The organism is Veillonella sp. VA141 (genome assembly GCF_003992175.1).
Lineage (GTDB): Bacteria > Bacillota > Negativicutes > Veillonellales > Veillonellaceae > F0422.
Map to the genome: position 1 here is coordinate 288,357 of NZ_RQVM01000002.1, position 57,671 is coordinate 346,027.

Genomic DNA, 57,671 nt, shown 5'->3' on the forward strand with positions numbered 1-57,671 from the left:
TGCAACCACTTCATCATGTTTTGTTGTGGTACTTGCCACACTAGGAGCTGTGGCTGATGGTACCTCTGCTACCTCAGCCTTAGTTGACTTTTTTTTTGTAGGATCTACTAGATAAATAATATGCATAAGCACGCCTAACAAAATTAGAACGGCGAATACAATTGTCATATTGATGGCCATAATTAGCCACGGATTATCTGTCATACTTTCACCTCATTAATAGAGAACCATGATAGTAGAATCATGCAAGAAGCAAAGTGTGTAGTATGCCTCTAGGAAATAGTTTATAGAGGGATATTACCGTGTTTTTTCGGAGCACGGGTTTCGCGTTTACTTGCCAACATTGCTAACGCATTGATGATAGCAGGTCGAGTATGTTTAGGTTCAATTACCACGTCAACGAATCCACGTTCAGCAGCTTTGTATGGAGTTGCAAACTCTTCTACGTATTTAGCTGTTTTTTCATCTTTATCTTCATCGCGTTTGAAAATGATGTTCGCTGCACCAGCAGGTCCCATTACAGCAATTTCAGATGTAGGCCATGCATACACTTGGTCTGCACCCAAATCTTGGGAACACATTGCAAGGTAAGACCCACCATATGCTTTACGAGTGATAACAGTAATTTTAGGTACTGTTGCTTCAGAGTAAGCATATAACATTTTCGCACCGTGACGAATGATGCCGCCCCATTCTTGGTTTGTGCCCGGTAGGAAGCCCGGTACGTCAACGAAGTTTACAACAGGGATATTGAAAGCATCGCAGAAACGGATAAAGCGGGAAGATTTGTCGGATGCATTGATATCTAAGCAACCTGCCATTACGCGTGGTTGGTTAGCAATGATACCTACGCTTTGTCCAGCAAAACGTGCGAAACATGTAATGATATTTTGTGCGTAGTGTGGTTGAACTTCATAGTATTCACCATTATCTACTGTTGCACGAATCACATCAAACATGTCGTAAGGCATATTGGGATTATCTGGAAGTAAAGTATTTAAACCTTCATCTTCACGAGCTGGGTCATCACCAGTGTCAACTAATGGAGTGTCTTCCATGTTGTTGCTTGGTAAGAAGCTCAACAAGTAACGAATTTGTGCTAAGCAATCATCTTCGTTTTCTGTTGCAAAGTGAGCTACACCAGATACACTGTTATGAGCCATTGCACCACCAAGGTCTTCTGCTGTTACTTCTTCTGCTGTTACAGATTTGATAACCGCTGGACCAGTGATGAACATTTGAGATGTATTTTTTACCATGTAAATGAAGTCAGTTAATGCCGGAGAATATACCGCACCACCTGCACATGGTCCCATAATTACGGAAATTTGTGGGATAACGCCAGAAGCGTTAGTGTTTTCGAAGAAGATTTTACCGTAGCCAGCTAATGCGTCTACTGCTTCTTGAATACGAGCTCCACCGGAGTCATTGATGCCGATGATAGGAGCGCCCATTTTCATTGCCATACGTTGTGCTTTAACGATTTTAGCAGCGTGCATTTCCCCAAGGGAACCACCTTCTACTGTGAAATCTTGAGCAAAAGCAAATACCAAACGTCCGTCTACAGTACCGTAACCAGTAACTACACCTTCACCTGGTAATTCTTTTTTCTCTTGACCGAAGTTAACACAACGATGTTTAACGAATTGGTCTAATTCAACAAAGCTATTTTCGTCGAATAATTTTTCAATACGCTCACGAGCAGTGTATTTGCCGCTAGCGTGTTGTTTTTCTACGCGTTTTTCACCGCCACCTTGTTTTACAGTGGACAGCTTTTTATGCAATAATTCAATTTTTTCCTGAACTGTTGCCATTTTACACCTCCATAGGATTATTACGGATACAGTTGATTATTTCATACGTTGGCAAAGTTCTAATAAAACACCGCCAGTAGCTTTTGGATGAAGGAATGCAATCGCAGATCCACCAGCACCGTAACGAGGTTCTTCGTCGATCAATTGAACGCCTTTCGCTTTTAAATCAGCGATAGCTGCTTTGATGTCGTCTACACGAAGTGCTACGTGTTGGATACCATTACGGCCACCATTTTTTTCGATGAAACGACCGATAGGGCCATCTGGAGTTGTAGATTCTAAGAACTCAAGTTCTGCATCTCCGCAAGGGAAGAAACTTACTTTTACTTTTTGCTCTTCAACTACTTCATCTTCTGGTAGATGTTCCATACCAAGTGCGTTTTTATAAAACTCTTTTGTTGCTGCCAAGTCAGATACACCGATACCGATGTGGTCTACTTGTAATACTTTGAATGCCATAATAACTCTCCTTTCAAATGAGCTGCAACTCGAAAGTGATTTTTGTCATCTTTCGATTACTTATATGATACCACGATATTAGATTTTTATCATTCTTTTTATTATCTTTTTAAGGACTTTTCTAATACCGAGTTAACAACACTATAAGGGTCATTAGTTCTATTATTAACAGCTGCTACATCTTGTTTGAAAGCGTCGCTTTCAACCACATGTTCATGAACATAACGCATAATTTGCTCATTGATCATCGCTACTAGTTCATCATGCGTACGTTCTGCACGGCGAGCTGCTAATTCTCCACTATCTTCAAGATATTCAAAGTGTTCATCTAGTGCTTCCACTAAGTCATCAACACCTTCATCTTTACTAGCGATAGTTCTCTTAATTGGTGGTCTCCAATCAAGTTCACGAGAATCTAAGTCTAGCATCATTTCAATTTCAACATTAAGCTTATCACAGCCATCGCGATCTGCTTTATTGATAGCGAATACATCGCCAATCTCTAAAATACCCGCTTTGATTGCTTGGATATCATCACCTAAACCTGGTACCAATACAACCAATGTAGTATCTGCATTTTTAACGATATCTACTTCGGATTGTCCAACACCTACGGTTTCTATGATAACAAGATCCATGCCAAATGCATCCATTAATTTAACAACATCTGCTGTTTTTTTAGATAATCCACCTAGGCTGCCACGTGTACCCATACTACGGATAAATACATTTTCATTTAATGTCAAATCATTCATCCGAATACGGTCACCTAAAATAGCGCCGCCTGAGAATGGACTGGTTGGGTCAACAGCAACGATGCCGATTCTCTTACCTTGTTCTAGATAATGCTTAACCACTTTATCTGTCAATGTACTTTTACCAGCTCCTGGAGCACCTGTGATACCCAAGATACGAGCCTTACCAGTACGTGGATAGATAGATTTCATAATGTCGATCGCATTATCGTATTCATTTTCTACAGCCGTTATGGACCGAGCCAATGCAAGACGAGAACCTTCTAATAGTTCTTTGATTAAATCCATATTGTCACCGTCCCAATTATATATACGTCTAGGCTCGAACATACATGCCCGAGCCTAGCTCAAGTATATTATTTTACGTTAGCTTTGATGAATTCAATTACATCAGCTGTTGGAGTGCCTGGTGTGAATACTGCGGATACGCCAGCTTCTTTTAAGCCAGGAATATCAGCGTCAGGAATAACGCCACCACCAACTACTAATACATCGCCCATGCCTTTTTCTTTAAGCATTTCAACGATTTTAGGGAACAATGTGTTGTGCGCGCCAGAAAGAAGAGATAACGCAACTACGTTAACGTCTTCAGAAAGAGCAGCTTCAACGATTTGTTCTGGAGTTTGACGAAGACCTGTGTAGATAACTTCGAAACCAGCATCGCGAAGTGCGCGTGCTACTACTTTTGCACCACGGTCATGACCATCAAGACCTGGTTTTGCTACGATTACTCTGATACGTTTTTCTGCCATGATGTTATACCTCCAAATAGGTTCGATTAATTATAGTGTGGAATGAGCTTGGTATTCACCGAATACGCCGCGCAATACGTTACAAATTTCACCTAATGTAGCATATGTTTTAACGGCAGCCAAGATTAATGGCATCAAGTTTACAGATTCATCTTCTGCACCAGCTTTTAATGCTGCTAATGCTGCATCAACTGCTGCTTGATCACGGTCTGCACGAACTTGTTGTGTTTTCTTGGATTGGTTGATACCTACAGAAGCATCGATACGAAGAAGACCTTCAACTGGTTTTTCCTCAACTTGGAATTTGTTAACACCTACGATTGTACGAAGGCCAGATTCCACTTCCATTTGCCATTTATAAGCAGACTCTTGGATTTCTTTTTGGATGTAACCTTTTTCGATTGCTTCAACAGCGCCACCCATTTCATCGATTTTTTGGATGTATGCTTTAGCTTCTTCATAGATAGCATTAGTCATAGCTTCTACATAGTAAGAACCACCCAATGGGTCAACTACGTCAGCTAAACCGGATTCGTAAGCAACGATTTGTTGAGTACGAAGAGCGATTTGTACAGATGCTTCAGTTGGAAGAGCCAATGCTTCGTCACGAGAGTTAGTATGTAAGGATTGAGTACCACCCATTACAGCAGCTGCAGTTTGAAGAGCAACACGAACGATGTTGTTGTCAACTTGTTGTGCAGTCAACATAGAACCAGCTGTTTGAGTATGTACACGTAACATCATAGATTTAGGTTTTTTAGCACCAAAACGTTCTTTCAAGATATGTGCCCATAGACGACGGGATGCACGGAATTTTGCAACTTCTTCTAATACATTGTTGTGTGCATTCCAGAAGAAGGATAAACGACCTGCAAAATCGTCAACTTCCAAGCCAGCTTTAAGAGCTGCTTCGATGTATGCAATACCATCAGCAATTGTGAAAGCGATTTCTTGCGCAGCAGTGGAACCAGCTTCACGAATATGGTAACCGGAGATGGAGATAGTATTCCATTTTGGCACATATTGAGAGCAATATTCGAAAATATTAGTGATTAAACGCATGGATGGTTTTGGAGGGAAGATGTAAGTTCCGCGAGCTGCGTACTCTTTCAAAATATCATTTTGAATTGTACCGCGAAGTTCAGTGGAAGGTACACCTTGTTTTTCAGCAACTGCAATGTACATAGCAAGAAGTACAGATGCAGGAGCGTTGATTGTCATAGAAGTGGAAACTTTACCTAAGTCGATACCTTGGAACAAAATTTCCATATCTTTTAAGGAGTCAATCGCAACACCTACTTTACCAACTTCGCCTTCAGCCATAGCGTCGTCAGAGTCATAACCGATTTGTGTTGGTAAGTCGAATGCGCAAGAAAGACCTGTTGCACCGGACTCGATTAAGTAACGATAACGTTTGTTGGACTCTTCAGCAGTTGCGAAACCAGCATACATACGCATTGTCCAGAAACGGCCACGGTACATAGTAGGTTGCACACCACGAGTGTAAGGATAGAATCCTGGGAATCCAAGATCACGTTCATAATCAAAACCTTCTAAATCAAGCGGTGTGTATACCGGTTGTTCTGGTAAGTTTTGACGAGCAGGTACTTTCTCACAGTTTTTAGCGTACGCTGCATCATATTCAGCAAGTTTGGCTTTTAAGTTGTCATTAGCCATGTTCATCATCCTCCTATAAAATTAACCTTGTTTTTTCATGCTTCCTGTTTCAGTGAAGCGTTTATGCCAAGAAAGAGCTTCATCTAATAAGATAGGTGTATGGGCGCCATTTGTCTTTTCAATAGCTCTTTCGAGGTAGTTAAGTAATTCTTGTTTGTAGTCTGGGTGAGCACAGTTTTCAATGATTTTGTATGCTCTTTCAATTGGAGCCAAACCACGAACATCGGCAATACCTTGTTCTGTACAGAATACTTGTACATCATGTTCTGTATGGTCAATGTGAGATACAAAAGGAACGATGGAGCTGATATCTCCGCCTTTTGCTACAGAGTTCGTACAGAAAATGGAGATATAACCATTTCGAGTGAAGTCCCCGGAACCACCGATACCATTCATCATTTTGCTACCCATGATATGAGTAGAGTTTACATTACCGAAGATATCGAATTCAATCGCTGTATTCATAGTGATAACACCAAGTCTACGAGCTAAGCCAGGGTTATTGGAAATCTCTTGTGGGCGCAAGAGAATATGTTTGCTGTATTTTTCAATATTGTCATAGAAGCGTTTCAATCCATCTGGGGATGGGGATAATGCTGTACCAGAGCAATCTGTTACTTTACCTGCATCAATTAAGTCCAACATACCATCCTGGATAACTTCTGTGAAAATGGATAAGTTTGTGAAAGGACCTTCCGCCAAGCCAGACACAACAGCATTTGCTACAGAACCTACGCCAGATTGTAATGGCAATAAGTTTTCAGGTAAACGACCTGCTTTTACCTCTTCTAAGAAGAAGTTAATCAAATGTTGACTCATCGCTTTTGCATCATCATCGATTGGTGCTAGTGGACGAGTTGTGTCAGGTACATCACATGGAACGATAGCTACAATTTTCGCAGGATCACATGGGATGTAATCTGTTCCGATACGATCGCCAGCCGCTTTGATTGGGAATGGCTCACGATATGGAGGATCTTGTGGTTCATAGATATCGTGCATACCTACCAAAGACATTGGTTGAGATACGTTAACTTCTACGATAACTTTTTTAGCTTGGCTAACAAATGTTGGAGAGTTACCAACGGATGTACTAGGAACGATACCACCATCTTCACGGATACAAACCGCTTCAATGATAGCTACGTCAGTGTCACCGAAGAAACCATACCGGATTTGTTGAGCCATTTGGCTAAGGTGCATATCAATATAACGAATTTTTTGGCTATTTAAAGCTTTACGAGTATCATTATTTGTTTGATATGGGAAACGACGACGAATACCGTTTACACGAGTTAATGCTCCGTCTGCTTCATCACCAACTGATGCACCAGTCCAAAGATCGATTTGGAAAGGTTCCGTTTCCATGCGTTTTGCTAGAGCCAATGGCACTGCTTTAGGATAACCAGATGGTGTAAAACCACTGATACCTACATGGTCTCCTGGATTAATCAATTTAGCTGCTTCTTCTGCTGTAGTAATTTTTGCTTGCAACGCTGCGCCTTGCACGCGATCTAAAATGTCGATCATACTACCATCTCCTTTAGTTTGAATGACTTATTCAGCTATCTAACAATCACACTATACATTCAATTCTTTTATTTCTATTATGAAAGAAATTTCTTACTTACAAAACTGTTATAGAAATATAAGATTAAATATCTACTCAAAGTGTGACATTTGTTAATTCTCATAAATACTACTCATTTTTCTTATTATTGTCAACCATATATGCAAATATATGCATAATAGGCATACAGAATAGATAAATCCAATGCGAGTATAACTTTTTGTTATACCCTTTATCTACCTATATCTATAAATGTTGGTGTAGTACAACTTTTTTCGATATTTCAACTCTTATGCATACACTCTATTTATGTTTATGCATTTCTACGTGTTATATTATTCATAACTAACAGTTATTTACTTTTATTCTTTTTTGTTATTTCCCAAGTTATAGTTTTTTACTTTACTGTGTTAGTCCACTCAAAGCTATATAATTAATGATTCCTTTAACTTCAAAACAACAGTATCATTTTTCATATTTCTTAATTCAATATTCATACTCTTCTATAACAATTGATGTATGCAAATATTGTTATAGACAATATACAATCTAAACACAATGATTACCACATATAAAAAGTATAGAGATTGTCATAAGACCTTCTCTATACTTTTTAAGTTTTATATTATTTTTTATTTCGTATGACACTCATAGAAAAGCCTAATAGTTGCCACAAGACCATACTTACTTGCTGGCTATATAAAGCATGATCAAAGAGACCGCTTACCAAAACAACTACGGTAATCAAGGTCATACTATAGCGATATGGAATGGCAAGGTGCTTTTGTTTTTGTATATTTCTACTATGCCCTAATAAAATTGCTAACAACAAGCACAAGGAAATCGGACCCGTTTCTGCAGCCACTTGCAAATACAAATTATGGGCATGATAGATTATGACCGTTGGATCTTGGATAAAATAATTATAATCTGGATAGGTCATCCAAAATGCATCCCAACCAATACCAAAGATAGGAAAATCTTCTATCATGTACATAGTGCTATCCCATAATGCCCACCGGAGCATGACTGATGTATCTTGCCCACTAAAGAGCGACCACAATCGACTGGATACTTCCCCATGGTAAAAGAATAACACTAACGGCACTACTAGAAGAGCATATAATAATCTTCGCTCTACACAAATACCTGCCACAAATACAACAATAGCCAAACTAAGCCACATACCTCTCGAATAAGTAAGGACAAGGCATAGTAGCATACATATGACTGCTAATGCCATGTAAGCAAAGCGTTTCCAATCTTTAGCTTTCAATACCTGTATCGTTCCTAATCCACCAACGGATAGGACAAACAATAAATACTCACCCAATAAATTAGGGTTCTGTAACGTCCCATACATGCGCCGCATGAGTCCTGGAAAATGAACATTATCCACCCATTCATGAATATGTTCCGGAGTCATATAAAAATACTGATATCCCGCACCTAAGCACACGAGAACTCCAGTAATACAAAATAAGGACAAAAACGTTTTCTGCCGTAATTCATTATCTATATAATATGTCATCAACCAATAGATACTGCCATACATACCTATATGGTAGAACCAGCTCATAGCCGACCATTGTATATTCATGGAATTAGCGATAGAAAATCCCGTCCAAAGAATAAATCCCAAAACTGCCCATTGTAGCCAATGTAAGGCTCCAGAAAATCGTTGCCTATCAAATAGCAATGCTAGTATCCCCGCCACAAGTACAAGAATGTTGCCACCTATGGGTAATAATGGAATGCACACGGTGGCTCCATAGAGGAGGTAGACTATCCATTGGTCCACAGATAGTCTACGTAGGGCATCCATTAGTGCCTCATTTCTTGGGCGAGCCATTGTTGCACGTCCCCAAGAATGTATAAGGATCCCACCACAGCGATGATATCGCCTTCCTTAGTTATTTTCATAGCATGGTCTAAGCCCTCTTGGATTGTCTCCATAGGATCCGCTTGGACGGGCATTTGTTTGGCCAACTGTTGCGGTGCAATGCCTCGTGGTGTTGGTGCTGGCACCGTAATAACACGGTCTTTTTGTCCCACTAAATAACTAACCATAGTGGATACATCTTTATCTTCCAAAATTGATAAAACCACAGTTTTCGCTTTTTCTGGATACAGTTCATTGAAAGTCATAGAAAAGGCTTCTGCTCCGCTCGCATTATGAGCCCCATCTAAAATGATTGTCCTGCCATGGACTTTGAAGGTTTCAAACCGTCCTGGCCAAGTAGCACGAGCTAAGCCTTCACGGTACGTTTCTTCGCTCACTGCTGGTTCTTTGTCTTTCAGGATTTGCAATACCCTTGCTGCACACGCTAAATTCAGGGCTTGATGGATACCATGCATAGAAGTAAAGAGCATGTCTTTATGTCCTTCTTTATCTTTTACAGTAATCATTTGTCCCATCGCCATCGCACTGCGACTATCGATGGTAAAGTCCTCATTGAACACATGGTAGGTCACGCCTAGAGAACGAGCCGTTTCCTTGATCACATCTAGAGCGCTCCCTTGAGCTGCTGTTACAAGAGGTACTCCTTGTTTGATGATACCTGCTTTATGGCGGGCAATCTCCTCTACGGTATCTCCACAGTACGCTTGATGGTCAATGGTCACATTTGTAATTACTGCCACTTCTGGAGTGATGACATTCGTAGAGTCTAGTAATCCACCTAAGCCTACTTCGATAACGGCATAGTCCACACCTTGTTCTTGGAAGAATAAGAATGCCGCTGCCGTCAAGATTTCAAATTGTGTGGGTGCTTCCACACCGCGATCCATAATAGTTTTCACAGCATGGCTTACACGTTCAATCAAATCAGCAAAAGCCTCTTCTGTAATGCAGGCCGTATTCACACGCATGCGCTCCGTGTAGGATTGCAGATGCGGGGACGTAAATGTCCCCACTCGAAGGCCGCTCATATACAAGCCATAGGTAATATAAGTAGAAACAGATCCTTTCCCATTTGTTCCTGTGACATGGATAGTTTTATATGTATGTTGTGGATTACCTAGCTCTTCTAATAATGCAGTAATCCGTTCTAATCCTGGATGAATCCCAAAGGAGGCTACCTCTTCTAGGTAGGCAATCGCTTCCGTATAATTCATAATGGATCTCCTTATGCTAATGTTTTTAAGAACTCTTCACGTTCATTCAAGGCTTGTTGTTTTTGTTTGTATTCTTCCAATTTTTCTTTTTCTTTCGCCACTACCGCTTCAGGGGCTTTCGCTAAGAATCCTTGGTTGTTCAATTTACCTTCTAAACGAGCGATTTCTTTCAATACTGTGGCCTGTTCTTTGGCGATACGTTCTTTTTCTTTGTCTGCGTCAATTAAATCTTTCAACAACAAGTACACTTCTAAGCCGTTCACCACAGTTACTGTAGCGTTTTCTGGTTTTGGCGCATCTGGTGAAAGTACTGTCACTTTTTCTGCCCAACCTAAGGTATGGAAGTAATCACCATGGGTTTCTAAGATACCTTTCAATTCTTCTGTAGCAGGCACTAAGATAACTTCAGAACGTTTGCCCATTGGTACATTCATTTCTGCACGCATGTTACGAATACCTTTGATGCCGTCCATCATCACATTCATATGTGCCGCTGCAGAGCTGAAACCTTCCATGGATAATGTACTTGGCCATGGAGCGACCATGATGCTCTCCCCTTCATGTGGCAAATGTTGCCAAATATGTTCTGTTACGAATGGCATGAATGGGTGCAATAATTCCATCATATGACGAAGGATGGATACCAATAGGTATTGAGCTGTTTGACGGTCACGGCCACCTTCTTTGTTGTACAAACGAGGTTTCGCTAATTCAATGTACCAGTCGCAGTACGTATTCCAAATGAAATCGTATACAGCGCTCGCTGCTTCCCCTAATTCAAATTTATCAAGGTTATTCGTAATGTTTGTGACTGTTTTATTGTATTCTTCTAGAATCCATTTATCTGCCAATGTGTAGTCTTCTGCGCTTGGTACGAAACTTTCATCAAAACCTTCTAAGTTCATCAACACAAATTTAGATGCATTCCAAATTTTGTTGGCAAAATTACGATTTGCTTCCACACGTTCCATGTAAAAACGCATATCGTTCCCCGGTGTATTGCCTGTTACCAAGGTAAAGCGCAACGCATCGGCACCGTATTCTTCGATTACTTCTAATGGATTGATACCATTGCCCAAGGATTTACTCATTTTGCGACCTTGGCTATCACGTACTAGGCCATGAATGAATACGTGTTTGAAAGGAATTTCTTCTTTAAATTCTAAGCCCATGAAAATCATACGAGCTACCCAGAAGAAGATAATGTCATACCCTGTTACCATGACACTAGTTGGATACCAATGTTTCACTTCCTTTGTATTGTCAGGCCAACCCATTGTGGCAAATGGCCATAACGCAGAGCTGAACCATGTATCTAGTACGTCTGGATCTTGTTCTACTTTGCCATGGCAATGTGGACATTCTGTCAATGTTTCTGTCGTTACAATCGTTTCCCCACAATCTTGGCAGTACCACGCTGGGATACGATGTCCCCACCACAATTGACGAGAAATACACCAATCACGAATAGACTCTAACCAGTTGGTATATGTTTTAGTAAAACGTTCTGGTACAAATTCAATAGATTTATCACGTACCACTTCTAAGGCAGGTTTTGCCAATGGTTCCATAGATACAAACCATTGTTTCGATACCATAGGTTCTACTGTTGTGTTACAACGAGAACAATGACCTACACTGTGACCATGGTCTTCCACTTTTTCTAATAAACCTTGAGCCTCAAGTTCTGCTACTACTTGTTTACGCGCTAATTCACGAGGCATGTTCACAAAGTGACCTGCTCCTGCATTCATAGTGCCATCTGGGTTCATCACCACGATACTTTCTAAGTTATGGCGTTGTCCCATTTCAAAGTCATTAGGGTCATGAGCTGGAGTGATTTTTACGCAACCAGTACCGAAAGATTGATCTACGTATTCATCAGCAATGATTGGGATATGCCGATTCACGAATGGAAGCAATAATTCTTTGCCTACTAAATGGGCATAGCGCTCATCGTTAGGGTTCACCGCTACGGCTACGTCACCAAACATCGTTTCAGGGCGTGTGGTAGCTACTGTTAAAAATACATCTTCTTCCCCGATCACAGGATATTTAATATGCCATAAATGACCATTTTCATCTTCGTGTTCTACTTCGATATCAGATAAAGCTGTCAAACAATTAGGGCACCAGTTAGTGATGCGTTCTCCACGATAGATTAAACCTTTTTCGTATAACTCTACGAATACTTTTAATACTGCTTCATGGTAACCTTCATCCAAGGTAAAACGCTCTCTCGTCCAGTCACAAGAAGCACCTAAACTACGGATTTGTTTTACGATGGTGCTACCGTACTCTTGTTTCCACTCCCATACACGTTTCAAGAACTCTTCACGACCTAAATCATGACGAGATTTTCCCTCTGTTTTCATGATATTTTCTTCTACTTTTACTTGCGTTGCAATCCCTGCATGGTCTGTACCAGGCATCCACAACACGTTGTAGCCTTGCATACGTTTCGTACGAATCAAAATATCTTGCAAGGTGTTATCAAGGGCATGACCCATGTGCAATTGACCTGTTACATTTGGTGGCGGTAACACAATGCTGAAAGGCTCTTTATTTGTGTCCACTTCCTCATGAAAGTACCCTTTCTCTTCCCAATATGTATACCATTGTTGTTCAATCTCTTTTGGATTGTAAGTTGTGAGATTTTTATATTCCTTCATATGTCCTCCTAGTTCAAATATATCTTTACATTCCTACCCTTCAATTAGCATATTTCTATGGTAAACTTGCAAAGTCGCAAAAATGATAGATATTCTTTCTATATACAAAAAGACCCCTTCGTCCATTAGGACGAAAGGGTCTATACTTCCGCGGTACCACCTAGATTATTGCCGTAGCAATCACTCATTATCGTTAACGCTGATCAGCGGGCATACTTACTCTAGTTCACCATGCCAACTCCAAGGCTACCCTCTTTCTATTACATACATTGTTCCACCAACCCAATGCTCTCTGTGATGCGTTCAAAAGATTTTTCCTCTTCTTAGTCATTATCTATATAATATTAGTATACGTGAAAGCATGTAGCACCGTCAATATATCCGTCCATAAATCTATCTATATTTTTTACAGCAATCATCTATCTATAACATAAATTATTTTGCAAAGGATACATTCATTTCGTCCAAGGACTTCGTCAAGCTCGGAACATACACTTTCAAAAATAAATTCACCTCTGGTAAATTCATATCCTGCAAACGTTTATAAATACTGTCATAGGCTGCATTAAATTCATCATTACCAGCAGCTTTTTCTGTGACGCATTTCATAAATGCTGACATCGTATCTGCTGCTTTAATTAAAACTGCATATTCATCAGAGCTACCTAATAAAGCTTCCTCATAGCACGGTTGAACCTCTTCTGGTAATGTGTACCACAAAGTTTCATTTGCCAACTGTTCTACTTCTCCATAGAGAGCACGCAACTTAGGGTTAAAATATTTTACCGGTGTCGGCATATCTCCTGTAAAAACTTCACTCACATCGTGATACATAGCCAATACCGCTAATCGGTTCACATCTACAGCCCCATCAAAATAGGTATTCCGTAACACGCCTAATTGGTGCGCAATCATAGCTGTTTCCAAACTATGGCCTTGTAAGTTTTCTACTTCTGTATTGCGCATTAAGCTCCAGCGTTGAATATATTTCATACGCTGCAATAGCGCAAAAAAATGACTCTCTTCCATGATAGACTCCTCCTCAATGATTATATAATCTATTATACTATCCTAGTTCTTTTTATGGTACTATAACTATATAAAATAACATGTTACTTACTAGGAGGATATATGCCCAATTACAATCAATACAAGGTTCCTACTACACTACGTAGTGGTGGTTACGTGGACATCCATAGTTCAGCCATTACCATTACCTATGATATGCCCTATTATGCCATCAGCACAAGCCCTTTCAACGGTGGCCTACACCATGTCATGGCAGTACGCAATCAGCAATTAACTTTTTTTGTCAATAATGAAAGTGAATTACCTGGTGGGTCCACCTCTGCCTATTTAGCAAAAGAGTGCGTTCAATTAGACTTACCCATCCATTTCTGTACCGCTTTACTAACCACTGCCTCTATGAATCGTCACGCCTATGTCTGTCACTCAGAGGATTCCATTATCATAGAAGTCATAGCTACAGCGGGGGTTGAAAAAACAGCTCATCGAGCTGGTGATGGGTATACCTACTATGAAAAAGATGGAGTTTTTCACTCTGGAGGCACCATCAATCTCTTAGTCTTTACTAATTGTGCACTTACTGATGGAGCACTTACAAAATCACTTCTTACAATTACCGAAGCCAAAACGGTGGCACTTCAATCTATAGGAATCACTAGCGTTCTATCTAATCAGCCTGCCACTGGTACATCCACAGATGGCGTCATCATGACCATCGACCCAAACGGAGAGCTTCTGACAGATACAGGAACCTTCTCCCAATTTGGTGACACCTTAGCTAAAGCCGTGCGAAGTGCTATAGAAAAAGCATTAGAAAACACAGCTACCTTGGATCTGTAAATATTATGGACTTATTTGCTACCATTTCGTTAACCTAGACCTCTATAGAATGCATAGCAGAACAAGAGATGCCTTAATAGAGTGCAAATAAGTTCTCTAAATCTTCTCGACTTCGTTCTTGTTGTAAAGCCAACATCAAAAGAATTCTAGCTTTCACAGGTGACAAGGAATCGCTAACGATAAAGCCTTCTTTTACATCTGATGAATTACTGGACACAATACCATTTCCAATGCGAGATGATCGTACTTTGGGAATGGTAATTTTTTTGAGCGTATCTCGTACAGCCTGTGGCAATGTGCCATGCCCAAAACCACCCACAATTAACCCTTGTGATCGACTTGCTACCATAGTTAGTATTTCTGTATCCATACCTCCATAGAGATTCACAATTCCCACTTGTGGCAATTCCACTTCTTCACGCAAAATAAATTCGCTGTCACTTGTATGCTTACGACATGGAGTATAGTAAAAATAAGCCTTTCCATTTTGTATACACCCCATATGGCCTAATTGGGTATTTCCAAAGGTAGCCACATCGGTGGTATGTAATTTTGCTACTTCTCTAGCGCTATCAATGTATCCATTCATCACTACAAGAACACCTTGGTGGATAGCACTTTCACTGCGCGCCACTTGCACTGCTTGCAGCAAATTCACCGGACCATCAGCACTGAGTGCTGTAGCAGGACGCATGGAACCAGTCATCACAACCGGTTTCTTCGTATGTACCGTCAATTGCAAGAAATACGCAGTTTCTTCCATCGTATCTGTGCCGTGGGTAATAACAATACCACCTATATCATCTCGCTCAGCCACTTCATTCACAAGTAGTGCTAACCGTACCCACCGATAAGGGCTCATTTCAGAACTATCTATGTTAGAGAATTGCACACTTTCAAAAGGACCATACTCATTCAAAGCAGGCACAGCCTGTATCAAATCATACACGCCTATGGATCCCGCTCTATATTCCGTTAATGCACTAGACCCATTTCCTGTACCTGCAATGGTACCTCCTGTGCCTATAATCATAATCTTTGTATCCTTCATGTGATAACCTCCTTTGAAATCACTATTCTTATTATAGCATTCCTTGGCACACCATTGACATAGACTTTCATCATAAAAGAATCATTTATTCTTATATTGACCCCTTACGGCTAATAGAGTATAGTTATTTTATTGAATATTTCATCCATCCTAAGAAAGGGTTTATTATGACACATACTAACTATACAACTAATGTATTACACTGGTTCCGTGAAATCAGTCAAATCCCTCGTGAATCTGGTAATGAGCAGGGTATTAGCGATTTTCTAATGCAATTTGCCAAAGATAGAGGTTTAGAAGCAGAACAAGACGAAGAATTAAATGTAATCATTCGTGCTAATGCAACTGCTGGCTATGAAAATCATCCATCTATCATTTTACAAGGTCATATCGATATGGTGGCAGAAAAATCTGACACATCCACTCACGATTTTTCCAAGGACCCCATCGAGCTGATTGAAGAAGGTGAATGGTTGCACGCCAACGAAACTACTCTAGGTGCCGATAATGGCATCGCTGTAGCGATGGCACTGGCCGTGCTAGATGATCCAACCATCCCGCATGGACCTTTAGAATGCCTATTTACCACTAATGAAGAAACAGGTATGAATGGTGCCATGGCTGTGAAAGGTGACCGCCTACACGGACAATATTTGCTCAATATCGATACAGAACAAGAACATGAATTCATTGTAGCCTGTGCTGGGGGCTGTCGTTTGGACCTTACCTTGCCAACGAACGCTGTACCAACACCAGCTGGATTAACTGCTTTGAAAGTCTCCGTAGATGGACTCCATGGTGGTCACTCCGGCATTGAAATTGGTGAACAACTTGGTAATGCTGTGACAATCCTAGCTCGCTTATTAGTGGAAGCACAACAAGAATCCCCTATTTCTTTAAGCCATTTTACAGGTGGTTCTAAACATAATGCGATTCCTCGCTTTGCAGAGGCAACTATTCTTTGCCAACCTTCTGATGCAGATGCATTACAAGCTCATATTCAAGGAAACGCTGAGATCATTCGTCACGAATTATCTCCACAAGATCCAAATCTACAAGTGAAAGTCACTCCTTGTGACACACCTGCTACGATCTATAGTGATGCACAAGCACACACCTTCTTGCAATTCTTATACTTAGCACCTCATGGTGTATTTGGTATGAGTAAAAAGTTAGAGGGCTTAGTAGATACCAGCAACAATATCGCTATCGTAGAAGATAATGACACACAATTAGATATTCTTATCTCCGTACGTAGCTTGACTATGAGTCAACTAGCATACCTACGTGACCGCATCATGACATTGGCAAAAGCACATGGCTTCACGGCTTCCGAGCAAGGTCGTTACCCAGCTTGGGAATACGAACGTGGTAGCCGTTTAGAAGAACAAGCGATTGCTCTATACAAAGAGGTAATCGGTGTAGAACCTCATGTAACAGCCGTGCATGCAGGCCTTGAATGTGGCTTATTAAAAGCACAATTGCCGAATACACAAATGATTAGCTTTGGTCCTACTATCTTAGGTGCTCATACTCCAAAAGAACGGTTACACTTGCCAGCAGTAGATACAGTATCTAAATTCTTATTAACCTTATTAGAAAAATTACAATAACACCATACACAAGGGGGATCGCTACGCGATTCCCCCCGTTGTATACACATCATTATGAATGTCCTGCCCTTTGTATATTCTCTAGCACAACAAAAGAGCTGTACTTACATGTCACATAGACATGCTAGTACAGCTCTTTTTAATAGGAAAAGCTACATCTACCATCTAGGCAGACATACATCCATCTACTTATTACACAGGAATCCAAGACGTCCCAAATCATCTAAAACACCATCTACAACGGTACGACCAGCTATTTCTACCACTTTTCCAGATGATTCTGTTTCATTTACTTTTAACTTTTCATCTGCCAGTACATAGAGTTCTTCTAATGTTTTTGGTGTTTCTAACTCTTTCATCATCAGCACATGTCCAGAGTTAAATCCAGTGATGCTGTCGTTGTATAAGTCGGAGATATTAATGAACTTATCACCGCCTCTATCCACAACAGTTTGTACATAATTAGCCATCTCTTTTGGCACTGTGGACATACCTTCTTGGAATGTAGTAATTTCTTTTTTCTCCGTCACAGGTACAATGAATCCACATAACAAGAAACGAATGAGCATACTGTATAATTCTATTTCATTGTATTCTACACCATTCTGCAATCGTTCCAGTTCTGCTTTACAATCTGCGACATTAAAGAATTCTCCTTTTCGGCATTGATTTACAATGGCTTGCTCTATAGCATTGTCAGTATCCTTCAACTCTTTACCTTTATTAACCATACCAAAATACAAAGAATCTATAGTTTCAATTAAAAACTCTTCATTATGACGTAGTAAATGAGCTTGCGACTCATGGCATAATAGGGAACGACGGAATTGTGTGTCATAATAAAAATCTAGAATTTGTTCCTTTGTATTCCAATCTCCACCTGACATAGTATTAATTAATTTCCTACGTTCTTGTTTCATCCAAGTAATCGCCGACAATTGGAAATCTGTATCTGCTACATATACCATGTTATAGTTTTTAGCTCTCTTAATGAAATCACTCACATATACCGGATCATTGATAGGTTCTAAATATTCATGAGCAATATAATAGGTTTTGTGATCCAATGCCGAATCAAAGCTATTTGTTTTCCACTCCAAGGTAGGAACAAGATCTTTAGACTCTTTAATAAGCTCATTCATATGATGTACAAAGGAAATTCCTTTTTCTGTACGTTCTAATAAATCCATACCTTGATCATTTTGTGTGGCAAACATCATCATTTCACGAACTTGATTCAATCGATGCCAACCTGGGTATACGTTATAAGAAATGTAGGCTACTCCACGTTCGGACAAGTTTACATTACAGATTTCTAAAATTTTATCTTTTACCACATCTGGCACCCAAGACCAAATCCCATGAACGATAATATAATCAAAGGTTCCAAAGTCTTTGTCAATTTTTAGAATATCTTGTTCTACTAATTTTACATTTTTTAGCTTCATAGCGTTGATGATTTCGTTACCAATTTCAATTTGAGATTCGCTAAGATCAACCCCTACAAAAGTAGCCCCTTGGTGATACACAGCCTGCCCAATGATATTCCCACCCATAGAACAACCTAGTTCTAACACGCGAGCCTCTTTAGCTGGAACTGGATTTAACCCCCACAATTTTGCCTTTGCTTCTAAACTATTAATGGAGGTAACCCCAAAAGATTTAGATGGATACACTAATTCATTATAGGAATTTTTTAAGTGTTCGATTACCTCTGTTTCTTCTTTTGTAATCGATGTATTTTGGTTTAACTTCATTTATAATTCCTCTCTTATATTTTCTGCATAGAACAATCTAATCTATAAGGTCATAACATTTCTTATATTCAATGTAATCAATTTAATTATAGCAAAGTATCCTAATTTTTGCGAATATTCTATGGACTTAGTTTATGATACCTCGTATTCATTACCCATACTATGATGACTACTAATATAGGTACCAAGTATCCTATACATAATACTACTTAGCTATTAAAACTCTATCCATAGAAGCAAAAAAATACCTAACCCAAAACTTAGGTTAGGTATTCTTAATGCATCCAATATTATTCTACACCATAAGAATCTGTCACTAGGTATTATTCTGCAATTTGTACTGGCACAACAGTAGTCGCTTCCAATACATTGCCTACTCGTTTCGGTACCACAGTGTTAAAGACTATCGTATTTAAAATAAAAACTATTAATGCCCTTCTTTAACTTGGAAGATCTCCCCAGTAACAGCGTCGATTTTAATTTCTACTTCCCGTGTTAAGGTTTCCCCATCGATTTCATAATGAGCGCGACCATGATCTGTATCGAACTTAACTTTTTCAATGCGATAGTCAGGGTATGCTGTTTTGAAGATTTCCATCGCTTTTTCTTGCGTAATTTGTACTTGTTGCTGCGTTGCTTGTGGCGCTACAGCTCCAGTTTGTCGTACAGCGTTACTTGTCGTTCCTGCTGGTGTCCCATTGACCACTGGCGCTACTTGGGCTGACCCTTTTACAGCTGGAATGGCACGTACATACTGTTCACGATCGTGATACCAGAACCACCCCATTGCACAACCTGTCACGATTACGCCTACTAAAAAAGAAATAATGCTTCGTTTCATACTATGTCTCCTTACTCAAATTTCACATTCTTAATACTCACATAGAAATTGGCGACCGCCTATACTAGATTTGCATAGTACATTAGTATAATATGTCTGCATAATACATCTACACAGTATATCTATATATTTCTATATGGTTCATAGAAATATAGTATCATACCTCTATTTCTGTGGGCAAGGGGGTAAATCCAAACTTCACCAAACTTTTAAATTACTCCTCTTATACTACCCATCATTACAACATCTAGAAATCGCAAAACATTATGTCTCTATATTAGCATTCTATAGCATCAAAATTCTGATTGAACCCTCACAGTACATTATAGATTTTATAATGTCCTAATACTTGCAAGTAATTGGACAGTTCTCGCACTTCTGTTAAAGCTTGTTGTACTACTTCTTCACGGCCTTCCCCTTCTATATCAATGTAGAAAAAGTACTCCCACGGCGTGTGCATACATGGTCGTGACTTGATATTCACCATGTTCAGCTGATGATTTTCAAAGACTCGTAATACTTTCACCAGTGCTCCTGGCGTATTCGGTGTTTGTACAATGATACTTAACTTATGGGCATCATGAATCACTACATCCTTGTGGGTAATAATGAAGAATCGTGTAAAGTTTTCCTTGAAGTTCGCAATGTCTGGCGCCAATAATGTGAGTTCATATAGTTCTTTAGCGGATGCATTGGCAATGCATGCTTTCGTGATATCCTGGGTATCGCTTACATATTTCGCACTCATAGCGGTATTGTTCATAGGACCTAGTTGCCACGAACTGTGTGTCGCCAAAAATTGCGAACACTGCATGAGTGCTTGCTCGTGGGAGTACACTTCTCGAATCGTGTCAAGGCTGGCTCCCGGTATCCCCAGCAAACTATGGCTAATACGATGTCGCACTTCTCCTACGATGTGGATATTCTTATCTTTGATTAAATCCGTACTATCTCGCACTTCTCCGACAATGGAGTTTTCAATAGGCAATATAGCATAATCGATGCGCCCTTCATGAACAGCCTGTACGAGCTCACGATGACTTTGACAGCGCTCAATCCGTTGTCCTTCCACGGATCCGCCCTTTTCTATATATTTTGAAAGTACATTCTGTAACACTTCATAGGCATAGGCCCCAGGTACGCCTGTATAGCCTAGCACAGAGTGTGCCAACTGTAGATCCGTAACTCGTTCATCTGGCATAGTAACTCCTCCTATATTCCGTTCCTAACATTGACATATGTACTCTATTATACACAAAAGTACATGAAACCTTAACTAGTATATATATTTCTTGTAAGATAGGTCTGTACAGACCTTCCTCTTTTCCCTAAAATTATACATAGCTACTTTTCTCTAGTTCCCTCATAGCGCCCCTAGGCGATGTTAGTGGTATCTAGACAACAATATATGAAAAAAGCGCGGCATGCTCCGGAGCAAACCTAACGATAGTATCAGTTTGTGGAGGAGTGTGCCGCGATTTTTTATACCTTATATACTCTTACATCTTATCCTAAGTGCGCTATGACAGCGTCAGTCATGCCTTGTGTATTCACTTTCGTGAATCCTTCACGGTACATATCACCTGTGCGATAGCCCGCATCAAGAACGGCTGTCACTGCTTGTTCGATGGAATCTGCTACTTCTGGCAAGTCCAAGGAGTAACGACACATCATAGCAGCAGACAAAATCGTACCTAATGGATTGGCAATGCCTTGTCCTGCAATATCCGGTGCCGATCCATGGATTGGTTCATACAAGGAAGTACCTGTACCAATGGAAGCAGATGGCAATAAACCAAGAGATCCAGAGATAACAGCCCCTTCATCGCTCAAGATATCTCCAAATAAGTTCGTTGTCACTAGGACATCAAATTGACCTGGGTTTGTTACCAATTGCATAGCTGTGTTATCTACATAGTAGTAATCCATATTGATATCTGGATTCGCTTCTGCTTTTTCTTTCGCAATTTTTCTCCATAAACGAGAAGACGCCAATACATTAGCTTTATCTACGCTCACCACTTTGCCAGATCGTTTACGAGCTGTTTCCACAGCTACATCCATGATGCGTTCTACTTCATAACGAGCATAGGTCTCTTTGTCCCAAGCAAACTCTGTTGGGCCTTCCCCTTGTGCTTCTTCCCGTTCCCCAAAATAGATGCCGCCTGTTAATTCACGAACGATGACAAAGTCAACGCTTTCTACCAATTCTGGTTTCAACGGAGAAAATTCACGCAATGCTGGATAGATTTTCACTGGGCGCAAGTTACAGAACAAGCCCAATGCTTTGCGTAAACCAAGGATGGCTTTTTCTGGGCGGATGGACGGATCTACATCATCCCATTTAGGGCCGCCTACAGCACCTAATAATACAGCATCTGCTGCTTGGCATGCATCGATGGTATCTTGTGGCAATGGTTCACCGAAGGCATCGATGGCCGCACCACCTGCTTTTTTCTCAATCCAGTTTGCTGTTACACCAGCTTTGGCAAAGGCTGCATCCACCACAGCGCGTGCCGAATTTGTTATCTCTTCCCCAATGCCGTCACCAGCAATTAGGACAATTTGTTTTTCACTCATCATATTACTCCTGTCTTGTTTTTGCAAAATTCACCAGTCCACCTGCTTTGGCAATATTTTGCACAAATTGTGGTAGTGCCGTTCCTTGATAGCTTTCACCAGTTGTCACATTATGGACAACACCTGTGGCCATTTCCACAGCGATTTCGTGACCTTCTTGAATGCGGTCTACTGCATCACCAATTTCGATTACTGGTAAACCGATGTTGATAGCATTGCGGAAAAAGATACGAGCAAAGCTATCTGCTACGATGCAAGAAATACCTTTTTCTTTAATCACTGCTGGCGCATGTTCACGAGAGGAACCACAACCAAAGTTTTTACCAGCCACCATAATTTCACCAGCTTTCACATTCGGTGCAAAAGTCGTATCAATGTCTTCCATAGCATGTTCTGCTAATTCCGCCATATCCGCGATTGCCAAATAGCGTGCTGGGATGATTACGTCTGTATCTACATTGTCGCCGTAGCGCCAAATTGTTCCTTGAAAGTCTGCCATATTATACCTCCTCAGGGCTTGCTAAATACCCTGCTACTGCACTTGCTGCCGCCACATAGGGACTTGCCAAATATACTTCACTGTCCACGTGTCCCATACGACCACGGAAGTTACGGTTTGTCGTAGACACGGTACGCTCTCCCTCTGCCATGATACCCATGTAACCACCTAAGCAAGGACCACATGTTGGCGTACTTACAGCACAGCCTGCTTCGATGAAGATATCCATTAAGCCTGCTTTCACAGCTTGGTTATATACATCTTGGGACCCTGGGATCACGATGCAACGCACGAAGTCCGCTACCTTGCGACCTTTAAAAATTTCTGCGCACATTTCTAAATCTTCAAAGCGTCCATTCGTACAAGAACCGATGATAACTTGGTCGATTTGAATGCGGTCTTCTTTCACAATGTCTTTCATGTAATGTGTATTGGAAGGAAGATGTGGGTATGCTACCACTGGTGTTAATTCGTCCAATTGGATGGTCACTACTTGGCAATAGTCTGCATCTTCGTCTGCTGCAATCGGTTCGATAGGGCGTGTGATGCGACCTTGGATATACTCCTCTGTCACTGCATCGTATGGGAATACGCCACATTTACCGCCTGCTTCAATGGCCATGTTACAGATGGTCAAACGGTCTGCCATCGTCATGTATTGCACGCCAGTTCCATGGAACTCAAGGGCTTTATAACGTGCTCCATCCACACCGATTTTACCGATTAAGTCCAACACAATATCTTTACCGGAAATCCATTTGGCAGGTTTCCCTTCTAACACGACTTTGATCGTTTCTGGCACTTTGAACCAAGTTTTACCTTCTGCCATAGCAACCCCAGCATCTGTAGAACCAACGCCGGTAGCAAACGCATTCAATGCACCGTACGTACAAGTGTGAGAGTCGGCGCCGATGATCATTTCCCCTGGTCCAATCAAACCTTGTTCTGGCAACAATACGTGCTCAATCCCCATACGGCCTACTTCAAAATAGTGAGTGATCTTATGTTCTCGTACGAAATCACGCATCACTTTGGCTTGTGTAGCGGATTTAATATCTTTATTCGGTGTAAAATGGTCCGGTACTAAGTAGATACGGTCTGCATCGAATACAGGCTTACCGATTTTTTCAAACTCTTTTTTCGCTGGCGGAAATGTAATATCGTTCATTAAGATGAAATCTAATTGACACTCGATCATTTGACCTGCTTTTACTTCTGCTAGCCCTGCGTGACGAGCCATATTTTTTTCTGTTATGGTCATACCCATGACATTAACCCTCCTGGTTTCCAAACTCTTGTTCTAATTCTTTTGCTAAATAAATGGCATTCACTGCGTTGATATAGGCGTTTACACTAGATTTTACGATATCTGTGCTCACCCCACGGCCTTGGAATCTGCGGCCATTATAGTTGACTTTCACAACCGCCTCACCAAGGGCATCCTTACCCACTGTTACGGAACGGATTTGGAAATCTTCCAATACAAATGGTGTGTTCACTAACCGTTCGATAGCTCTGAAAGAAGCATCTACTGGACCATCACCAACAGCGGCGTCCATGCGTTCCCCACTCGGTGTTAATACACGAATGCTGGCAAGAACGTATCCATTTTGATCGGAATGGTAATCATGTTGTACCACGTGGAATGCTTGTTCGTGATGCATAGTATCCATCACCAAAGCGTAGATATCTTCATCGTAGACTTGTTTTTTCTTATCTGCTAAGGCTTTGAATTGAACGAACAACTCATTAACTCGTTCTTCTTCTAACTGAAAGCCTAAATTCACTAGATGATCTTCAAAGGCATGACGACCAGAATGTTTACCTAATACGATGGACGTTTTTTCTGCCCCTACGCTAGCCGGTGTCATGATTTCATAGGTAGTTGGATTATTCAACATACCATGTTGATGAATACCAGACTCATGAGCGAAAGCATTCGCTCCGACGATAGCTTTATTAGGAGATACGGCAACTCCACAAAGTTTGCTCACCAATTTGCTGGTACGAGTAAATAGTGATGTGTTGATGTGTACATCAAATGGATAGTGGTCATGACGTGTTTTAACGGCCATTACTACTTCTTCGATAGCCACATTACCAGCTCGTTCTCCTAAGCCATTCATAGTACATTCTACTTGACGAGCCCCAGCTTCGATAGCTGCCAACGTATTGGCATTCGCAAGACCTAAGTCATTGTGACAATGTACACTGATGATTGCTTTTTCGATACCTTTCGTATGCTCTTTAATGTAGCGAATACGATTGCCAAACTCTTCTGGAGTCATATACCCTACTGTATCTGGCACATTCAAGATAGAAGCTCCACCTTCGATAGCCACTTCAAAGACACGGCATAAATAATCTAAATCTGTACGAGATGCATCTTCTGCGGAGAACTCGATTTCATCAAATTTACCTTTCGCAAACTCAAGGATATGTTTCACTATCGCTAGTACTTCTTCACGAGTTTTCTTTAATTTGTATTCTAGGTGAATATCGCTAGTAGCAATAAACACATGAAGACGACTCCGCTCTGCACTAGCTAGCGCCTCTGCTGCTTTTGTCACGTCATTTTCGTTGGATCGAGCAAGGGCTGCGATCGTACATCCACGTACCTCTCTCGCAATCGTAGATACTGCTTCAAAGTCGCCTTCTGATGCAGCTGGGAACCCCGCTTCTATAACATCTAATCCAAGACGCACAAGAGCTTGTGCAATTTCTACTTTTTCTGGTGTTTGAAGGGACACACCTGGTGTTTGTTCCCCATCACGTAGTGTAGTATCAAAAAAATAAATTCTGTTGTCCATGATGATTCCTCTTTCTAAAAATAAAAAATCGCCCCCAGAGATGACTATGCATCCCTAGGGGCGTTATATGTAGCGTATTGGTTTCATAGAGGTTTTTACATTTTACATACTATAGTTTTAGTAGTACTACATCACAGATTTTTCTCTATCTTGTGTATCGGTTTGTTCACGACCAACCGCATATTCTACTGCTAGTAAGCTATGCTTACAACTATCAGAACATTCTAATAGAGTCTACTTGTACTGTATACCTTATACAGATCTCATCGTAAAATGTAAGAAACACTAATCAACCTATGATACAAAAAAGCCCCTCAATGTGCAACGCACATCAAGGGGCATTATCATTTCAATAACACGGTCCCACCCTAGTTGGTTCTCACAGTTATAACGGAACTACCGTCGATGACTACTTGATTTCACCATCGCTGCTCACAGGGGAGTTTCAATATAACCGTTCTACTACTTCGCACCAACCAGTAGCTCTCTGAAAGCAACTAACTATATCTTTATACCTGTTCATCGCATTTGCTTTATGTAACTGAAAACTATTCTATAGCATTTCCAGCCGCTTGTCAATAGACTAATGTGTTTTTCATTTAAGTGTGTACACAATACGAATAAATTCTGTTATATAGTACAAAAGGACTGCACCCAGAATCTATTGTATTCTCGTTACAGTCCTTTCTATATTACATACTCACTATGTCTTATTTTTTATTTTCGATGGCCGCTTTCACGAATCCTTTGAACAACGGATGTGCATTGTTTGGACGAGATTTCAATTCTGGGTGGAATTGTACGCCTACGAACCAAGGATGATCAGCTACTTCAACGCATTCTACTAGACGATTGTCAGGGGATGTACCAGAGATAATCAAACCTGCATCTGTCAATTGTTGACGATAGGCATTGTTGAATTCCCAACGATGACGATGACGCTCGTAAATCAAGTCTTCGCCGTATGCTTCATGCACTTTTGTACCAGGTACTGTTTTACATGGGTATACGCCAAGACGCATTGTACCGCCTTTTTCATCTACATCTACTTGGTCATCCATTAAGTCGATGACAGGGAACTGGCAACTTTCATCAAATTCTGTGGAAGTAGCGCCTTTCATATCTAAAACGGAACGAGCAAATTCCATCACAGATGTTTGCATGCCCAAGCAAATGCCAAGGAACGGCACTTTGTGCTCACGAGCATATTGGATAGTAGAAATTTTACCTTCTACACCACGGCAACCAAAACCGCCTGGTACTAAGATACCATCTACATCTTTATATACTTCGGCTAAATCAGTACCTTCAGCTTCTACCGCTTCAGAATCAACCCATTTAATGTTCACTTTTGTATCTTCTACGATACCTGCATGACCCAACGCTTCTGCTACAGAAATGTACGCATCATGTAATGCTACGTATTTACCAACAAGAGCGATGGTAATTTCTTGTTTAGGATGTAAGATTTTATGAACCATTTCTTTCCATTCTGTCATATCTGCAGGACGATCTTCTAGGTTCAATTTGCGTACAACAATGCTGTCTAATCCTTCATCTTGCATCATCAAAGGCACTTCATAGATCGTGCTGCAAGTGCGGTTTTCCACGATAGCATCTGGATCCACGTCACAGAATAATGCCAATTTATCTTTCATTTCACGGGAAATTTCTTTTTCCGTACGGCATACAATGATATCTGGTTGAATACCGATGCCACGAAGTTCTTTTACGCTATGTTGTGTTGGTTTTGTTTTCAACTCACCAGCTGCACTAATATATGGTACCAATGTTACGTGGATATATAACACATCATCACGGTTCACTTCTTTTTTCACTTGGCGGATAGCTTCCAAGAACGGTAAGCTTTCAATATCACCTACAGTACCGCCGATTTCTGTAATTACCACATCAGCATTGTCTTCTTTACCTACACGGAACACAGCATTTTTGATTTCATTCGTAATGTGAGGGATAACTTGCACAGTAGAGCCAAGATATTCACCTTTACGTTCTTTATTGATCACAGACCAATACACTTTACCAGCTGTAATATTGGATGTTTTACCTAAGTTAATGTCGATGAAACGTTCATAGTGGCCTAAATCTAGGTCAGTTTCTGCACCGTCGTCAGTGACGAACACTTCACCATGTTGATAGGGACTCATTGTACCTGGGTCAATATTAATATATGGATCAAATTTTTGAATTGTCACCTTATATCCACGGTTTTTCAACAAACGTCCCAAGGATGCTGCAGTAATGCCTTTACCTAATGATGATACGACGCCACCTGTTACGAAAATATACTTTGTTGACATGATGCCTCCCTAATAAATTATGCGCTTCTGATTACATTTTTTCAGGAGCAGAAATACCTAAGATACCAAGACCATGTTGTAATACATGTGCTGTTGCCGTAATCAAGCCTAATCGAGCTTGTTGCAATTCTGGTTCAACGCCCATGATACGACCTTGTTTATAGAAGGAATGGAATAGACTTGCTACATCGTACAAGTATTTAGCGATACGATGTGGTGCTTTATTATTAGCAGATAGTTGAATTTCTTCTGGATAAGCCGCTAATTTTTTAATCAATTCCACTTCTTGTTCACTTTGCAATGCTGTGAAAGATGTATTTGCCCAGTCGCCATAGGCAATACCCGCTTCTTTTACTTGCCCAAAAATACTATGAATACGAGCATGTGCATACTGGATGTAGTACACTGGATTGTCGTTAGATTTAGAGGATGCCAAGTTGATGTCGAAGTCCAATTGACTATCTAAGGAGCGCATCAAGAAGAAGTATCTTGCTGCATCCACTCCTACGTCTTCAATCAATTCATCCAAAGTTATGGTTTCACCAGTACGTTTGGACATTTTTACAAGTTCCCCATCACGGTATAAGAATACCATTTGTAATAACAGAACTTCTAACTTATCTGGATTGAATCCAAGCGCTTCCATCGCTGCTTTTACACGAGCAATATAACCATGATGGTCAGCACCCCAAATGTTAATTAATTGTTTGTAACCACGTTCGTATTTATCTTTGTGGTACGCAATATCTGCGGCTAAGTATGTTGGCTCTCCATTGTCACGGATAACTACACGGTCTTTGTCATCTCCATATTGCATAGATGCCAACCAGTAAGCCCCATCTTTTTCATACATTCCGCCAGATTCTAATAACTGATTCACCAATGTGCGAATCTCACCGCTTTTATGCAAACTACGTTCGCTAAACCAACGATCAAACCCTACGCGGAAATTACGTAATGTTTTGCGTAATCCATTTAATTTTTCTGTTAAAGCAAATTCTTTAAAGAATGGAACACGCTCTTCTTCTGGAAGTACTGCAAAGAAATCGCCTCTCCAGTTAATCAATTCCTGCGCTGTATCGATGACATCTTGACCACGATAGCCAGACTCAGGGAACTCATGTTTCATATCTAATAGTTCTAAATAACGAGCATTCACAGAGGCCGCTAAGTTATCGATTTGCTTACCTGCATCATTAATGTAATATTCAGCAAACACATTATATCCAGCTGCACGCATTAAATTTACCAAGGCACTACCATAGGCAGCACCACGACCATGGCCTACATGTAACAAACCAGTTGGGTTTGCACTAACATACTCGATTTGCACAGTATCTTCTTCACGAAGTGGTGCATTACCGTATGTTTCACCAGCTGTTAATATATTTTTTAAAGTATCGTAAATCACATCAGAGGCTAGGAAGAAATTAATAAATCCCGCACCTGCTACTTCTGCGCGCGTTAACCAATCATAATTCATATGGGAAATGATCGTTTCCGCAATAGCACGTGGGTTGGATTTCGCTATCCGTGCAGATTGCATAGCAATATTCGTAGAAAAATCGCCAAATTCTTTCTGCGGTGGCACTTCCAAATGTGCCTCTGGATAGGTACCTTCTGGTAATTCTCCTTGTTCTAAAGCTATCTGCAAAGCATCCTTAATGGCTGCCTTCAAAACTTCTTTCATGTCCATAATGTACATCCTCCCGTATCTCTACATATAGCTGGTTGTAAAATTGCCATTCACCACCAACAGAGATATCATATCCTAAACAAATATGGCCCTTGCCATCTTTCAAATCTATATCTAATTCATGTGTTAGCATAGCTAGTTCTACCGCCCCATATGGCGTTTCCAAACTTGCAATGTTAGTCTTCCCCAGTTGATATTCATGGCGCATAGAAAATTCACCAGTTCTTAGGAGTACCACCGAATCCTTATAGGCTTTAATGGTTGTTTTTGTATTCCCCAAACCAGTGACTTCACTTTCATCATAAATGATGTGTTTCGCCAAGGCTGTTTCATAATACTTACCAGAGGATACTAATTCCACCACCGTATCTTCTCCATCCGCATCACGTTGCGTACTTTTCACGGACACAATGACTCGTTTCATTAGCATTCCTCCTCTCGTATTCACGCACTATCTGTATCATTTCATTATATCACAATTTGCCGCAATGAGGGCATCTTTTTGGGCCCGTTCCATGCGCTTTACTTGCTGTTCCATGGATTGAGCATCTTGCTTTCTACTGAAAGCTGTGCTCCATACCAAAGTGACCGGTCTTCGACCTCGTGTATACTTGGCGCCCCCTTTAATTTCACCATTATGGGCTCGTATGCGTTTTTCTAAATCCGTAGTCCATCCCGTATAGAGAGAGCCATCTGCACAGCGCACCATATAGGTATAAAATTTTTCTTCCATCTTATTCACCAGCTGGGATTGGTGCTAAATCAACAGACTGAATCACCACTGGTTCTTTCGGAGTATCCCGTTTATCTCTCGGCACACGACTGATTGCTTCCACTACATCCATACCCTGCACAACCACTCCGAAGATGGTATGCTTATTATCTAACCAAGGTGTTGGTGCCACTGTAATAAAGAACTGAGCATTCCCTGTATTAGGGCCTGCATTAGCCATCGCCAAGATCCCCATTTTATTAAAGTGTAAATCATTGCTTACTTCATCAGGAATTGTATATCCAGGACCACCTTTTTTATTATCTCCACCTTGGATCATGAATCCATCGATAACACGGTGAAAGGTTAAATTATTGTAATATCCTTGCTCAATTAAACTTTTAAAGTTTTTCACAGTAATAGGGGCCTTACTACCATACAGACGCACTTTGATATCGCCTTTATTCGTATGAATCGTAGCATATTCATCAGCAATTGGCGTCGCATCAAAGCTAGGCATTTTTGTTTCTACTTTCACTTCTTTCCCTACTTCAGATTTTGCTTGCTGAGCTGCGTCAGTACCACAAGCAGCCGTCACTACTAACGTTGCTCCTAATAGCGCACTCAGTAAGATACGTTGTATATTCATTAATTGTTGTCTCCATTTCTAAAATAAAGACCGCCGTTAGATGAAACCTCTAACGGCGGTCTTTATTTATTATATCATACTTGACGCAGATGTGCAAAAAGAATCTACCCTATCTCGCCAAGACTTGGCGAATATAATAGCCACGTGTTCGCAAGGAACCATTCAAGTAAACAATCTCATTCGATTTCACACGAATCAAATACAATGCATCATCACGGTCTAATAATTTTTCCATACCAATTTCTGTTAGTACCTTAGCATACTCTTCATCATCAGGGCCTAGCACCGTTGCTACACCTTGAATCTGAACACTCTTCGCCGTACCTGGACCCTCATAAGGATCGAACACAGTAAGAGATACGTTTTTATCTTCTTCTAAGTGAAAGAATTTCTCACCACCTTCAGAGAAAATATCAATGTATCCACCATGTACCGTATACGATAATGGAGTGCAACGGACACCTGTTTCACTATGCGTCGACAAAGCACACGTATGATGGGCTTTCAAAAAATCAACAATCTCAATATGCAATTCACGTGGGTCCATCTTTCTTGCAGTTTTATCCTTCTCTGTCCAAAAAGAAGCTGCTACTTTATAATCCATCAATTCTCCTTTCAACCCCTGCACGAACTTACCTCATTCTATTATAGCACTAACAGCCATGTCCATTTCAAGTACTTGCAGAATAATTTTGAAAGTTATTATTAAAAACTTGCTCGACCAAAGTAAATACGATACATTCGAAGTAAACTTAGCAAAGTGCAAGTTTGCATATCACCCCACACCTTGAGGAGCATAGTTAAGCGTAGCAGCCTTGTGGCGTTCCTTTACTACCTAAATCACACAAACGCAAGAAGAGCACGGTGTGCTCCAAATAAACTAAGGTAATGTCACGTTCATTTATATCATAATTACACCTATCCTAAAAGAGCACGGCATGTTCCTGAAGAAACATTATGAAATACCGTTTCTGAAGGAATGTGCCGTGCTCTTTATTTGCTTTATATAGTATTGTTTGAACGTGACAATCATCAACAGGAGAGCATCGTGCTCTTCCCTTTATCTTATTAAAAACACCACAGGCTGCATAGCAAAACAAGAGACGACTTAGTCACGATCATATTTCACGCGATAAATCTCACCCGTAGCCGCATCAATTTTTACATCTACTTCTTCGTATCCACGGAAGCCTTCAATTTCATAATGAGGGCGACCATAGTCCACATCAAAATCAACATCTTTAATTTTATAATCTGGATATTGTGCCTTAAAAATTTCCACTGCACGATCATAGCTAATCGCTGCTTGCGCTTGCACCGGTGTATATTTACTGAAAGCCGCTTGTGTTGGCACAGCCGCTGCAAATAAACCTGCACCTATCACAACTGCTAACGCTAATTGTTTCATTACTTTGTTCATAGTATGCTCCTCAATAAACGAAACTTATCTTTTATATCGATATATTTCTATATCCTATAATATTAGTATATCTTAGATGCAAATAGAACGTCAAATATAACCATAGATCGTTCTACGCTAAATTTGCATAGTTATAAACTATAACAAAATAAACAACACAATCTCCTCCCTAAGAAACGCAGTTTAGGCGTAGCAGCCTTGCGACGTCCTTTACTACCTTATTAAAACAAATGCAAGAAGAGCACGATCTCCCCCAAATAAACTGAGTTAATGTCACGTTCATTTATATCATAATTACACCTATCCTAAAAGAGCACGGCATGTTCCTGAAGAAACATTATGAAATACCGTTTCTGAAGGAATGTGCCGTGCTCTTTGTTGGCTTTATACAGTATTGTTTGAACGTGACAATCATCAACAGGAAAGCATCGTGCTCTTCCCTTTATCGTATTCAGTTACGAACGCCATAGGCTACATAGCCAAGCAAGAGACGATTGTAATATACCTATAAACTATGCTATACTAAAGATAAGAAAAGAAGAGCCGATAACGTGCAGCTAGCGTTAGGCTCATCTCTAGGAATTAAAAATTAGAAATAGCCTAACGTGTAAAGGTATCGCAGACCTTATACGTTAGGCTTTTTCATTGTCTACTTAAGTAGATCAATGAGCTGAATTGCTAAACTAGCAATAGAAATCATCAAGGAGATTTTTTCATACTTAGTCATAGCAATCACCTCCTCCCATATTAGGAAGAGATGAGCCTAACAACACGTCGTCGACTCTAAATTTATTATACTATAAAGCTCCTCATATCGTTAATATTTCTCAAAAAATATACCCTTTTCTAAAAGAACCGCCGTTACGAGTAGTAGCCTTGTGGCGTTCCCTTAACTACCTAAATCACACAAACACAAGAAGAGCACGGCATGTTCCGGAGCAAACCTAACCACTGTATCAGTTTGCGGAGGAATATGCCGTGCTCTTCCCTTATGCTAATTAAGAACGCCACAGGCTACATAGCGGAACTAGTGACGCCCCACAGGCTATATAGCATCACCAGTGACCCTTATAGTACGATGTAATGTATCACAGCATATGTGATGCCCAACATAACAAGAACTGCCACATAATCAATGCCTTGCAAGCTCACTTTCCGCATAAATGTATGTTGCTGATTTCCAAAACCTCGAAGTTCCAAGGACAATGCCATTGTCTCCGAACGGCTCAACGACTTCAACATCAACGGTTGAATGACCGTCATGTAAGATTTTATCTTTGTCAGCCAATTACCTTCTAACGACATACCCCGACAGGCCTGTGCTTCTTGCACCGCTTTACTTTCACGTAAAAAGTCTGGTACAAAGCGTAAAGCCGCTGTAAACATAAAGGCATACGCATAGGGGATACGACATTGTTGTACAAGAGCCACTGTTAAATCTTGTGTTTTTGTTGTTACAATGAGCATCATAAAGATGGTGGTCATCGTCAACATACGCAAAGCTGTTACAATCGCGGAGTCCACGGACCAGCTACCCAAGTACTGTACGATACCTAAGAACGCAGAAAACCCGATTAAGGCGAATAATGCTTTCCATTGACGCAACAAGATACCACCAATCAGCATTACCAACAATTCTACTCCAAATAATGCTAACAATAGTTCCGGAGTTTTCATAGCAATGGCTAAGATGGACACGAAGATTGTTGCCCAAATTTTTGTTAATGGTACAAATTTCATCAGTCTCCTCCTATCCTTTCACATACTCTGCATAGCGCAGTTCAAACTCTTTCATAGATTTGCAATACCCTAAGGCTGGTACTGTTTCACTAAGCACTACACTCGGAGGTTTTGTCAAACCTAACTCTAATAGATCATCTCGTTTTGTAAATAATTCTTCCGGGGATCCATCGAAGGCTTTTGTGCCATATCCCATAATGATCACTCGTGTAGAATATTCCGCCATAATTTCCATATCATGGGTAATGAGTAATATGGTCAAACCTTGGGCTTGCAATTCTTGTAACAACACAAGTAAACCTTTTGTTTCTGTTCCATCTTGTCCACTAGTAGGTTCGTCAAGAATCAACAGTTTAGACTGCATCGCTAACGCTGAGGCAATCGCTACTCGTTGCTTTTCTCCACGGCGTAAGCCTAATGGATAGGATTCTGCTAAATGGGAAATACCTACTCGTTCTAGAGCATCTTGTACGATGCGATCTACCGTTGCTTTGTCGTATCCCAACTGTTCAGGACCAAATGCCACCTCTTCTGCCACAGTCTGGCGGAACATTTGGCGATCTGGTTGTTGAAATACATAGCCAATAAAACGTCCTCTTTCAGAGGTAGGCATATTCGTAATATCTTGGCCGTCGTAAGAAATCTTACCTTCTACAGGTGTTTCCAAACCCACTAATAAACGGGTCACAGTGGTTTTTCCACAACCATTTCGACCACCTAATGTGATGAACTCACCATTCCCAATTGTGAAAGTTACATCTTTCATAATATCTTGTCCCGGTACGTAGGAAAAGCGCAGATTTTCAACTTGTAACATATTAGCGTTCTCCTTTCATAAGACTAGACTTCGCAGATGCTAAAGACAACCATGGGGTATCTAAAGCAATCCCTTTTGCTGCTAAGGATTTATAAGTCACAAATAAGGATGGCAATGCATCTACGTATGTATTCGTATCATACATATAAGACAATACATTTTCTACAGAGCTGTCGATTTTTAGCTCCCCACCATCGATTAATACCATACGATTTGCATATGGTAAGACAGCACGTAAATCATGGTCAATAACCACAACGGTAATACCATGGTCATGATTCAAGGAACCTACTAAGCGATATAACTCTTCTGTGCCTTCTGGATCTAAAGAACTAGTCGGTTCATCTAAGACTAAAATGGATGGGTTGACCGCTAATACAGAGGCAATGGCCAACCGTTGACGTTGTCCTCCAGACAAGCTGTACACATTGCGGTCTTCCAATCCAGTTAAGCCTACTTGTTCTAATACGATGGCTGTACGCTCTTGAATCGCCTCCGCTGTATAACCACGATTTTCAAGGGCAAAGGCTACTTCCTCTGCCACCGTCATGGTCACTAGTTGTGTATCATAGTCGGCTAAGACGATACCGATATCATCTGCTACATCTGGAATTTCTAATTGCGTCACTGCTTTTCCATTGATGAATACCATGCCTTCCATGGTACCACCATAGAACTTCGGTACAGCTCCTGCCATAGCCATGCAAATGGTAGATTTACCACAGCCTGCTGGGCCTGTAATGACAAGGAAATCTCCTTCGTTCACCACTAAGTTAATATCTTTCACGGCATACTGCGTTTGATTCCCATAGCGATAACTCATATGCTCGATAACAATCGGTGCTTTCACAGACGGTACAATATGTAAATCACTGTGATCACTGCTGTCCGTCAATTCTTGCCCTTTCACAGTTTGACGAGCCAATAATTTTTGCGCTGGAATGTACAAGAATGGTGCCACTACCGCATTACAAAGGGATACCATCAACACCAATGGCCACATAGCATTCCAATACACATTGCTAGGCAATCCTAACACGAGATATAAGCAAGTAATAAAAGCTCCACCAGATGCTACAGTACTGATGAAAGCACTTAAAATCGGCATTACATTTAGCCTACCAATTTTCAGATTAGAAATATAATGCACTAACACGGCACAAGTGAAAGCCCCCAAAGGCTCACTAATCAGGTTACCATATGGCAATGCCGATTTTGACGTGAATACATTAATCAAGGCCGCTACCAAACCAATACCTAAACTTTGTCTAAGGGTTGGACGCGTTAAGTTGATAGCTACGCAATAAGTAGCTATAGTCCAGTTCGGTGTGACCCCTGCCACACTTGGGGATACAGCATGTAAAATCGTTCCCAAAGCTAGCATGATGGTACTCACCGTTATCCAACGAAACTGACCACCTTGTACATGCGTGTAAGTCAGTTTCGACACATCTTTGATTTCTTTCATACGTTCCTCCCTATCATCTTCTATATCACTTGTATCGTATATTCTAAAATACAATTATACTATTTTTTTACGATTCATGCTATCACTAGGATAATATTTATATCAAAAAAAGACCACAACACTTTCCCAAGGAAATGTTGTGGTCTTTGCTACTGTATAGACGATAGCCATTTACCCACGGCTAGCTGCCAATAATTGTTTTGTATACGGATGCGTTGCCAATCCCAAATCTTTTGATGCCAAGGTTTCTACAATCGTACCCTCTTTCATCACAATAATACGATCGGTGAGAGTTTGCAAAACGCCTAGGTCATGGCTGACGAACACATAGGTAAACGGTTGCTCTTCGTAAACGTTTCGAATCAGTTCGATAACCCGTGCTTGATTGCACACATCGAGGGCACTCGTCGGCTCATCAAATAAGACAAGCTCAGCCCCGACTGCCATCATGCGGGCTAAAACCAATCGCTGTAACTGGCCTCCGCTCAATTCATGGCGGTATTTCTTCCACACCGATGTATCCAATCCCACCTTTGAAAGCCACCATTCACAGCGCTCTTTCGCCTCTTGTTTTGTGCCTATCCCAAAATTCACGCAAGGCTCTAGCATAAATTCATCTACTGCCATGCGAGGGCTAATGCTGTGAAAGGAGTTTTGGAACATCACTTGCAAGGAACGATAGAGCTCTCTCTCATTTCCTTTCCATTGGGAAACAGATTTTCCAAACAAAGAAAGATTCCCTGAAGTTGGCTCTTCTTGCAAGGATAGCAATCGCAATAAGGTACTTTTACCAGATCCACTGCCACCTGCAATTCCGATGCGCTCTCGTTCTTGCACGGACAAACTCACATCTTGCAGTGCTGTCACCGTTTCCCCTTTGCGGGTATATAGTTTGCTGACGCCCTGAACTTCTAGTATCATACTTTCACCTCCTGCAAGGACTGTAAAAGTAGTTTCGTATATTCATGTTGCGGATTCGATAAAACCTCTTCGGTCTTACCGATTTCCACTAACACACCTTCATGCATAATGCCTACGCGATCCGCCAATCTACGGGCTATCTGAATATTGTGTGTGATAAACAGCAACGTATTCCGCAATCGCTGTTGCACCTCTTCTAGGACTTTCACAATATCCTGTTGCACCAATACATCAAGAGCGCTAGTCGGTTCATCTGCAATAAGTAGTTGTGGATGTATGAGTAAACTCATAACGATGGCCACACGCTGTTGCATGCCCCCACTCAGTTGAAATGGATAGGACTCAAGCAATGCCTTTCCTCGTGGTAAGGAAACAGCCTCTAGCAGATTCAAAATATCGCCTTCATCATAGGCCTTTCCATGAGAGGCTAAGATTACTTTCATCTGTTCTCCAATGCGTTTGAATGGGTTTAAATAATTACCTGGATTTTGGTAAATCATGGCTATATGTACACCACGTACACCTTGCCATTCCTTAGGTCCATAAGTGAGCAAATTATCTCCCCCATAGTGGATGGCTCCCGTTAGGTCTGCCTGTTCTAACAAACCTAAGAGAGCTTTCGCTACAGTAGATTTTCCGGACCCACTTTCACCAATGATGGCAAAGGTTTCATTCTGTTTTAACGTGAAAGATACTTCTTTCACGACCTTTACTCCATCGTAAGAGACGGATAAATTGTCTACGCTTACTAAATCTGTATTAGTCAATGGTACTATCCTTTGTCATTACATAAGAATCAAATTGGGGCTAATATTTCGCCCTTTACACATGCCTACCATCTTGTAAGGCATCACTAATGTAATTTAATAACACAACAGTGATAAAAATTGCTAACCCTGGATAGATCAACAGCCAAGGCGCTGTTTGCAAGAAATCTCGAGCATTCAGCAAGATAGCACCCCATTCTGGTGTAGGCGGTTGTACACCAATGCCGATCAGGGAAAAGCTTGCCACCGTAATAATCGTGTCCCCCATATTTTGAATGATGACCAACAATAGAGTCCCTCGAAGATTGGGAATCATGTAGCGACGGATAATGCGCCACAAGGAAGCCCCAGACATACGTGCTACAACCACATATTGTGCTTGTTTTTCCAAATTCACCAAGTTCCGCGTAATCTTTGCGTATTCTGCCCAACGAGTTAAGCACAGTGAAATGATAATATTTTCCACAGACGGCCCCAATATACCGATACAGGCAATAGCCACAATCATGCTAGGGAACCCTAGTAACATATCGATGCAACGTGATCCCAATTCATCAATATACCAAGGACTCATACTTAGCAAACCACCGATACAAATACCAATGATACTGCTAATGGCAATGATGGATATGGCTATGAACAACGAATCTTGTCCGCCCCATAATATCCGTGAAAGTACATCACGCCCCAATTGGTCCGTGCCTAATAAATGCGTTGCACTTATATCTTGTAATCTAGCTCCTAAATTTGTCTCATTAGGGTCAAAGGGCGCTAACTGAGAACCAAATAGAAAGAGTCCCATCCAAAGTATAGTCAGTAAAATGGCCCCTAAGAGCACCTTATCTTGTTTCCATATACGAATCATGGGCGCCCTCCATATCTTCTTTCAGGATGAAGTAAGTACATCCATATATCCACCGATGTATTGACCACCACATAGACTAGAGAAATCCATACGATATAACTTTGAATCACAATATAATCACGACTAATAATACCATGCACCATGAGTTGGCCCATCCCTTTGACAGAAAATACCGTTTCAATCACTGCAGAACCGCCCAACATAGCGCCGGTCGTAATCCCTAACATGGATAACAGCACAAGGCGCACTTGAGGAATGATGTAATCACGATAGATATATGCAGTACGTATACCCATCGTTTTTGCTCCTATCACCGGCAACGATGCATACGCTTGCACCACTGCATTGCGAACGCGACGAATGTATAAGCCACAAAACCAAATCGCCAAGGTAATACTCGGCAACACGTAAGCACTTAACCCCTTCGTATTTGTCACAGAGAAAATAGGAATCTTCACAGCTAGCGCATATAATAACAACAATCCTACCCAAAATGCTGGTACTGCCAATGCTAGAAAAGATACTATACGCACCACATAGTCGACCCAAGTATCTTTATAATGCGCTGCCAGTCCTCCTAACCCTATCGATAGGATACTGCCTAAACCAATGGAAACCGCCACCAAGGATAAGGTCCTTGGCAAAGCACTTTGCAACAAATCTACAACGGGTACATTCAGGAAGATAGACTGCCCAAAATCTCCATGTAACATTTGCCACAACCAACGACCATATTGTATATACCAAGGATCATTAAGGCCTAACTCTTGTCGAATTTGTTCCACTATAGTGGGATCTGGTGTCATACCTTGCAGATAAAACCGTGCCGACACTGGATCTACAGAAGACATTTGCATTAAGAGAAACGTTCCCAATGTGACTGCCAATAATACACCTACCATAGATGCCAATTTATATAATAATACCCGTACCATATCAATCCACCTTTCTTATATACATTCTCTATTAAAGTATATAGGATAGGGCCTCTCTTTGTAAATATAACATTTTTATTTTATTCCTCATATCTGATTAAATATATAATTGCAAAAGCATTTAGCAACTTATACACTTCCAATATATATCCGCTTTTATGAGAATCATTGTCTTTTATAGAAAAATACAGTATAATATAGTTATTATTAAGTTTTTTTATAAGGAGGATATATGAAAAAATGGGTTGCACTAGCAATGACGCTGTTTGTTGCTATCGGTTTAATTGCTGGCTGTGGTTCTAATGAATCAAGCAAAACTGGCAAGCATTTGAATCTTGGTTTATATTGGTTTGGTGAAACATTGAACCCTACACATGAATGGGATGCGTGGACATTGACACGAATCGGTGCGGGTGAAACGTTGGCAACGGTAAGTTCAGATATGAAATTTGAACCTCAGTTAGCCGATTCCTGGGAAGTGGTGGATCCTTTAACATGGAAATTCCATATTCGTGAAAACGTAAAATTCCATAATGGTTCTATGATGACGCCTATGGCGGTAAAAGCATCTATTGAACGTACAATCGCCGAGAGCAAGCGTTCCAAAGAAGCTGTAAAGATAGACTCTATTACAGTGGATGGTCAAAATCTAATTATTAAAACAACAGAGCCAAATGTTGATTTACTAGCTAGTTTAACTGAACCTGCTTTTGTCATCGTAGATGTACAAGGTACAACAGATATGGATAATGCGCCAATTTTGACTGGTCCTTACAAAATTGTAAAACATGCGAAAAAAGAAGAAATTCAGTTGGATCAGTTCAAAGAATACTGGGGTGGAACACCTGCTTTAGATTCTTTAACAGTTAAAGATCTAGAAGATAATAATAAACGTGCTATGGCTCTACAGTCTAAAGATGTAGATATGATCCAAAAGGTAGATAGTGCTAATCGAAGTTTATTTGAAAAGGGTGATTATAACATCATTGAGACCGCAGGGGTTCGCACATATATGCTACAGTTGAATGTCCGTGAAGGCAATGTATTATCAAATCCAACCGTACGAGCAGCTATCGCAAATATGATCGATTATGATGCATTAGCAAAAGTAATCGGTAATGGTGCCGTTACTGGAGGTGCGCCATTCCCTCCAACAGCCAACCTAGGCTTTGACGAGCTAAAAAATAAACAACATAAAGATTTAGCTAAAGCAGATGAATTACTAAAACAAGCTGGTTACACAAAACAAGGTGATACCTACATGAAAGATGGCAAACCATTACACTTAGTGCTAGCTCTTTTTGGTAAAGATAGTAGCGTTTACGAAAAACTTCAAGATGATTTAAAACGAGCTGGTGTTGAAGTCGAATTAAAACGTGTACAAGGTCCTGATGAATTATTAACTTTAGCTCCTAATGGTTTTGATATGGGAGAAACAAACTGGGTAACAATGTCCACAAATGATCCATATTGGTTCCTTAGCCTAGCTTTCAAAAGTGGTGCCAAATCCAATCGTGGCGACTATTCGAATCCGAAGGTTGATGAGTTAATTAATAAAATGACAACCACATTTAACGAAGAAAAACGCACAGCGATTGTCAAGGATATTCAAAATGTGTTGCTAGAAGATAACGCTGGTTATTTCTTATACTATCCAAGTGCCAATGTAGTAACAACAAAACGAGTAAAAAATGTGAAAGTATTCCCTATTGACTACTATGTGATTACAAAAGACACCACTGTAGAATAAAGGTATACTATGTTCAGTTTCTTGCATATAAGAGCTGTCTAAAATGTAACTATAAAAAATAAAAAGAAACATAAGTGAGATGCATGATATATAACTGATTTCAGGTATAACAAAGTAGCCTCACTTATGTTTCTTTTTTATAGTTTTACGTTTCTCATCAAAAGGACATCATGAATAAAATTTGCTAAGATATTTAGTCAACAGTAATATCCTTCGTCATTAAATAGTAATCGATTGGGAATGCTTGTGCATTGTGAACGCGTTTGCTTGTTACCACAGAGGATACTGGGTAGTACAGGAAGTAAGCCGCATTATCTTGAATTAATATGTTTTGGATTTCTTTTGTAATGTTACGACGTTCTTCTGCATCAAAGGTATTTGTCATTTTGTCCAACAATGCATCTACACGAGGATTAGAGTACTCACCACGGTTTGCTTTCGTACCTGTTGCAAATAAAGCAGATAAGAAACGGAATGGGTCATTACTTGTTAAGGTAGACCAGTTATTTTCACCCATAGTTAAATTGTCGGTAGCACCGCCTAAGACATCATCAGCGCTTTGTACACGTTTTAACTCTACTTGTACACCAGCAGCTTTTAAGTCAGATTGGATCTTTTCATAGGATACAGTGTCTTTACCCCATACACCCATTGTTAATTGCAATGGTTGACCATCTTTTGTGTATACGTCGCCCTCTTTTGTGTAACCAGCTTGTTTTAACAATTCATCTGCTTTTGCTAAGTCTAGATGTTGTTTGTTTGGTAAGCTATCGAAGCCTAAGTTCGCTGTTGGAGGGAATGTAGCACCTCCTGGAATAGCACCATTGCCCAATGCTTTTGCCAATCCTTCATAGTCGATCATATAAGAGATAGCTGCACGCACCATTGTATTCGCTAATGGAGAACCTTCTTTCATGTTGATTTGTAACATGTGTGTACGAACACCCGCTACTTCTAACAAATTGTAGTCTTTATTTTCGAATAAGCCACGGTTAGCACCATCTACTTTTTGAATGATATCTACTTCTTTAGATTGTAATGCCATAGCACGTTTGCTGTTGTCTTCGATGTTTTTAACTGTTAATGTATCTAAACCAGGTGTGCCACCCCAATACTCTTTATGTTGTTCTAGTTGAATTTCTTCTTGTTTTGTATGTTTCACGATTTTGTAAGGACCTGTTAAGATTGGTGCATTTTCCATATCTTTTGTGTCCGCAACATCCACGATAACAAAAGCAGGTTCTGTTAAGTCTGCCAATAAATGCGCATTTGGCTCTGTTGTTTTGAAGATCAAGTTTTGACCATCCACAGTGATACTTTCAATTTTGATGGCATCCTTAGAACGTTTGCTATTAGCAATGGTTCTTTCGATGGATGCTTTCACCATATCTGGAGTCATCACAACTCCATTATGGAATTTTACATTTTCACGGATATGGAATTTCCAAGTCAATGGATCCACATTTTCCCAAGAATCTGCCAATTGTGGTTGAAATGTCATATCTTTGTCTACTGTCGCCAATGTTTCACCGGCACCAATACGAGTCAATGTCCACGCATCCCATTCATGCGTTGGGTCTAACGTTTCTCCAAACCAGAATAAACCTAAGCCTGCGTGTTTTCCGCTTTTACTAGTATCGGAACCGCAACCAGCTAATAACCCTAACGCAACGACTAACGTCATCGCCAGTACTAACCAACGTTTCATACATCCTCCTTTTACACATGCCTACCATCTTGTGAGGCATCACTAATGTAATAACACAACGGTGATACAATCCACCCTTCCTATATACTCTGTCTTCTAGTATATAGGGTATGGCCTCTATTTGTAAATATTCCAATTATGAAATTAATGCATAACTATTCCCCTAGTATAAGTGATAGAATGTTCATTTATATATGTTTATAATTGTTTTTATGAATATGATATATGAATTTTATTTCTTTATATTGTATGAGTATGTATTTATGATGTTATATGCAACGTAAAAAAAGGACGGTGGTCACCGTCCTTTTTTGTCTAACACCATGTTTAAGTTAATGCTTAGTTTTACTATCCTAATTATATACCCGCATCCCTCATTATAATCCAAAGCGAGCCATAATGGTATCTACATGACGTAATAATGGTGTTGGATCAAAGCAAGCATCAATTTCTTCTGCACTTAGGTATTTTGCAATCTCTGGATCAGATTTTAATCCTGTAGCGAAGTCTTTACCTTCCAACCAACGAGCCATAGCATGACGTTGCACCCACCGATAGGCTTCATCACGAACAGCCCCTTTATCCACCAAATGCGTTAAAATCGTTTGGCTAAATACAAGGCCACCTGTTAAGTTCAAGTTTTTCATCATATTTTCAGGATATACCAATAATTTATCTACCGTACGAGTGGCTAGATGAATCATATAATCTAATGTAATTGTCGCATCTGGTAAAATCACACGCTCTACAGAGCTGTGAGAAATATCGCGCTCATGCCATAAAGCTTGGTCTTCAAAGGCTGCTTGTGCGTGACCACGTAAGATACGAGCTAAGCCACAAATTCTTTCACACGTAATTGGATTGCGTTTATGCGGCATCGCAGAGGAACCTTTTTGTTTTGGGCTAAAATATTCTTCCGCTTCACGGACTTCTGTACGCTGTAAGTGACGAATTTCTAAAGCGATACGGTCCAAGGTACCGCCGATAACAGCAATCATAGACAACAATTCTGCATGACGATCACGAGATACCACCTGTGTAGCTACTTTCACTGGTTCTAGGCCCAATTTTTCGCATACATATTGTTCCACAAATGGATCGATATTGGAGTACGTGCCTACAGCGCCAGACAATTTACCTACCGCTACGGATTGACGAGCCTGTTCTAAACGAGCAATGTCACGATCAATTTCGGACATCCAGTTCACCAGTTTCACACCAAATGTAATCGGTTCCCCATGAATACCATGCGTACGGCCAATCATCGGCGTATATTTGAACTCTACCGCACGGCGAGCTAGGACCTCACGGAAATTACGCAAGCCTTTTAACAACAAGTCGCAAGCTTGTTTCATCATATATCCCAAGGCCGTATCTTTTACATCTGTGGACGTTAAACCAAGATGAATGTATTTCGCAAACTCAGGTCCTACGTATTCGCCTACAGCAGTGACAAAGGAAATAATGTCATGATTCGTTTCTCGTTCAATCTCACGAATCCGTTCTACTTGAAAGTCCCCTTTTTCACGAATCGCTACGGCCGCTTCTTTTGGGATAATCCCCAATTCTGCCTGCGCTTCCGATGCCAAAATTTCAACTAATAGCATCGTATCGAACTCATTCCGTTCACTCCAAATATGTCCCATCTCTTCACGAGTGTAGCGATTAATCATACTATAACTCCTTTATCTAATCCGTTTCCTTATAGAAATATTTTATTATCCATTGTACATCCCCTTAGGGCATTCTATATTACTTTATCATTATACAAAAATCAGGGCCAACTGTCAGCTATTAGTTCGTGATCCCACAAGTACAAAGTGGTTGTCAACTAATAGTTAACAACCACTTAGCAGCAGAAACCACTCTATCAACTCTCTTACTATATCAAACTAGCACATGGCAAGAACAGCCACATCACCTCTAAAAACTACCCTACGTGAAAGTTTTTAGAAACAACATGGCTATTCTAATCAATCTCTATGCACTACTATTCGTTATCTCATGATGAAAAAACCATAATCAAGTACATGTGCATTATATACTCTTTTTATTCCATCCAGCAGGAATCGCCCCAACCAAGCAAATAATACCAAACACAACTAATGCGATAGTACTGTTATACTCCATCATTTGCAGCGCCGTTCTTCCTTCTATTGTATACGCAAGAATAATCCCTATAAGCGCCATACTCAATGTCTGCCCCAATAGCCGCACCGTGGAAATGGTAGACGACGCAAAACCAATGTACTCTTTCGGTACAGAGCTCATAATTAGATTATTATTCGGCGGTGCAAAGCAACTAACTCCAATACCAACAACAGCTAAGCTCACCATAATGATTGTCATGCTTTCAGTGAAAGTGCCATACGCCATAGCTAGTAAACCTACACCGATGAGTACCATGCCCCAACGAGCAAATACTGCGGGATTATATCGATCAGACAGTGCGCCCATACGAGGTGCCAAGAACACCATAATTCCGGTTTGTATGCACAAAATCAATCCTGTCATACGAGAATCAAATCCCATAATCATTTGTAAAAATAAAGATAATACAAAGCCTACACCAAAGGTGGCACTAAAGTTCATCATCGCAGCTATACTGGACATCGTAAATACTATATTAGACAAAAACATTCTAACTGGTATAAGTGGATCTTTACTATTCCACTCTACATAACCTAATAGGCATAATGCTAGCATACCAGCTCCAACAGCATAGGCACTCCACCAAAATCGAACCCATTCCGTAATACCAATCATCACTGCACTGATACCCAAGGCATATAAAAGTAAACTTCTCGTAGAAATACTACCATCTGGTGTATGTACCCATTCCTCATGCAAAGAGCGAAAAGCCATCACATTTGCTACAACACCTACTAAGGTAGTAAACACAAAAATACTGCGCCAACCATAATAATAATTTAGAAATCCACCTACGGCCGGCCCCAAGGATAATCCCAAATAGACCATACCTCCGATCATACCAAATGCATAACCGCGCCGTTCTAATGGTACTGATAAAGTTAAAATAGACATAGACGTAGTATATACAACCCCTAAGGCAATTCCTTGCAAGGCTCGATACACCGTCAGCATCTCTACTGAGCCAACAAAGCACATAAACCCAGATATCATCGTAAATACAATACTACCTATATAAAATAGCTTGCGCTTTCCATAGATATCCGCTAGTTTACCAGCAGGAATCACCGCCACCGTACAGCACAGTAAAAAAGATTCCACCACCCATGCCATATCATTCGTAGTAGCCCCAAACTCTTGCATCATATCTGGAAAAGACATCGTGAGAGAGCTCGATACAAACGGATTTAAAAACGCCGCTACCATCATCGTATATAAAACAGATTTCATCTAATTATCACTCCTCGTTTCTAATGTACTCACATTATAGCAACATAAATGAAATTTTGAAAGTAAGCGAAACCTACAAACAATACTATTCTATGAACTGAGCCTATTTCGTCAATTCCCCCAAGTAAGAGTTTAATATTCTTATGACATCAAACCTGACTTATGCTATACTAGAGATACAAGTTGATTAAGTTCCATTGGGACGACGAAACCTCACAGTTGCAGCTGTGGGATTTCTGCTTTTTTTAGATGACAATTCTTTCTAAGCATGATATAATTTAGTTGACAACAAGTTGACTAGTTCCATGGGAACAACAAACCCCCACAGCGGCTACTGTGGGGGTTCTGCTTTTTAAAGAGAGCTACCTCTAGATTGGGTTAGTTACCTTTAAACCATCTGTCTAACCACTTGCAGAAATATTGACTGATTATTCCTGCCACAACAGAGATTAACAAGTTGACTAGTATTTCCATGAATTCACCCCCTTCCTGTCACCAGTATCGGGGAGGTAACATCTACAGTATAGCAAAAATTCACAAACTATAAAACAACATATCTCCTCTCGGAGTATTATATGCAAAAGAAAAGCCGTATAACTTCAAGAAAACTTTCGCGTAGGGCAGTTTTCTGAAGTTGTACGGCTTTTCGCCACATTTCATATCCTCAAACGAGATATGTTGTTTCTATTTAAACTCGTTGCAAAGAGATGCAAACATCTCTGCATCTGGTTTCACCACATCATGTACTAATGCACGCGCATGTGGACCACCGTTGGCAGCATATAATGCTTGTTCAAAGGATGGTTTTGTTGTATCTTGATAAATCAAGCCTGTTACAAGACCATTGGTTTCACCTAACATAGCAAATGCTTCTGCACGGTTTGTTGGATCGTAACCTTCTGGCAAGTTTACCAGATTATCTTTGAAGTAATCATAGCCATTTTGTTTATTGTACGTTACGCAAGGGCTGAACACGTTAATGAAAGAGAATCCTTCGTGTTGCATACCTTGTTTAATTAAATCCACCAATTGTGCACGGTTTACCATGTAACTTTGTGCTACGAAAGTAGCACCAGAAGCAATGGCTGTTTCACAGATTGGCAATGGACTTTCAAAAGAACCATGTGGAGACGTTTTTGTCACAAAACCCACGTCAGAACGAGGAGATGTTTGACCTTTGGTTAAACCATATACATGGTTATCCATAACCACATACGTAATATTTACATTACGTTTGAACGCATGGATCGTATGACCCATACCGATAGCAAAGGCATCACCGTCACCACCACAAACCACAACGTTCATATCTTCATTTGCTAATTTCACACCTTGTGCATAAGGAAGTGCACGACCATGTGTAGTATGCGCACCATAGGCATAGAAGTAACCACCGATACGGCTAGAACAACCGATACCAGAGATAACAGCCAATTTTTCAGGCGCAATATCAAGAGCAGCTACTGCATCAGCGATGGCTGCTTGTACCCCATAATGACCACAACCTGGACACCAGTTAGGGCGGATATCATTTCTATATTCATTTGCTGTAGCCATTATAAAACCTCCTTAATTGCCGCTTTTACATAAGATGTTGTAAATGGATTACCATCATATTTTAAGCAACTAGAAAGTTTTTCTTTATTCGGCATGTTGATGCGGAATAAGTTAGTCAATTGACCTGTAGCATTTTGTTCGCAGATCACAACTTTTTTAGCACTGTTATAGAATGGTAGCAATTGTTCTTTCGGGAATGGTTTAATCAAGCGAAGTTGTAAATGGTTCACTTTATGGCCTTCTGCCTCTAATTCCACCACAGCTTCTTCAATAGCACCACGGCTAGAGTTAATACCGATGACAAGAACATCTGCTTCCTCATGTTTTGCATTGTTTAAGAATGGTTCATATACATCTGCTACTGTAGATAATTTACGGAAACGTTTATCTGTTTGTGCCACGTGCATAGAAGGTGCTTCTGCCGGTTTACCTTCTTCGTTATGCTCTAGACCAGTAGACAAGAATAGACCATTTTTCATACCTGGGATAGTACGAGGGGAAATACCACTTTCAGTAATTTCAAAACGTTTGAAATATTTAGGATTTTCCAATGCTGGCAACTCTTCTTCTTTCATCAAATTACCACGTTCAATACCAACACGGTTCAAATCGAATGTTGGTACAGATTGTTTATTCAAGCCTTGTTGTAAATCAGGCATGAAAATAACTGGACATTGGTATTGTTCTGCCAAGTTGAAGGCATGTTGAATTTCGTAGAAACATTCTTCAATGCTTGTAGGTGCGATAACGATATTGGAATAATCGCCATGCGCATTGTAGCAAGCTGCATCGATATCGGATGTTTCTACTTTTGTAGCCATGCCTGTAGATGGGCCAGAACGTTGTACATCGATGATAAGCATTGGCAATTCAGCCATAGATGCCATGGATAAAGACTCCGCCATCAAGCTCAAGCCAGGGCCAGATGTACATGTAAAGCCACGAACACCAGCGTATACACCACCCATAGCCATCATACATGCCGCAATCTCATCTTCTGTTTGTACCACAGTAGAACCAACTTTATCCATTTTCTTAATCATGTATTCCATTACTTCAGAAGCCGGTGTAATTGGGTAGGACGCCATAAAACGGGATCCCGCTGCAATCGCACCTAATGCTAAGGCTTCATTACCAAGTAAGAACATTTGATCTTTTGGTGTTGGTTTGTCCAATGTATCTACTTCTACATCACCCAATTGTTCTTTTACAAGATCATAACCCAATTGGAATGCTTGTAAGTTTTTGTTAATAATATCTTCGGATTTTTTCGCAAAGCGAGCTTTAATAGCTGTTAAGAATAATTCTGTTTCAAAGCCTAATAAGGCAACAGACATCCCCAATGCTACGATGTTACGCATCAACAAGGAACCTTGTTGTAATGCCGTTTCAGAAATTGGCAAGGCCAAACAAGTCACACCTGTGCCTGTGAAAGCTTCAAAATTAGGATTTACTTTGCTATCGCAAATGATAAAGCCACCTTCACGCACTTCTTTACCGTGCATATCTACAGTTTCTTGGTCAAGCGCTACCAAGAAATCGATATGCTCGCCTACTGTCATAATTTGTTCTAATGCGATACGTAATGCAAATGTTGTATGACCACCTTTGATACGAGATGCAAACAAACGTTGGCTGTACAAGGAATAACCTTCTTTGGCAAGAATAGTAGCTAAAATTTCGCCACAGCTTTCAATACCTTCACCTTGCTGACCGCCCATTTTCCAGATAAAATCTTTACGTTTTTGCAAGAGATTCACCCTCCTTAGGATTGTAATATAGGACCACAGAAAGACTGTTATTTATTAAGTGTTTTCGATACACATCAATCTCTCAAAGTTCATCTTTAATAATAGCATTTTTACCGTTTTTCATCAATCATATTCCCTATATTTATAAACTATTTTTGCGCCACTTAAAGACTATTTATACATCTATTTTCTAAACATATATAATACTCTCTATATATAGACATTCCCTATAAGCAAAAAAATACAAAAACCTCGGCCAAGAGAATACAGCCGAGGTCTTTGTATTTGAGAAAAAAGAGAGAGAACATTTGAAATAGCTTCAAATGTTTTGTTGGGGCAATGGGGGGCGCCCCTTCGGTAAAAGTAGGGTCTTTTACCTGGGAAGGTATAAGATAAACCCTTCCCTATTGTAAGTTAGGTAGATAAAGAGAGAGATCTTTATCTAGCAAAGGTAGTGTGAACCCTTTGCCTGAGTTATTATAGCAAATGATACTTTAAAAGTAAACACATGAACCATAAATTTAAAGCTTTTTTATATATTTTTTACATATAACATTATAAAATATTTATATTATAGCCTATTAATATTCTTTCAATAGGATATTTACTTCTCTTTCTGTTTTGCCAATAACTCTGCATGAGCCTTTTTAAATACAAACGCATTCCGTACATGAGCTCGCATTCGTTCTTCTGCCAGCTGTCCATTGCGATCATGGATAGCTTCCATAATTTATTGATGTTCTAGGTCACAAGAGATTGTTCGAGTTTTATCTGATGTACTGATGTACATATCGCGATTGACCATTTCCCGAAAATCTGCTAGATAATCTGCTACACGATCATTTCCAGAAAATTCTGCAATTAACGTATGAAAGCGACTATTAATAGCTACCCGTTCTTCTGGATCTTCCGTGTGAATCCCTGCATCGCACACTTCTTGTAACTCTACTAGTTGCTCCTCTGTGCATCGTTCTGCACAAAGTCTAGCACCCAAGCCTTCCATTACTTCACGACATTGATACATGGCTACAATCTCTTCTGGAGAATAACCTTTTACCGTCACACCTTTCCATGGCTTGATAACCACCAAATTATCTTTCGCTAATTTACGAAATGCTTCACGTACCGGTGTGGCACTCACATTTAATTGCTCTGCAATACGCACTTCACTTAATTTCATTTTTGGCTTTAAAGAACCCGTTAAAATGGCTTGCTTTAGCGACATATATACTTGCTCACTCAACGGCAGTCGCCCAATTGAGTCAATACTATGCAAACGATACTCTTCCGTCTTATCCATCAAATCCCCCTCCAGGATGTTACTTTTCTATATTTTCACCTAGTCTGGCATACGTAACACATTTCTTTCATTATACGTGAAGTAGGTCCTAAAAATCAATGAAATCTACAGAAACAACCCTTTCCCACAATTAAATTTCCTATGCTATAATAGTAATAACTACTATATTTATGTTTAACATAGGAATCAACCATGAGTCGTTGTCTAATTATTATAAACCCTGTATCAGGTGGCGGTCGGGCTCGCCGATACGTAATGGAACTACAATGGCAACTAAGCGCGCTCTTTGATCGCTTAGAAGTAAAATTTACCCGACAATCCGGCGACGCCACCCGCTTCGCCATCGAAGCCTCCAACGAAGGGTTCGATGCTATCTTTTGTATGGGCGGTGATGGCACCATCAATGAAACTGTCAATGGTATTGTGAAAGCTGGCTGTCGCTCCAAATTCGGTTTCATTCCCCTTGGCACTGTCAACGATATGAGCCGTGCTCTGGGCATCCCCTTACAACCATTAGAAGCTATTCACGGCTTAAAAAATAGTACCATCCGCCATGTCGATGTAGGTCGTTGTAACGATTCGTTTTTTTGCAACAATATCGCCATTGGAGTCATCCCTGAGGTTGTAGCCTCTGTCACGCCAAAAGAAAAACAATTACTGGGCCCCTTAGCCTACTTTGCCAAAGGTGGACAAGCTTTATTTACAACCAAGGATTATAAGTTCCGCATCACTACCGAAGAAGGGACCCAAGAATTTATGTCCCCATTGGTCATCGCCTTATTGACCAATGTGGTATCTAGCTTTGAACATTTTATGCCTACTGCTTCCGTAGATGATGGGTATATGCGGATTATTATTTTCAAAGAATACTTCATCATGAACCTATTCTTCATCTTGCCACTCATTCTAAGTGGTTCTATTTATAATTCAAAATATGTAACCATATTAAAAGTCAAACAAGCTCGCATCGAAGTGTGTGACACCATGGATGCGTCCACCAATATGGATGGCGATATCGGACCTGATGCACCAGTAGACTTAGAAGTATTGCCTAAGTTTTTACAAGTCTACGTACCTAATAAGCGCCGCAAAAAAACACAGGGATTATTCTACAATCCATTACAAAAACAAATCTAATCTCAAGAGATAAAATACTTATAGCAAAGGAGAGTTGATACATCAACTCTCCTTTATTATTTGTTAATTTAGGGGCTCTACAGTAGTATGAATCCATTCTGTAGGACTATTTCGTCTGTTTCCTATATCTATTTGTTGTGCAATCCCTCGCAGTTGAGTATCTCGTACCACAATATCACGAATGCCGCCTCCTATGGTTGTAGTCTCACGAACACGCATAGCGAGTAGTACATCTTCCATAGTCAATCCTTGTAAATACATATGTTGAATCCAAGTATTTCCTGTATTAGTAAAGACAATGCCTACACGACTATGATGAATCTGTAAATTGTACGCATTCCACTGCTCCGTTACACTGGATCCTACAGGGTGTCCTGCTAATACCACAATCCCTTGTTGCATACGTTCCATCACAAGATTCTGTGTCAGTAACCCTACACCATCCCAATGTAAGCCATCACCACTGTGCCTACCTTCCATACGCACCTCTTGGATGCTTAGTTGATCCACTTGTGTAGCCTCCACCATATGAGCTGATGCATTTCTTAACACCGTATTTTTCAGAAAAATATCCTTACCATGATGGATAACCACTAAAGAAGACCGTGTAGAATTACCTTTTTCATAACTAGCCCCTCTACGCATAGCAGCTTGTACTTCCGACTTACTTAATAAACCAGTATGATCAAGCACATCTTGCGTCACTGCATCCGCTTCAGGTGTATTCTCCTCTTGTAAAAGGTCTTCTTTCCATCCATATCCATCAATAGTACCACCACGAATGACAACGTTTTCGATAGGTCCTTGCTCATCGCCTTCTAACTGTAAAAGTCCTAAATATGGCGTACCTCCTGTCACCACATAATTAGGTTTCACAAAGGCAGAGCTATTATTAACCGCCATCAGTACAGCATCCTCATCTAATTCTAAGGTCATATAACTGTGCAAGAATAGCGTTCCTGTGAGATATACACCTTTACTAATATGTAAGATACCTCCCGCTGGGGTATCACGTATCGCTTTTTGTAACGCTAACGTATTGTCCGTGATTCCATCTCCTACTGCGCCATAGGCGGTAGCCTCTAAACGCGGTTCTTGAGGTAATGTTTTGACTGGTATCTTGGAAGAATCAAACAAGGTAGAGCCCGTATCATCTACAGCTTTTACTTGCACTAAGTATACTGTATCAGATTCTAGTCCCTTCAACTCTATTCTAGGAATGATAGATACGTCCTTTGCACTAGGACGAATTTCTTTCACTTTTTCTTGATTAACGTAAATATCATATCCCACCAATCGTTCATCATTTACTGGATTCCAAGCTAAAGAGATAGTTGTACTAGTTGTGCCTAACTTAGGGATTTGCAATTCAAAATCGCCTGCTTCTACCACATATTTCGTCACCGGCGTTGTATATTTCACATACATATTCCAGCCTAATCCTAGCAAAGCCAAGATTAGACTCAATCCTATGGCCCACCACCCATAGGTTCTATATCGCTTTTGTTTCATTATGTCCATCCTGTTCTCATGTATTCACTATGGCTCGCATATCTAACACATAGCGTATATGTACCATTCTACATGATTTACAAAAATGGTCAATACTCAACCGATAGTAGTAACTCGCATAATATGAGACATTGGTACAAGCACATCTCCTACCGTCATCGTTCGATACACTGTATCAATCTGTTGTAATCGCCCTTGCACCGTATCATAAACTCGTCCATTGTAATAGACTACACTAACTACGTCCCCTATCACTAGCCCCTTACACTGTGTATCCAATACTTCCAATTGCTCCTCTGAAAGTTCTTTACGATTCTCTTTATATCGTGCAGTTTCCTCCAATAACTCTTGAAATCCTTTCAATGCAGCAAAGGGCATAAATTGTTTAGCCCTCTGTAACAATGTCATCTTCGGTCGTTTATGTTGCATTATGCCCTCCCACCAAGGTGTTACGAAACTGCATGGTCCCCTCTTCTTGTAAACTGCTAGCACGAAGTATGGAATTACCGCCAAACTTTTCCTTAATCGACAATACAGTCCGCTCCACTTGGTATGCTTTTTCTTCTCTATCCTGAGACGTAGAAAACAAATCTTCTTCCCAAGGTACCGCCTCACGACTAACCAAATCATCAAATCCCACCGATAACTGCCGAATCTCTTGATGAGGGTGAGTAGTTTTTTTATACAGTTCCAATACTGCCTGTGAAAGTCCCTCTAAGGAGCACGTATACTTCGATAACCGTCTCGATCCACCGGTACCTTTCACCATTCTATCTGCATACCGCACCCCTAAGGAAATATATTTTGTCAGCGCTTCCTCTGCAATCAATTCCAACAATAAAGATTCCACCATCTCCCGAAGAGGCACAAAACACTCCTCGTAGGAATAATTCCTCAGCAAAATTTGCCCTCTCGACAAAGAGTGTTTCGCTGGTCGATACATATGAATCTCTTTCATAGTGCACGTCTCACGCCCCCAAGCATGGTCAATGAGTAGCTCCGCATTAATCCCAAATTCCTTATACCAGCGTTCCTCAGGCACCGTCGTAATACCATGCAAATCCACTACGCCATACTTATGTAACCGGCTTGCGATTCCCCTTCCGATTTGCCAAATATCTGTAATCGGTTGATGATGCCATATTTTTTCTTCAAATAGCTTCTCATTAAGAATACCAATTCCCTGTGGCGCATGCTTGGCCAACACATCGAGAGCTACCTTAGCTAAAAATAAATTAGTTCCTAATCCAACTGTAGCATGAATATGAGTCTGTTCTAATACCTTATATTTGAAGAGCAATGCTAGTTCCCACCATGTTTTCTTATACAATCGGCTATAGGGAGTCACATCAATAAAATACTCGTCAATAGAGTACACATGAATATCTTCTGGTGCCACATAGTCCAATAAAACACCATAAATAGAGGCAGATACTTCCATATATCGTCGCATCCTAGGCCTTACCGCCATATACTCAATGGTAGAGGGAATCTCAAACAACCGACATCGATTCTTGACGCCTAATTGCTTTAATGCCGGAGAAATAGCTAGTGTAATTGCTCCTAGCCCACGTGATGCATCGGCTACAACTAATGGGGTCGTAAAGGGATCTACCCCCAAATCTGCACACTCCACAGAAGCATAAAAACTCTTCAAATCTAAACACATATACACTGCCATACTATCCCTCCTCCATACTAGTATAGTAGCATATTTGTTCTATATTTTCAATATATATGTTCGGTATATTGTTCTTACAATAGTATAGTAATTTACTATATTTTAAAAAGATAACTACACAATACACCCTGTATTTGACTTGGTTTATCACTAGGAAATTCATCTCATTATATCCGACCTCAACGTTTTTAAAACAACTTTAACATGCAACGAAGCTAGTATTTAACTAGGATCACCTCTATTAAAACAAACTCATTTTGTCCTATAGCCCACAATATAAGGCTTCCAAGAGCATATAAAAAACAGGTTGCCCCGAAGGACAACCTGTTGTAAGTTTGTGTAATACGATTGTATTTCTGATTATAAGAAACGGTTCAAGGAAGCAGTGCTTGCCAAGTGACGATCTGTCATACCCATTTCTGCTGGAGTGCAACCCAATGCAAGGCCAATTAATTGGCTCATGTGGATGATAGGCATATCACCATTCATTGGAACAGTTGCTTTTGCTTCTTTTTGGAACATATCCAATTGCATTTGGCAAAGTGGGCATGGTGTTACGACACAATCAGCACCTTCTTTTTGCGCATCAGCATTGATAGAACCAGTCATTTGCATTACAGAATCATGTGCAGGATATACTGCATGGAAACCACAGCAATCTAATTTACGGGAGAAATCGATTGGAGTAGCACCTAATGCTGTAATCAAATCTGCCAAGCTTGTTGGGATTTGTATATCTTCGAAGCCCATTTCTTCTTCTGGACGAAGGATATGGCAACCATAATATTCAGCAACACGAAGACCAGTCAATGGGCGAACCACTTTTGCTTTCAAATTATCTAAACCATATTCGCGGATAAGTACCCACAAGAAATGTGTTACTTCGCTAGTACCTTTGTAGCTCATACCAGCTTCGCCAAGAATGTTATTAACTTTTTGACGAGTTACTTCATGGTCATCAAGCTCTTTTTTAGCTTCACGAAGCATTAAAGTACAAGTGTTACAAACTGTAAGAATATCTAAGCCTTCTTTTTCAGCTAACGCAATATTACGAGCATTAGTGGAAAGAGTCAATAATGGATCGATATCTTGAACATGAGATGCGCCGCAGCAAGTCCATCCATCTAATTCTTGGATTTCGATACCTAATTTTTTCGCTACTGCAACGGTTGCTAAGTAGTCTTCTTTAGATGCGCCTTCTAATACGCAACCTGGGAAAAATCCGTATTTCATTATTTTCCAGCCTCCTCTACTGCACGACCGATTGTACGAACACCTTCAATACCATTCACTGGTTTATGAGGAACTACCAATTCGAATGGATTGATTTTGCCATGTTTCCATAAACGAAGAGCGTATAGACCTTGTTTTGCGGAATCCAATAATCCGTCTGTTTTCAAGCTCATTGTTACTTCGTTTAGGCGACCAGTTTTTAACAAGTCTTGCTTGAACGCGATAGCATGACGAGTACCTTTATTGGACAAGCCTGCTTGTGTCGCTACACGGCGAAGGTTGGAAATATCTTTTTCTGGTTTCAAATGTTTTGGACAACGAGTGATACAGTTCATACAATGCACACATTTCCACAAGCCATGATTGAAAGCTGGTGTAGTATGCGCCATTGGAGACACATCACGGGAATCCATTACAAAACGATTAGCTTTTGTATATACATATGGATCCAAGAAGTCTTCACGGTTAGCAGACAATTTATTACATTCGGAAGCACAGCATCCGCAAAGGATACATT

Annotated in this window: 49 protein-coding genes and 2 other annotated features (2 of these 51 cut by a window edge); of the genes, 4 read left to right on the top strand and 45 right to left on the bottom strand. The window is 40.3% G+C overall.

The features are described 5' to 3' along the window. The 11 genes from EO112_RS03555 to yfbR all read right to left on the bottom strand — a co-directional run. On the bottom strand, positions 1 to 204 hold the 5' portion of the coding sequence (locus EO112_RS03555; protein WP_062401065.1) for an OadG family protein. It extends 123 nt beyond the left edge of the window; 204 of the gene's 327 nt are visible here — the first part of the coding sequence; it begins with the start codon at positions 202 to 204; the stop codon falls past the left edge of the window. Positions 205 to 284: 80 nt separating this feature from the next. Further along, positions 285 to 1,814 carry a carboxyl transferase domain-containing protein gene (locus EO112_RS03560; protein ID WP_127162937.1) on the bottom strand — a complete coding sequence of 510 codons (1,530 nt, stop codon included), beginning with the start codon at positions 1,812 to 1,814 and terminating at the stop codon, positions 285 to 287. 36 nt (positions 1,815 to 1,850) lie between these two features. After that, positions 1,851 to 2,273 carry a methylmalonyl-CoA epimerase gene (mce, locus tag EO112_RS03565; protein WP_009352819.1) on the bottom strand — a complete coding sequence of 141 codons (423 nt, stop codon included), beginning with the start codon at positions 2,271 to 2,273 and terminating at the stop codon, positions 1,851 to 1,853. 101 nt (positions 2,274 to 2,374) lie between these two features. Beyond that, on the bottom strand, positions 2,375 to 3,316 hold the full coding sequence (meaB, locus tag EO112_RS03570) for a methylmalonyl Co-A mutase-associated GTPase MeaB (RefSeq protein WP_127162939.1): 942 nt from the start codon (positions 3,314 to 3,316) through the stop codon (positions 2,375 to 2,377). A 68-nt stretch (positions 3,317 to 3,384) separates the two neighbouring features. Continuing rightward, on the bottom strand, positions 3,385 to 3,780 hold the full coding sequence (locus EO112_RS03575; RefSeq protein WP_009352817.1) for a cobalamin B12-binding domain-containing protein: 396 nt from the start codon (positions 3,778 to 3,780) through the stop codon (positions 3,385 to 3,387). 30 nt (positions 3,781 to 3,810) lie between these two features. Then, on the bottom strand, positions 3,811 to 5,457 hold the full coding sequence (locus EO112_RS03580; protein WP_126941051.1) for a methylmalonyl-CoA mutase: 1,647 nt from the start codon (positions 5,455 to 5,457) through the stop codon (positions 3,811 to 3,813). Between the two features lie 21 nt (positions 5,458 to 5,478). Further along, positions 5,479 to 6,987: an acetyl-CoA hydrolase/transferase family protein gene (locus EO112_RS03585; protein ID WP_127162941.1), complete on the bottom strand. Its 1,509-nt coding sequence runs from the start codon at positions 6,985 to 6,987 to the stop codon at positions 5,479 to 5,481. A 665-nt stretch (positions 6,988 to 7,652) separates the two neighbouring features. Further along, entirely contained in the window at positions 7,653 to 8,879 is a 1,227-nt protein-coding gene (locus EO112_RS03590; RefSeq protein WP_240629333.1) for an O-antigen ligase, read from the bottom strand. Further along, complete coding sequence (locus EO112_RS03595) at positions 8,852 to 10,144, bottom strand: folylpolyglutamate synthase/dihydrofolate synthase family protein (protein WP_127162943.1); 1,293 nt, start codon at positions 10,142 to 10,144, stop codon at positions 8,852 to 8,854. The genes EO112_RS03590 and EO112_RS03595 overlap by 28 nt, the downstream gene beginning before the upstream one ends. An 11-nt stretch (positions 10,145 to 10,155) precedes the next feature. After that, positions 10,156 to 12,816, bottom strand: coding sequence for a valine--tRNA ligase (locus tag EO112_RS03600; RefSeq protein WP_127162945.1), 2,661 nt, complete (start codon positions 12,814 to 12,816; stop codon positions 10,156 to 10,158). 123 nt (positions 12,817 to 12,939) lie between these two features. Next, positions 12,940 to 13,150, bottom strand: a binding site (T-box leader). 101 nt (positions 13,151 to 13,251) lie between these two features. Beyond that, positions 13,252 to 13,845, bottom strand: a complete 594-nt coding sequence (gene yfbR / locus EO112_RS03605) for a 5'-deoxynucleotidase (RefSeq protein WP_127162947.1) — start codon at positions 13,843 to 13,845, stop codon at positions 13,252 to 13,254. Between the two features lie 102 nt (positions 13,846 to 13,947). On the opposite strand from yfbR, the gene EO112_RS03610 reads away from it, so the two are divergent. After that, positions 13,948 to 14,682 carry an adenosylcobinamide amidohydrolase gene (locus tag EO112_RS03610; RefSeq protein WP_127162949.1) on the top strand — a complete coding sequence of 245 codons (735 nt, stop codon included), beginning with the start codon at positions 13,948 to 13,950 and terminating at the stop codon, positions 14,680 to 14,682. Positions 14,683 to 14,755: 73 nt separating this feature from the next. Here the strand turns inward: EO112_RS03610 and EO112_RS03615 are convergent, their stop codons facing one another. Next, the gene (locus tag EO112_RS03615; RefSeq protein ID WP_126940953.1) at positions 14,756 to 15,733 is read right to left on the bottom strand and encodes an asparaginase; all 978 of its coding nucleotides are present in this window, start codon (positions 15,731 to 15,733) and stop codon (positions 14,756 to 14,758) included. Positions 15,734 to 15,900: 167 nt separating this feature from the next. On the opposite strand from EO112_RS03615, the gene EO112_RS03620 reads away from it, so the two are divergent. Beyond that, a complete protein-coding gene (locus tag EO112_RS03620; protein WP_127010251.1) occupies positions 15,901 to 17,346 on the top strand; it encodes an aminoacyl-histidine dipeptidase in 1,446 nt (481 codons plus the stop codon). A gap of 185 nt (positions 17,347 to 17,531) precedes the next feature. Here the strand turns inward: EO112_RS03620 and EO112_RS03625 are convergent, their stop codons facing one another. The 21 genes from EO112_RS03625 to EO112_RS03725 form a co-directional block, all read right to left on the bottom strand. After that, positions 17,532 to 19,103, bottom strand: coding sequence for a methyltransferase regulatory domain-containing protein (locus EO112_RS03625; protein ID WP_127162951.1), 1,572 nt, complete (start codon positions 19,101 to 19,103; stop codon positions 17,532 to 17,534). A 427-nt stretch (positions 19,104 to 19,530) separates the two neighbouring features. After that, on the bottom strand, positions 19,531 to 19,944 hold the full coding sequence (locus EO112_RS03630) for a PepSY domain-containing protein (RefSeq protein ID WP_127162953.1): 414 nt from the start codon (positions 19,942 to 19,944) through the stop codon (positions 19,531 to 19,533). A gap of 313 nt (positions 19,945 to 20,257) precedes the next feature. After that, the gene (gene pheA, locus EO112_RS03635) at positions 20,258 to 21,145 is read right to left on the bottom strand and encodes a prephenate dehydratase (protein WP_127162955.1); all 888 of its coding nucleotides are present in this window, start codon (positions 21,143 to 21,145) and stop codon (positions 20,258 to 20,260) included. Between the two features lie 305 nt (positions 21,146 to 21,450). Next, complete coding sequence (gene leuB / locus EO112_RS03640) at positions 21,451 to 22,524, bottom strand: 3-isopropylmalate dehydrogenase (protein ID WP_009352939.1); 1,074 nt, start codon at positions 22,522 to 22,524, stop codon at positions 21,451 to 21,453. Positions 22,525 to 22,528: 4 nt separating this feature from the next. After that, positions 22,529 to 23,023, bottom strand: a complete 495-nt coding sequence (locus EO112_RS03645; RefSeq protein WP_009352818.1) for a 3-isopropylmalate dehydratase small subunit — start codon at positions 23,021 to 23,023, stop codon at positions 22,529 to 22,531. A 1-nt stretch (position 23,024) separates the two neighbouring features. Then, positions 23,025 to 24,290, bottom strand: coding sequence for a 3-isopropylmalate dehydratase large subunit (gene leuC / locus EO112_RS03650; RefSeq protein ID WP_127162957.1), 1,266 nt, complete (start codon positions 24,288 to 24,290; stop codon positions 23,025 to 23,027). Positions 24,291 to 24,294: 4 nt separating this feature from the next. Then, the gene (locus tag EO112_RS03655) at positions 24,295 to 25,833 is read right to left on the bottom strand and encodes a 2-isopropylmalate synthase (protein WP_127162959.1); all 1,539 of its coding nucleotides are present in this window, start codon (positions 25,831 to 25,833) and stop codon (positions 24,295 to 24,297) included. Positions 25,834 to 26,164: 331 nt separating this feature from the next. Then, positions 26,165 to 26,365: a binding site (T-box leader), on the bottom strand. A 178-nt stretch (positions 26,366 to 26,543) separates the two neighbouring features. Further along, positions 26,544 to 28,154: a CTP synthase gene (locus tag EO112_RS03660; protein ID WP_009352983.1), complete on the bottom strand. Its 1,611-nt coding sequence runs from the start codon at positions 28,152 to 28,154 to the stop codon at positions 26,544 to 26,546. A 31-nt stretch (positions 28,155 to 28,185) separates the two neighbouring features. Then, positions 28,186 to 29,850, bottom strand: a complete 1,665-nt coding sequence (gene argS / locus EO112_RS03665) for an arginine--tRNA ligase (protein ID WP_127162961.1) — start codon at positions 29,848 to 29,850, stop codon at positions 28,186 to 28,188. Further along, positions 29,816 to 30,274: a DUF1934 domain-containing protein gene (locus tag EO112_RS03670; protein ID WP_127162963.1), complete on the bottom strand. Its 459-nt coding sequence runs from the start codon at positions 30,272 to 30,274 to the stop codon at positions 29,816 to 29,818. Before EO112_RS03670 ends, argS begins: the two co-directional genes overlap by 35 nt. Before the next feature lie 36 nt (positions 30,275 to 30,310). Then, the gene (locus tag EO112_RS03675; protein ID WP_127162965.1) at positions 30,311 to 30,583 is read right to left on the bottom strand and encodes a GIY-YIG nuclease family protein; all 273 of its coding nucleotides are present in this window, start codon (positions 30,581 to 30,583) and stop codon (positions 30,311 to 30,313) included. 1 nt (position 30,584) lies between these two features. Continuing rightward, a complete protein-coding gene (locus EO112_RS03680; RefSeq protein WP_009352896.1) occupies positions 30,585 to 31,211 on the bottom strand; it encodes a peptidylprolyl isomerase in 627 nt (208 codons plus the stop codon). Between the two features lie 109 nt (positions 31,212 to 31,320). Further along, positions 31,321 to 31,815, bottom strand: coding sequence for a pyridoxamine 5'-phosphate oxidase family protein (locus EO112_RS03685; protein ID WP_127162967.1), 495 nt, complete (start codon positions 31,813 to 31,815; stop codon positions 31,321 to 31,323). Between the two features lie 504 nt (positions 31,816 to 32,319). Then, on the bottom strand, positions 32,320 to 32,631 hold the full coding sequence (locus tag EO112_RS03690; protein WP_127162969.1) for a PepSY domain-containing protein: 312 nt from the start codon (positions 32,629 to 32,631) through the stop codon (positions 32,320 to 32,322). Between the two features lie 1,068 nt (positions 32,632 to 33,699). After that, entirely contained in the window at positions 33,700 to 34,374 is a 675-nt protein-coding gene (locus EO112_RS03695) for an energy-coupling factor transporter transmembrane protein EcfT (protein ID WP_127162971.1), read from the bottom strand. 7 nt (positions 34,375 to 34,381) lie between these two features. Beyond that, entirely contained in the window at positions 34,382 to 35,188 is an 807-nt protein-coding gene (locus tag EO112_RS03700; protein WP_127162973.1) for an energy-coupling factor ABC transporter ATP-binding protein, read from the bottom strand. Between the two features lies 1 nt (position 35,189). Beyond that, positions 35,190 to 36,656, bottom strand: coding sequence for an energy-coupling factor ABC transporter ATP-binding protein (locus tag EO112_RS03705; RefSeq protein WP_127162975.1), 1,467 nt, complete (start codon positions 36,654 to 36,656; stop codon positions 35,190 to 35,192). Positions 36,657 to 36,827: 171 nt separating this feature from the next. Beyond that, on the bottom strand, positions 36,828 to 37,577 hold the full coding sequence (locus EO112_RS03710; protein WP_127162977.1) for a dipeptide/oligopeptide/nickel ABC transporter ATP-binding protein: 750 nt from the start codon (positions 37,575 to 37,577) through the stop codon (positions 36,828 to 36,830). Beyond that, on the bottom strand, positions 37,574 to 38,281 hold the full coding sequence (locus tag EO112_RS03715; RefSeq protein WP_240629334.1) for an ABC transporter ATP-binding protein: 708 nt from the start codon (positions 38,279 to 38,281) through the stop codon (positions 37,574 to 37,576). Before EO112_RS03715 ends, EO112_RS03710 begins: the two co-directional genes overlap by 4 nt. 118 nt (positions 38,282 to 38,399) lie before the next feature. Next, positions 38,400 to 39,209 carry an ABC transporter permease gene (locus EO112_RS03720; RefSeq protein ID WP_127162981.1) on the bottom strand — a complete coding sequence of 270 codons (810 nt, stop codon included), beginning with the start codon at positions 39,207 to 39,209 and terminating at the stop codon, positions 38,400 to 38,402. Further along, positions 39,206 to 40,144: an ABC transporter permease gene (locus EO112_RS03725; protein WP_062401117.1), complete on the bottom strand. Its 939-nt coding sequence runs from the start codon at positions 40,142 to 40,144 to the stop codon at positions 39,206 to 39,208. The genes EO112_RS03720 and EO112_RS03725 overlap by 4 nt, the downstream gene beginning before the upstream one ends. 232 nt (positions 40,145 to 40,376) lie before the next feature. Between EO112_RS03725 and EO112_RS03730 the strand changes: the two genes are divergently transcribed. Then, entirely contained in the window at positions 40,377 to 41,894 is a 1,518-nt protein-coding gene (locus EO112_RS03730) for an ABC transporter substrate-binding protein (protein WP_127162983.1), read from the top strand. Positions 41,895 to 42,087: 193 nt separating this feature from the next. Here the strand turns inward: EO112_RS03730 and EO112_RS03735 are convergent, their stop codons facing one another. From EO112_RS03735 to EO112_RS03760, 7 genes are all read right to left on the bottom strand, one after another. After that, positions 42,088 to 43,602, bottom strand: a complete 1,515-nt coding sequence (locus EO112_RS03735) for an ABC transporter substrate-binding protein (RefSeq protein ID WP_127162985.1) — start codon at positions 43,600 to 43,602, stop codon at positions 42,088 to 42,090. 377 nt (positions 43,603 to 43,979) lie between these two features. Next, positions 43,980 to 45,275 carry an adenylosuccinate lyase gene (gene purB, locus EO112_RS03740; protein ID WP_009352931.1) on the bottom strand — a complete coding sequence of 432 codons (1,296 nt, stop codon included), beginning with the start codon at positions 45,273 to 45,275 and terminating at the stop codon, positions 43,980 to 43,982. A 364-nt stretch (positions 45,276 to 45,639) separates the two neighbouring features. Further along, positions 45,640 to 46,983 (bottom strand): MFS transporter, encoded by a 1,344-nt coding sequence (locus EO112_RS03745; protein WP_127162987.1) that lies wholly within the window; start codon positions 46,981 to 46,983, stop codon positions 45,640 to 45,642. Between the two features lie 684 nt (positions 46,984 to 47,667). Beyond that, a complete protein-coding gene (locus EO112_RS03750; RefSeq protein ID WP_009352915.1) occupies positions 47,668 to 48,540 on the bottom strand; it encodes a 2-oxoacid:ferredoxin oxidoreductase subunit beta in 873 nt (290 codons plus the stop codon). Continuing rightward, on the bottom strand, positions 48,540 to 50,291 hold the full coding sequence (locus tag EO112_RS03755) for a 2-oxoacid:acceptor oxidoreductase subunit alpha (RefSeq protein ID WP_009352980.1): 1,752 nt from the start codon (positions 50,289 to 50,291) through the stop codon (positions 48,540 to 48,542). Before EO112_RS03755 ends, EO112_RS03750 begins: the two co-directional genes overlap by 1 nt. A 604-nt stretch (positions 50,292 to 50,895) precedes the next feature. Beyond that, positions 50,896 to 51,018: a hypothetical protein gene (locus EO112_RS08400; RefSeq protein WP_255416885.1), complete on the bottom strand. Its 123-nt coding sequence runs from the start codon at positions 51,016 to 51,018 to the stop codon at positions 50,896 to 50,898. Positions 51,019 to 51,021: 3 nt separating this feature from the next. Beyond that, the gene (locus EO112_RS03760; protein WP_240629335.1) at positions 51,022 to 51,591 is read right to left on the bottom strand and encodes a GntR family transcriptional regulator; all 570 of its coding nucleotides are present in this window, start codon (positions 51,589 to 51,591) and stop codon (positions 51,022 to 51,024) included. Between the two features lie 192 nt (positions 51,592 to 51,783). Here EO112_RS03760 and EO112_RS03765 point away from each other — a divergent pair, with 192 nt between their 5' ends. Beyond that, positions 51,784 to 52,728: a diacylglycerol kinase family protein gene (locus tag EO112_RS03765; protein ID WP_126940931.1), complete on the top strand. Its 945-nt coding sequence runs from the start codon at positions 51,784 to 51,786 to the stop codon at positions 52,726 to 52,728. 63 nt (positions 52,729 to 52,791) lie between these two features. Here EO112_RS03765 and EO112_RS03770 read toward each other — a convergent pair whose 3' ends face one another. The 5 genes from EO112_RS03770 to EO112_RS03790 form a co-directional block, all read right to left on the bottom strand. Further along, positions 52,792 to 54,240: a glycosyl hydrolase family 28-related protein gene (locus EO112_RS03770; protein WP_164723769.1), complete on the bottom strand. Its 1,449-nt coding sequence runs from the start codon at positions 54,238 to 54,240 to the stop codon at positions 52,792 to 52,794. Between the two features lie 96 nt (positions 54,241 to 54,336). After that, positions 54,337 to 54,669: a hypothetical protein gene (locus EO112_RS03775; RefSeq protein ID WP_240629336.1), complete on the bottom strand. Its 333-nt coding sequence runs from the start codon at positions 54,667 to 54,669 to the stop codon at positions 54,337 to 54,339. Continuing rightward, the gene (locus EO112_RS03780; protein ID WP_127162989.1) at positions 54,659 to 55,921 is read right to left on the bottom strand and encodes a DNA repair protein; all 1,263 of its coding nucleotides are present in this window, start codon (positions 55,919 to 55,921) and stop codon (positions 54,659 to 54,661) included. Before EO112_RS03780 ends, EO112_RS03775 begins: the two co-directional genes overlap by 11 nt. 360 nt (positions 55,922 to 56,281) lie before the next feature. Beyond that, positions 56,282 to 57,154, bottom strand: coding sequence for a CoB--CoM heterodisulfide reductase iron-sulfur subunit B family protein (locus EO112_RS03785; protein WP_009352877.1), 873 nt, complete (start codon positions 57,152 to 57,154; stop codon positions 56,282 to 56,284). Beyond that, positions 57,154 to 57,671, bottom strand: partial view of a succinate dehydrogenase/fumarate reductase iron-sulfur subunit gene (locus tag EO112_RS03790; protein WP_062401129.1) — the 3' portion only. Its footprint extends 439 nt past the window's final position; the window shows 518 of its 957 coding nt (coding positions 440-957); the start codon falls outside the window, past its right edge — the gene reads right to left on this strand; the stop codon is at positions 57,154 to 57,156. The genes EO112_RS03785 and EO112_RS03790 overlap by 1 nt, the downstream gene beginning before the upstream one ends.

Coding starts and splice junctions, on each gene's coding strand:
- EO112_RS03560 (WP_127162937.1), bottom strand. CDS start 1,814: ATGGCAACAGTTCAGGAAAAAATTGAATTATTGCATAAAAAGCTGTCC.
- mce (WP_009352819.1), bottom strand. CDS start 2,273: ATGGCATTCAAAGTATTACAAGTAGACCACATCGGTATCGGTGTATCT.
- meaB (WP_127162939.1), bottom strand. CDS start 3,316: ATGGATTTAATCAAAGAACTATTAGAAGGTTCTCGTCTTGCATTGGCT.
- EO112_RS03575 (WP_009352817.1), bottom strand. CDS start 3,780: ATGGCAGAAAAACGTATCAGAGTAATCGTAGCAAAACCAGGTCTTGAT.
- EO112_RS03580 (WP_126941051.1), bottom strand. CDS start 5,457: ATGGCTAATGACAACTTAAAAGCCAAACTTGCTGAATATGATGCAGCG.
- EO112_RS03585 (WP_127162941.1), bottom strand. CDS start 6,987: ATGATCGACATTTTAGATCGCGTGCAAGGCGCAGCGTTGCAAGCAAAA.
- EO112_RS03590 (WP_240629333.1), bottom strand. CDS start 8,879: ATGGCTCGCCCAAGAAATGAGGCACTAATGGATGCCCTACGTAGACTA.
- EO112_RS03595 (WP_127162943.1), bottom strand. CDS start 10,144: ATGAATTATACGGAAGCGATTGCCTACCTAGAAGAGGTAGCCTCCTTT.
- EO112_RS03600 (WP_127162945.1), bottom strand. CDS start 12,816: ATGAAGGAATATAAAAATCTCACAACTTACAATCCAAAAGAGATTGAA.
- yfbR (WP_127162947.1), bottom strand. CDS start 13,845: ATGGAAGAGAGTCATTTTTTTGCGCTATTGCAGCGTATGAAATATATT.
- EO112_RS03610 (WP_127162949.1), top strand. CDS start 13,948: ATGCCCAATTACAATCAATACAAGGTTCCTACTACACTACGTAGTGGT.
- EO112_RS03615 (WP_126940953.1), bottom strand. CDS start 15,733: ATGAAGGATACAAAGATTATGATTATAGGCACAGGAGGTACCATTGCA.
- EO112_RS03620 (WP_127010251.1), top strand. CDS start 15,901: ATGACACATACTAACTATACAACTAATGTATTACACTGGTTCCGTGAA.
- EO112_RS03625 (WP_127162951.1), bottom strand. CDS start 19,103: ATGAAGTTAAACCAAAATACATCGATTACAAAAGAAGAAACAGAGGTA.
- EO112_RS03630 (WP_127162953.1), bottom strand. CDS start 19,944: ATGAAACGAAGCATTATTTCTTTTTTAGTAGGCGTAATCGTGACAGGT.
- pheA (WP_127162955.1), bottom strand. CDS start 21,145: ATGCCAGATGAACGAGTTACGGATCTACAGTTGGCACACTCTGTGCTA.
- leuB (WP_009352939.1), bottom strand. CDS start 22,524: ATGAGTGAAAAACAAATTGTCCTAATTGCTGGTGACGGCATTGGGGAA.
- EO112_RS03645 (WP_009352818.1), bottom strand. CDS start 23,023: ATGGCAGACTTTCAAGGAACAATTTGGCGCTACGGCGACAATGTAGAT.
- leuC (WP_127162957.1), bottom strand. CDS start 24,290: ATGGGTATGACCATAACAGAAAAAAATATGGCTCGTCACGCAGGGCTA.
- EO112_RS03655 (WP_127162959.1), bottom strand. CDS start 25,833: ATGGACAACAGAATTTATTTTTTTGATACTACACTACGTGATGGGGAA.
- EO112_RS03660 (WP_009352983.1), bottom strand. CDS start 28,154: ATGTCAACAAAGTATATTTTCGTAACAGGTGGCGTCGTATCATCATTA.
- argS (WP_127162961.1), bottom strand. CDS start 29,850: ATGGACATGAAAGAAGTTTTGAAGGCAGCCATTAAGGATGCTTTGCAG.
- EO112_RS03670 (WP_127162963.1), bottom strand. CDS start 30,274: ATGAAACGAGTCATTGTGTCCGTGAAAAGTACGCAACGTGATGCGGAT.
- EO112_RS03675 (WP_127162965.1), bottom strand. CDS start 30,583: ATGGAAGAAAAATTTTATACCTATATGGTGCGCTGTGCAGATGGCTCT.
- EO112_RS03680 (WP_009352896.1), bottom strand. CDS start 31,211: ATGAATATACAACGTATCTTACTGAGTGCGCTATTAGGAGCAACGTTA.
- EO112_RS03685 (WP_127162967.1), bottom strand. CDS start 31,815: ATGGATTATAAAGTAGCAGCTTCTTTTTGGACAGAGAAGGATAAAACT.
- EO112_RS03690 (WP_127162969.1), bottom strand. CDS start 32,631: ATGAACAAAGTAATGAAACAATTAGCGTTAGCAGTTGTGATAGGTGCA.
- EO112_RS03700 (WP_127162973.1), bottom strand. CDS start 35,188: ATGTTACAAGTTGAAAATCTGCGCTTTTCCTACGTACCGGGACAAGAT.
- EO112_RS03705 (WP_127162975.1), bottom strand. CDS start 36,656: ATGAAAGAAATCAAAGATGTGTCGAAACTGACTTACACGCATGTACAA.
- EO112_RS03710 (WP_127162977.1), bottom strand. CDS start 37,577: ATGATACTAGAAGTTCAGGGCGTCAGCAAACTATATACCCGCAAAGGG.
- EO112_RS03720 (WP_127162981.1), bottom strand. CDS start 39,209: ATGATTCGTATATGGAAACAAGATAAGGTGCTCTTAGGGGCCATTTTA.
- EO112_RS03725 (WP_062401117.1), bottom strand. CDS start 40,144: ATGGTACGGGTATTATTATATAAATTGGCATCTATGGTAGGTGTATTA.
- EO112_RS03730 (WP_127162983.1), top strand. CDS start 40,377: ATGAAAAAATGGGTTGCACTAGCAATGACGCTGTTTGTTGCTATCGGT.
- EO112_RS03735 (WP_127162985.1), bottom strand. CDS start 43,602: ATGAAACGTTGGTTAGTACTGGCGATGACGTTAGTCGTTGCGTTAGGG.
- purB (WP_009352931.1), bottom strand. CDS start 45,275: ATGATTAATCGCTACACTCGTGAAGAGATGGGACATATTTGGAGTGAA.
- EO112_RS03745 (WP_127162987.1), bottom strand. CDS start 46,983: ATGAAATCTGTTTTATATACGATGATGGTAGCGGCGTTTTTAAATCCG.
- EO112_RS03750 (WP_009352915.1), bottom strand. CDS start 48,540: ATGGCTACAGCAAATGAATATAGAAATGATATCCGCCCTAACTGGTGT.
- EO112_RS08400 (WP_255416885.1), bottom strand. CDS start 51,018: ATGGAAGCTATCCATGATCGCAATGGACAGCTGGCAGAAGAACGAATG.
- EO112_RS03760 (WP_240629335.1), bottom strand. CDS start 51,591: ATGGATAAGACGGAAGAGTATCGTTTGCATAGTATTGACTCAATTGGG.
- EO112_RS03765 (WP_126940931.1), top strand. CDS start 51,784: ATGAGTCGTTGTCTAATTATTATAAACCCTGTATCAGGTGGCGGTCGG.
- EO112_RS03770 (WP_164723769.1), bottom strand. CDS start 54,240: ATGAAACAAAAGCGATATAGAACCTATGGGTGGTGGGCCATAGGATTG.
- EO112_RS03775 (WP_240629336.1), bottom strand. CDS start 54,669: ATGCAACATAAACGACCGAAGATGACATTGTTACAGAGGGCTAAACAA.
- EO112_RS03780 (WP_127162989.1), bottom strand. CDS start 55,921: ATGGCAGTGTATATGTGTTTAGATTTGAAGAGTTTTTATGCTTCTGTG.
- EO112_RS03785 (WP_009352877.1), bottom strand. CDS start 57,154: ATGAAATACGGATTTTTCCCAGGTTGCGTATTAGAAGGCGCATCTAAA.